The organism is Stenotrophomonas sp. pho (genome assembly GCF_006228405.1).
Taxonomy (GTDB): domain Bacteria; phylum Pseudomonadota; class Gammaproteobacteria; order Xanthomonadales; family Xanthomonadaceae; genus Stenotrophomonas; species Stenotrophomonas sepilia.
The window spans coordinates 1-56,569 of the sequence record NZ_CP029759.1 but is presented as its reverse complement, the minus strand read 5'-3'; the positions used below and the strand labels follow the sequence as shown (position 1 = coordinate 56,569).

At 66.4% G+C, this 56,569-nt stretch carries 48 protein-coding genes and 4 pseudogenes (1 of these 52 cut by a window edge); 16 read left to right on the top strand and 36 right to left on the bottom strand.

Annotated features, from left to right (window positions below; genetic code table 11):
• The 4 genes from DL544_RS00265 to DL544_RS00250 form a co-directional block, all read right to left on the bottom strand.
• A protein-coding gene (locus DL544_RS00265) for a hypothetical protein (RefSeq protein WP_005421072.1) crosses the window boundary here: on the bottom strand, positions 1–140 show its start. It extends 763 nt beyond the left edge of the window; the window shows 140 of its 903 coding nt (coding positions 1–140); the start codon lies at positions 138–140; the stop codon falls past the left edge of the window.
• A gap of 366 nt (positions 141–506) precedes the next feature.
• Positions 507–1,328 (bottom strand): S1 family peptidase, encoded by an 822-nt coding sequence (locus DL544_RS00260; RefSeq protein WP_065185523.1) that lies wholly within the window; start codon positions 1,326–1,328, stop codon positions 507–509.
• 218 nt (positions 1,329–1,546) lie between these two features.
• The gene (gene pyrF, locus DL544_RS00255) at positions 1,547–2,272 is read right to left on the bottom strand and encodes an orotidine-5'-phosphate decarboxylase (RefSeq protein ID WP_005421084.1); all 726 of its coding nucleotides are present in this window, start codon (positions 2,270–2,272) and stop codon (positions 1,547–1,549) included.
• Entirely contained in the window at positions 2,269–3,192 is a 924-nt protein-coding gene (locus DL544_RS00250; RefSeq protein ID WP_005421086.1) for a 5'-nucleotidase, lipoprotein e(P4) family, read from the bottom strand. The genes pyrF and DL544_RS00250 overlap by 4 nt, the downstream gene beginning before the upstream one ends.
• A 101-nt stretch (positions 3,193–3,293) precedes the next feature.
• Here DL544_RS00250 and DL544_RS00245 point away from each other — a divergent pair, with 101 nt between their 5' ends.
• Positions 3,294–3,947: a YceH family protein gene (locus DL544_RS00245; protein ID WP_139726562.1), complete on the top strand. Its 654-nt coding sequence runs from the start codon at positions 3,294–3,296 to the stop codon at positions 3,945–3,947.
• Positions 3,948–4,035: 88 nt separating this feature from the next.
• On the opposite strand, the gene DL544_RS00240 is transcribed toward DL544_RS00245, so the two are convergent.
• The 4 genes and pseudogenes from DL544_RS00240 to DL544_RS00225 form a co-directional block, all read right to left on the bottom strand.
• Entirely contained in the window at positions 4,036–4,560 is a 525-nt protein-coding gene (locus tag DL544_RS00240; RefSeq protein ID WP_139726561.1) for a GNAT family N-acetyltransferase, read from the bottom strand.
• A gap of 85 nt (positions 4,561–4,645) precedes the next feature.
• Positions 4,646–5,131, bottom strand: a complete 486-nt coding sequence (locus DL544_RS00235) for a DUF3592 domain-containing protein (protein ID WP_095378490.1) — start codon at positions 5,129–5,131, stop codon at positions 4,646–4,648.
• A 118-nt stretch (positions 5,132–5,249) separates the two neighbouring features.
• Positions 5,250–5,891 (bottom strand): DUF3592 domain-containing protein, encoded by a 642-nt coding sequence (locus DL544_RS00230; protein WP_176556891.1) that lies wholly within the window; start codon positions 5,889–5,891, stop codon positions 5,250–5,252.
• A 107-nt stretch (positions 5,892–5,998) separates the two neighbouring features.
• A pseudogene (locus DL544_RS00225) lies at positions 5,999–7,974 on the bottom strand (UvrD-helicase domain-containing protein).
• A gap of 99 nt (positions 7,975–8,073) precedes the next feature.
• Here DL544_RS00225 and DL544_RS00220 point away from each other — a divergent pair.
• A complete protein-coding gene (locus tag DL544_RS00220; protein WP_005421099.1) occupies positions 8,074–8,745 on the top strand; it encodes an SEL1-like repeat protein in 672 nt (223 codons plus the stop codon).
• A gap of 124 nt (positions 8,746–8,869) precedes the next feature.
• Complete coding sequence (locus tag DL544_RS00215) at positions 8,870–9,490, top strand: thymidine kinase (protein WP_005421101.1); 621 nt, start codon at positions 8,870–8,872, stop codon at positions 9,488–9,490.
• A gap of 520 nt (positions 9,491–10,010) precedes the next feature.
• On the opposite strand, the gene DL544_RS00205 is transcribed toward DL544_RS00215, so the two are convergent.
• The 4 genes from DL544_RS00205 to DL544_RS00190 all read right to left on the bottom strand — a co-directional run bounded on the left by DL544_RS00205 (position 10,011) and on the right by DL544_RS00190 (position 14,084).
• The gene (locus DL544_RS00205; RefSeq protein WP_032954730.1) at positions 10,011–11,615 is read right to left on the bottom strand and encodes an OpgD/OpgG family glucan biosynthesis protein; all 1,605 of its coding nucleotides are present in this window, start codon (positions 11,613–11,615) and stop codon (positions 10,011–10,013) included.
• 105 nt (positions 11,616–11,720) lie between these two features.
• Positions 11,721–12,533 carry a bifunctional DNA-formamidopyrimidine glycosylase/DNA-(apurinic or apyrimidinic site) lyase gene (mutM, locus tag DL544_RS00200; protein ID WP_005421105.1) on the bottom strand — a complete coding sequence of 271 codons (813 nt, stop codon included), beginning with the start codon at positions 12,531–12,533 and terminating at the stop codon, positions 11,721–11,723.
• Positions 12,534–12,552: 19 nt separating this feature from the next.
• On the bottom strand, positions 12,553–12,885 hold the full coding sequence (locus DL544_RS00195; RefSeq protein ID WP_005421108.1) for an EF-hand domain-containing protein: 333 nt from the start codon (positions 12,883–12,885) through the stop codon (positions 12,553–12,555).
• Complete coding sequence (locus tag DL544_RS00190; RefSeq protein WP_072167421.1) at positions 12,882–14,084, bottom strand: DesA family fatty acid desaturase; 1,203 nt, start codon at positions 14,082–14,084, stop codon at positions 12,882–12,884. The genes DL544_RS00195 and DL544_RS00190 overlap by 4 nt, the downstream gene beginning before the upstream one ends.
• Positions 14,085–14,270: 186 nt before the next feature.
• On the opposite strand from DL544_RS00190, the gene DL544_RS00185 reads away from it, so the two are divergent.
• On the top strand, positions 14,271–15,056 hold the full coding sequence (locus DL544_RS00185) for an ABC transporter ATP-binding protein (protein ID WP_139726558.1): 786 nt from the start codon (positions 14,271–14,273) through the stop codon (positions 15,054–15,056).
• Positions 15,057–15,180: 124 nt separating this feature from the next.
• Here DL544_RS00185 and DL544_RS00180 read toward each other — a convergent pair whose 3' ends face one another.
• Together DL544_RS00180 and DL544_RS00175 are read right to left on the bottom strand one after the other, a co-directional pair.
• Complete coding sequence (locus DL544_RS00180; RefSeq protein ID WP_139726557.1) at positions 15,181–16,383, bottom strand: DUF4785 domain-containing protein; 1,203 nt, start codon at positions 16,381–16,383, stop codon at positions 15,181–15,183.
• Between the two features lie 11 nt (positions 16,384–16,394).
• Complete coding sequence (locus tag DL544_RS00175) at positions 16,395–17,273, bottom strand: hypothetical protein (RefSeq protein WP_070488845.1); 879 nt, start codon at positions 17,271–17,273, stop codon at positions 16,395–16,397.
• 260 nt (positions 17,274–17,533) lie between these two features.
• On the opposite strand from DL544_RS00175, the gene DL544_RS00170 reads away from it, so the two are divergent.
• The gene (locus tag DL544_RS00170; RefSeq protein WP_139726556.1) at positions 17,534–18,373 is read left to right on the top strand and encodes an acid phosphatase; all 840 of its coding nucleotides are present in this window, start codon (positions 17,534–17,536) and stop codon (positions 18,371–18,373) included.
• 112 nt (positions 18,374–18,485) lie between these two features.
• On the opposite strand, the pseudogene DL544_RS22260 reads toward DL544_RS00170, so the two are convergent.
• Positions 18,486–20,755, bottom strand: a pseudogene (locus tag DL544_RS22260) (TonB-dependent receptor).
• Between the two features lie 159 nt (positions 20,756–20,914).
• Between DL544_RS22260 and DL544_RS00160 the strand changes: the two are divergent.
• Positions 20,915–21,931: a TIGR00266 family protein gene (locus DL544_RS00160; protein ID WP_005421115.1), complete on the top strand. Its 1,017-nt coding sequence runs from the start codon at positions 20,915–20,917 to the stop codon at positions 21,929–21,931.
• 234 nt (positions 21,932–22,165) lie between these two features.
• Complete coding sequence (locus DL544_RS00155; RefSeq protein WP_053496711.1) at positions 22,166–23,158, top strand: patatin-like phospholipase family protein; 993 nt, start codon at positions 22,166–22,168, stop codon at positions 23,156–23,158.
• A gap of 39 nt (positions 23,159–23,197) precedes the next feature.
• Here the strand turns inward: DL544_RS00155 and DL544_RS00150 are convergent, their stop codons facing one another.
• Positions 23,198–23,683: an Lrp/AsnC family transcriptional regulator gene (locus DL544_RS00150; RefSeq protein ID WP_005411782.1), complete on the bottom strand. Its 486-nt coding sequence runs from the start codon at positions 23,681–23,683 to the stop codon at positions 23,198–23,200.
• A 125-nt stretch (positions 23,684–23,808) separates the two neighbouring features.
• On the opposite strand from DL544_RS00150, the pseudogene phhA reads away from it, so the two are divergent.
• A pseudogene (gene phhA, locus DL544_RS00145) lies at positions 23,809–24,701 on the top strand (phenylalanine 4-monooxygenase).
• Positions 24,702–24,806: 105 nt separating this feature from the next.
• Here phhA and DL544_RS00140 read toward each other — a convergent pair.
• Entirely contained in the window at positions 24,807–25,862 is a 1,056-nt protein-coding gene (locus DL544_RS00140) for a LacI family DNA-binding transcriptional regulator (RefSeq protein ID WP_065186796.1), read from the bottom strand.
• Positions 25,863–26,101: 239 nt separating this feature from the next.
• Between DL544_RS00140 and DL544_RS00135 the strand changes: the two are divergent.
• The 4 genes and pseudogenes from DL544_RS00135 to DL544_RS00120 all read left to right on the top strand — a co-directional run bounded on the left by DL544_RS00135 (position 26,102) and on the right by DL544_RS00120 (position 29,108).
• A pseudogene (locus DL544_RS00135) lies at positions 26,102–26,691 on the top strand (cysteine dioxygenase family protein).
• Between the two features lie 111 nt (positions 26,692–26,802).
• Positions 26,803–27,441, top strand: a complete 639-nt coding sequence (gene eda, locus DL544_RS00130) for a bifunctional 4-hydroxy-2-oxoglutarate aldolase/2-dehydro-3-deoxy-phosphogluconate aldolase (RefSeq protein ID WP_065186797.1) — start codon at positions 26,803–26,805, stop codon at positions 27,439–27,441.
• A gap of 96 nt (positions 27,442–27,537) precedes the next feature.
• Positions 27,538–28,566 carry an alcohol dehydrogenase AdhP gene (adhP, locus tag DL544_RS00125; RefSeq protein ID WP_065179057.1) on the top strand — a complete coding sequence of 343 codons (1,029 nt, stop codon included), beginning with the start codon at positions 27,538–27,540 and terminating at the stop codon, positions 28,564–28,566.
• Between the two features lie 149 nt (positions 28,567–28,715).
• Complete coding sequence (locus DL544_RS00120; protein ID WP_065179065.1) at positions 28,716–29,108, top strand: hypothetical protein; 393 nt, start codon at positions 28,716–28,718, stop codon at positions 29,106–29,108.
• A gap of 71 nt (positions 29,109–29,179) precedes the next feature.
• On the opposite strand, the gene ligD is transcribed toward DL544_RS00120, so the two are convergent.
• The 3 genes from ligD to DL544_RS00105 form a co-directional block, all read right to left on the bottom strand.
• Positions 29,180–31,666, bottom strand: a complete 2,487-nt coding sequence (gene ligD, locus DL544_RS00115; RefSeq protein WP_139726555.1) for a DNA ligase D — start codon at positions 31,664–31,666, stop codon at positions 29,180–29,182.
• Positions 31,667–31,669: 3 nt separating this feature from the next.
• Positions 31,670–32,590 carry a non-homologous end joining protein Ku gene (ku, locus tag DL544_RS00110; protein WP_005411774.1) on the bottom strand — a complete coding sequence of 307 codons (921 nt, stop codon included), beginning with the start codon at positions 32,588–32,590 and terminating at the stop codon, positions 31,670–31,672.
• A 164-nt stretch (positions 32,591–32,754) separates the two neighbouring features.
• On the bottom strand, positions 32,755–33,153 hold the full coding sequence (locus tag DL544_RS00105) for a hypothetical protein (protein ID WP_049402954.1): 399 nt from the start codon (positions 33,151–33,153) through the stop codon (positions 32,755–32,757).
• 145 nt (positions 33,154–33,298) lie between these two features.
• Between DL544_RS00105 and DL544_RS00100 the strand changes: the two genes are divergently transcribed.
• A complete protein-coding gene (locus DL544_RS00100; RefSeq protein WP_053496719.1) occupies positions 33,299–33,643 on the top strand; it encodes a hypothetical protein in 345 nt (114 codons plus the stop codon).
• A gap of 154 nt (positions 33,644–33,797) precedes the next feature.
• Here the strand turns inward: DL544_RS00100 and DL544_RS00095 are convergent, their stop codons facing one another.
• On the bottom strand, positions 33,798–35,891 hold the full coding sequence (locus tag DL544_RS00095) for a TonB-dependent receptor family protein (RefSeq protein WP_139726554.1): 2,094 nt from the start codon (positions 35,889–35,891) through the stop codon (positions 33,798–33,800).
• A 170-nt stretch (positions 35,892–36,061) separates the two neighbouring features.
• On the opposite strand from DL544_RS00095, the gene DL544_RS00090 reads away from it, so the two are divergent.
• The 3 genes from DL544_RS00090 (at position 36,062) to DL544_RS00080 (ending at position 39,442) form a co-directional block, all read left to right on the top strand.
• Entirely contained in the window at positions 36,062–37,264 is a 1,203-nt protein-coding gene (locus DL544_RS00090) for an amino acid aminotransferase (protein ID WP_053496721.1), read from the top strand.
• A 345-nt stretch (positions 37,265–37,609) separates the two neighbouring features.
• Complete coding sequence (locus DL544_RS00085; protein WP_065186803.1) at positions 37,610–38,626, top strand: class 1 fructose-bisphosphatase; 1,017 nt, start codon at positions 37,610–37,612, stop codon at positions 38,624–38,626.
• A gap of 108 nt (positions 38,627–38,734) precedes the next feature.
• Positions 38,735–39,442, top strand: a complete 708-nt coding sequence (locus DL544_RS00080; RefSeq protein WP_032957940.1) for a 2OG-Fe(II) oxygenase — start codon at positions 38,735–38,737, stop codon at positions 39,440–39,442.
• 55 nt (positions 39,443–39,497) lie between these two features.
• On the opposite strand, the gene DL544_RS00075 is transcribed toward DL544_RS00080, so the two are convergent.
• The 15 genes from DL544_RS00075 to dnaA all read right to left on the bottom strand — a co-directional run bounded on the left by DL544_RS00075 (position 39,498) and on the right by dnaA (position 56,469).
• Positions 39,498–40,589, bottom strand: coding sequence for a PA0069 family radical SAM protein (locus DL544_RS00075; RefSeq protein WP_005421187.1), 1,092 nt, complete (start codon positions 40,587–40,589; stop codon positions 39,498–39,500).
• A 142-nt stretch (positions 40,590–40,731) separates the two neighbouring features.
• Positions 40,732–41,475 carry a pyridoxine 5'-phosphate synthase gene (locus tag DL544_RS00070; protein ID WP_139726553.1) on the bottom strand — a complete coding sequence of 248 codons (744 nt, stop codon included), beginning with the start codon at positions 41,473–41,475 and terminating at the stop codon, positions 40,732–40,734.
• Between the two features lie 9 nt (positions 41,476–41,484).
• On the bottom strand, positions 41,485–41,754 hold the full coding sequence (locus DL544_RS00065) for a hypothetical protein (RefSeq protein ID WP_005421192.1): 270 nt from the start codon (positions 41,752–41,754) through the stop codon (positions 41,485–41,487).
• A 40-nt stretch (positions 41,755–41,794) separates the two neighbouring features.
• On the bottom strand, positions 41,795–43,255 hold the full coding sequence (gene cls / locus DL544_RS00060) for a cardiolipin synthase (protein ID WP_065179064.1): 1,461 nt from the start codon (positions 43,253–43,255) through the stop codon (positions 41,795–41,797).
• Positions 43,256–43,419: 164 nt separating this feature from the next.
• Positions 43,420–43,833, bottom strand: coding sequence for an ExbD/TolR family protein (locus DL544_RS00055; protein WP_005411740.1), 414 nt, complete (start codon positions 43,831–43,833; stop codon positions 43,420–43,422).
• A 3-nt stretch (positions 43,834–43,836) separates the two neighbouring features.
• The gene (locus DL544_RS00050; protein ID WP_005421196.1) at positions 43,837–44,262 is read right to left on the bottom strand and encodes an ExbD/TolR family protein; all 426 of its coding nucleotides are present in this window, start codon (positions 44,260–44,262) and stop codon (positions 43,837–43,839) included.
• A 61-nt stretch (positions 44,263–44,323) separates the two neighbouring features.
• A complete protein-coding gene (gene exbB / locus DL544_RS00045) occupies positions 44,324–45,085 on the bottom strand; it encodes a TonB-system energizer ExbB (RefSeq protein WP_005411738.1) in 762 nt (253 codons plus the stop codon).
• Between the two features lie 94 nt (positions 45,086–45,179).
• Positions 45,180–45,848: an energy transducer TonB gene (locus DL544_RS00040; protein WP_005421199.1), complete on the bottom strand. Its 669-nt coding sequence runs from the start codon at positions 45,846–45,848 to the stop codon at positions 45,180–45,182.
• Between the two features lie 143 nt (positions 45,849–45,991).
• Positions 45,992–47,185 carry a tetratricopeptide repeat protein gene (locus DL544_RS00035; protein WP_005421200.1) on the bottom strand — a complete coding sequence of 398 codons (1,194 nt, stop codon included), beginning with the start codon at positions 47,183–47,185 and terminating at the stop codon, positions 45,992–45,994.
• Positions 47,186–47,317: 132 nt separating this feature from the next.
• Positions 47,318–48,124: a M48 family metallopeptidase gene (locus DL544_RS00030; RefSeq protein ID WP_005421202.1), complete on the bottom strand. Its 807-nt coding sequence runs from the start codon at positions 48,122–48,124 to the stop codon at positions 47,318–47,320.
• A 71-nt stretch (positions 48,125–48,195) separates the two neighbouring features.
• Positions 48,196–49,041, bottom strand: a complete 846-nt coding sequence (locus DL544_RS00025) for a CPBP family intramembrane glutamic endopeptidase (protein WP_032954741.1) — start codon at positions 49,039–49,041, stop codon at positions 48,196–48,198.
• A gap of 67 nt (positions 49,042–49,108) precedes the next feature.
• Entirely contained in the window at positions 49,109–51,568 is a 2,460-nt protein-coding gene (gene gyrB / locus DL544_RS00020) for a DNA topoisomerase (ATP-hydrolyzing) subunit B (protein WP_005421206.1), read from the bottom strand.
• A 112-nt stretch (positions 51,569–51,680) separates the two neighbouring features.
• Positions 51,681–52,775: a DNA replication/repair protein RecF gene (gene recF, locus DL544_RS00015; protein WP_005421208.1), complete on the bottom strand. Its 1,095-nt coding sequence runs from the start codon at positions 52,773–52,775 to the stop codon at positions 51,681–51,683.
• A 986-nt stretch (positions 52,776–53,761) separates the two neighbouring features.
• Entirely contained in the window at positions 53,762–54,862 is a 1,101-nt protein-coding gene (dnaN, locus tag DL544_RS00010) for a DNA polymerase III subunit beta (protein ID WP_005411731.1), read from the bottom strand.
• Between the two features lie 275 nt (positions 54,863–55,137).
• Complete coding sequence (gene dnaA / locus DL544_RS00005; protein ID WP_014645405.1) at positions 55,138–56,469, bottom strand: chromosomal replication initiator protein DnaA; 1,332 nt, start codon at positions 56,467–56,469, stop codon at positions 55,138–55,140.
• Positions 56,470–56,569 lie beyond the last annotated feature (100 nt).

The window sequence follows — 56,569 nt, the reverse complement described above, 5'->3', positions numbered from 1 at the left end:
ACCGACAGCTTTGCGTAGCCGACCAGATCATCTTCGGCCAGGCGCAACGCCATCGCCTGTACTGCAGCCACCGGCTCGGCCGCCGGCCTGGCCGGATCGTTGGCAGACTCGCGACACCCCGCCACGGCCAGCAGCAGCATGGCCGCCAGCCCCATCCACGCGCAGACTTTCCTCGCACCGCCACGCTCATGCACTCGGACTCCCCGGACCGGCCCGCATCTTGCGGCCTGCGACGTGACAGCGGCAAGCCGGGACGTCACGGTTTCCAGCCGAGGGGGGTCAGATCTCCTCTGCTGCGGCAGAAGGGATCTGACCCCAGCGCCGCCACCGGGATAAAAAAAGAGCCCGGATCACGGGGATCACAGGCTCTTCAAGCCGGCGCGGGGCCGGAGGACAGTGTTGTGGCACATGTCCGGCCCGAGGACCGGATGGCGGCGATCCTACGCTGCCGTTCAAGTTAAGGCAACACTTCACGTAATGCCATGTATGTATTTGATTTTATTGTATCAATCGCGTTGCCAAACCGCTTCGATGAAATCTACGGCGTGTTTTTCGGCGATTCGGGCATAAATCCCCGGATAGCCGGCCAGCGCACAGCCCTCGCCCCAGCTGACGACACCGAACTGGGTCCAGCCTTCACGCAGGCGCAGCAGCAGGGGGCCTCCGGAATCCCCCTGGCAGCTGTCGATGCCCTCGCGGCCGGCGCAGATGACCTTTCCACGTGACAGTTCACCGCCGTAGGCCTGCTGGCATTCGGTGAAGGAAACGAACGGCACCTGCGCGGTCTGCAGCTGAGTCGGATAGACCCGGCCATCGCCGATGTCGGTGTCTCCCCAGCCGATCACCGTGAATTCACGGCCCGGCTTGAGATAGCTGGCGTCGGGCCGCAGCCGCAGTGCCACCGGCTGTGCGCCGTCCAGCGGTGCGCTGAGCTGGATCAGGGCGACGTCGTGCTCCAGCGAATTGCCGCTGTTGAATGCCGGATGGACGTGGATCGCCTTGACGTTGGACGGTCGTGGCGCGGCGTCGGTGGACAGGGTCGTGACCTTGCCGACAACGGCGATGCCACCAGGCGCTTCGCGCTGCATGCAGTGCGCGGCCGTCAGCACCCACGAGGGCGAGATGAGGGTGCCCCCGCAGAAGTGGCGGTCGTGGTCCGAATCGCCGTCGAAGATGCCCTGGATGCTGACCATGAACGGGTACTCGTCGGCCGGCGCCGCTTCGCCGCCGATGATGCGCGGCGCATCGCGCAGCTGCGGCGCAGCGATGGCGGGTACGGCAGACGCGGCCAACAGCAGGCCGATGAACAAAGAGGTGCTGCGATACATTTCCCTGTACTCCTCTGTCGATGGTTGGAACCGGTGCGGCCGCGGTCCGTACCGGTGCATCGATTGGGGAGCAGTGGAGAGGCCCGCAGCGCGAACGTGCGCACAGTTCTCGTGGCTGGCGCTGCGTGCGACAGATGCAGCCCCACAAATGCGAACGCCATCCCGCATGGATCGGGATGGCGTTCGTGGTGCCAGCGTGACCGGCGTCGGTGGTGGGCTCAGCGTGCAGCCAGAGCCGACGCGATTTCCTGCTGGATCGCCCGCGCTGCGGCCTGCGGATCGGCGGCCAGGCGGATCGGGCGACCGACCACGATGGCATCGGCGCCATCGGCAAAGGCCTGCGCTACGCCAACGGTACGCTTCTGGTCATCGCCGACCGGGCCACCGGGGCGGATGCCAGGGCAGACGATCGAGAATCCGCTGCCGGTGGCAGCGCGGATCGGGCCGGCTTCCTGGCCCGAAGCGATCACGCCATCGATGCCGGCGGCCTGGGCAGCCAGCGCGCGCTCGACCACCACGTCCACCGGTTCGCGGTCGATGCCCATCTGTGCGAGGTCGGGGCGCCCCATCGAGGTCAGCACGGTCACTGCCAGCAGGCGCATGTCGCCGCTGTTGGCGGCCGCGCACGCCTCCATCATGGCCGGGTGCCAACCATGGATGGTGGCGTAGCTGACCGGCCACTGCGACAGGCGCTTGATCACCGCCGCAGCGGTGGCCGGAATGTCGAAGAACTTCAGGTCGACGAACACGCGCTTGTCGCGGCGGGCCAGCTCATCGAGCACCTGGAAGTACTCGCCGGAGGCGAGCAGTTCCATGCCGATCTTGTAGAACGCCACGCTGTCGCCCAGGCGGTCGACCCACGCCAGCGCCTGCGCGCGGTCAGGGACGTCCAGCGCGAAGATCAGGCGCTCGTCATCGCGCAGCGGCAGCGGTGCGCGGCTCATGGTGCGTAGTCCAGCGCGGCGCGCTTGGCGTCGTGGCGGGCCTGGCGCGACTGGCTGTAATCGTTGTTGAACTGCGCCGGCTCGAAGCCGCCGTAGGTCGGGTTCGGCAGCATCCACCAGCGCTCGCCGAACCAGTCGTGGTACTGCTGCAGCAGGGCGTCACGGCCTTCGTTGGTGTTGGCGGTCACTTCCACGAAGTCACCCAGCTGGTCGCCGAACTGCATCAGCACGCGGTACTTCTGCCCGGCCAGGCGGCGGCGGCAGTTCTTCTCGCTGCCAGCCTGCTCGCAGCCTTCGACCACGGTGCCCAGGCCCAGGAACACGCTGTCATCGGCCACCGGCAGGCCCTGCTCGCGCAGGTTGGCCAGGGTCGCGTCCTTCAGGTGCACAGCACGGTTGGAGATGTACAGCAGGGTCACGCCCTTGGCGTTGGCCGCCTTGGCGAAATCAACCACGCCCGGGATCGCCTTGGCCTTCTTTTCGGCCACCCACTGGTCCCAGCTCAGCTCGTCGTATTCCTTGCCGTCGCGCACCAGGCGCGCCTGGTAGGGCGAGTTGTCCAGCACTGTCTCGTCCACGTCCAGCACCACGGCCGGCTTCAGGCCCTTGGCCTCGTTGCCGCGTTCTTCCGGCACCAGAGCATCCCAATGGGCTTCCTTCAGCGCCACGTCCAGGTGGTCGGCGGCGGCGCGGTAGGTCTGCTCGGTGATCGCCCTGTACTCCTGCGCACGCTGCATCCACAGCACGGCGTTGAGGTTGTCGTTGGCGGTGGCATCACGCGCGCCATCGGCCTTGGCGGCGGACGCCGGGGCCTGCGGCGCCGCGGCTTCAGCGGCAGGCGCGTCCACGCGCTTGCAGGCGGACAGGCCCAGCGCCGCGGTGGCGAGCAGGGTCAGGGACAGGGAAACAGGACGACGCATGGATTCACCGGCAATCAGATATACCGGCGCATTTTACCGGCAAAGCCGGCCCTGGGACGGCTATGCTTGGTGGTTGACCCGCTGCTCTTCCGGAGGCCGCCATGACCGATTCCACCCAGACCCCTGACGTCCCCCTGCTCGATGCGGTGCAGGCCCGCCTGCTGGGCTGCCTGGTGGAGAAGGAGGCAACCACACCGGACACCTACCCGCTGACGGTCAATGCGGCCCAGTCGGCCGCCAACCAGAAGACCGCCCGGGAGCCGGTGATGAACGTCGACGCCGGCAGCGTGCAGCACGCGCTGCGCCAGCTGGAAGCACTGGGCCTGGCTCGCCAGCACTTCTCCTCGCGCGCCGACCGCTACGAGCACCGCCTGCAGGCCGCGCTGGACCTGACCCGGCAGCAGACCGTGCTGCTGGCGCTGCTGTTGCTGCGCGGCCCACAGACCCTGGGCGAGCTGGTGTCGCGCAGCGAGCGTCTGTACCGGTTCGCGGATATCGACGAAGCCCGCCACGCCGTCGAGCGCCTGCAGCAGCGCGCGCTGCTGGTGGTGCTGCCGCGCGCCAGCGGCCAACGCGAAGACCGCTACATGCACCTGCTGTGCGGTGAAGTGGATGGCGCGGCGCTGGCGGCCAAGTACGCCAGCAGTGGCGGGGGCAGCAGCGATGCGGCCGATCCGGGCCTGGCCGAGCGCGTGGCCCAGCTGGAAACGGCCGTGGCCGAGCTGCAGGCGCAGCTGGCAGAACTGCGCGGTTGAGGTCCACATCCGGTAGTGCCGGCCGCTGGCCGGCAACCCGGTGATGCCTGGATGCCGGCCAGCGGCCGGCACCTACGATCATCAGGGATCAGACCTCCGCCGCTCCCGGCGTGGCATACAGCCGGCTCGGGCTGTCCACGCCCGGCAGCTGGATCACTCCGCGCTCCTGCATGCCCAAGCCCAGCAGGATCTTCCCGGACACCACGTTGTCCAGATCGGTAATGCCATACAGATTCCGCAAGCTCAGCGCTCCGCGTGCATGCGCGAACACCGCACGCGCCGCCTCACCGGCGTAGCCCTGCCCGGCAAATTCCGAGAGCACCGCATAGCCGATATCCGGCCCCGGCAGGCCATCACGCCGCACCAGGCCGGCGTTACCCAGCCACGCGCCATCGGCCAGGCGCTCGATCGCATACATGCCGAAGCCGTTCAACGCATAGCTGCGCAGCACGCGCAGCGCGATGTACTCCCGCGCCTGCTCCTCGCTGCGCACGTTGCGATCACCGATGAAACGCAGGAAGCCTGGATCGTTGAGCAGTGCCAGCATCGGCGCAGCATCCCGGTCTGGTTCCAGGCGGCGCAGCCGCAGGCGTTCGCTTTCGATGGGATGCATGGGTGGGCTCCGGAAGGAATACCTCGATTTTGCAGCGCCCGCCGTGCAGCACGCTCAGGCCAAGTGGGCCACTACGATGCTCAGCCTAGCCACATGCCCCGTCACGCGGGCCGAACAGGATCGGCCAGTAGCGCACGCACAGGCGATGGACGCATGCGGCGATCAGGCAGAACCCCATGCCCATCAGCGCCAACAGCAGCGGTGCGCCCCAGCGCAATCCCGGGTGCTGGATACGAGCCTTGGAAGGCATGCCGCCGGGATACAGCACCTGTACCTGTTCGCCGACCACGTACAGTGGTGCCCCGGTAGCAAAGGACGCGGTGAACTGAATCATCTGCCCCTGTGCGGTCTGGAACCTCACCACCGGGCGATGCAGGGTGATGTCACGTGCGGGCATCCCCTCCATTTCCGACCGGGCATCCTCTGCCTGGACGGCCACCACCGTTCCGGTTACGGAAACGGCCTTGCGCGCGAAACGCTGGACGTCCACGAACAGCCAGGCGGCGGCCAGAAGGGTCAGCAGGCCCACGGCAAAGAAAAACAGCAAAAAACATCTGAGGAGGGTGGGCATGGTGCTGCCGGGTTGATCGATCAGCGTGCAGGTGCCGGCGCTGATCGAATGAAGGAGGTATCGACATGGTAGTAGCGCGGATTGCCCGGCATGACATGGACATCCAGTTCACGCCCACTCACCTGTGCACGGGGATCGGCCCAGAGATACGCACTGTGGAAGACATGCCATCGAGTGGTTTCAGGATCGCGCCAGGCGCAGACGATGACGAACGGATGCCTTCCCCCGAAAATACTCCGCGATCGCGCTTGATCGCCCGGACCTTGGCTTGCACCCGTGTCCCGTGGCGAAGGAGCTGCCTGCGCCGCCATGCCCTCGCCGCCTGCGGCAGGCGCAGAAGTCCCGCCGCCAGCAGGAATGGGCCGCCGCCCAATCCCAGTATGACGCTCAGGCCCCAGGGTGATGAGAGCGAACGCACCAGGGCCTTGTCCGGGCGGTCCGGCAGGTACAGCACATCTACATGATCGCCCGTCATGTAGGCACGACGGCTGGTACGACCTGCGAAGAACCGCATCACTTGCCCGCTGCTGGTAGTGAAGTCCACCCAGTACAGGAACTTCACCCCTGAAGTGCGCGAACCACCGCGATCAACGCTGACGGCATCCACATGGGTGATCCTGCCATCGGCAATGACCGCCGCATCGAGGAAGCGCCTGGCCCCAACGTAGGCCAGAAGCGCTGAAACAAGCAGGACCAGGCCCAGCCCGACGAAGGTACGGGTGAGAACAGGAGGGATGTCGTTGGACACGATGAAAGACACGGCGCGCACTTCGGGTGCGCTCACACTAGGCCTTAACCCGATGCAGGCTCAAGGCCAGAAGCGTCAATCGGACGGATTGGAATACCACTTTAGTGGCTTTTCGATCCTCAATCGAACAGCGCCTCGATCGCCGCCAACCCCGCGCTCGCCCGTTCCTTCTTCCGCGCCGCATCCGCCACCGGGTCCGCGCCATCGCGCTGGATCTCCTCGGCCGGGATCTCATCGAAGAACCGGCTCGGCTTCAGCCGCACATGCTCGCCGAACTTGCGCGTGAGCTTGCTGTAACTCATCCACAGCTGGATCTTGGCGCGGGTGATGCCCACGTACAGCAGGCGACGTTCTTCCTGCAGGTTGCCCTCGTCCAGGCTGACCTGGTGCGGCAACACGCCGTCCTCGCAGCCGACGATGAACACGTACGGGAATTCCAGGCCCTTGGAGGCGTGCATGGTCATCATGCGCACCTGGTTGCCGCCCTCGTCCTTGTCGCTGCGCGAGAGCAGCGCCAGCTGGCCGGCCAGGTCGGCGGCGGTGGCACCGCGCGGGCCGCCCTCGAACCACTGCGCCAGTTCCTCGATGTTGTTCGCCCGGCGCTGGTAGCTGGCCTCTTCCTTGGCCTGCTGGCGCAGCTCGCTCAGCAACCCCGACTCCTTGGCCACCTTGCGGATCATGTCGCCGGACGTCACCTGGCGCATCTGCGCCCGCAGGTCGCGCAGGATGTCGGTGAAGCGCGCCAGGCTGTTGGCCGCGCGCGGCGGCAACTGCTGCAGGGCGCCGATGGTCTCGGCCACATGCGCCATCGGCATGTCCTTTTCCTGCGCCAGCTCGGCCAGCCTGGCCAGCGTACCGGCACCCACATCGCGCTTGGGCGACTGCACCGCCCGCATGAACGCGGTGTCATCGTCCGGGTTCACCAGCAGCCGCAGCCAGGCCAGCGTGTCCTTCACTTCCTGGCGTTCCAGGAACATCGTGCCGCCGGTCAGGTGGTAGGGGATGCGCAGCAGCTGCATCGCCTTTTCCAGCGGCCGCGACTGGAAGTTGCCACGGAACAGGATGCAGAAATCACTCCACGGCACGTTGCGCGACTGCGCCACGAAGGCGATTTCGGCGGCGACCTTTTCCGCTTCGTGCTCACTGTTGCGGCACTCCCACACGCGGATGCGCTCACCGTCGGCCTGGTCGCTCCACAGCTTCTTCAGGTGTTCGTGCGGGTTGTTGGCGATCAGCGCATTGGCTGCACGCAGCACGCGGTTGGAGCAGCGGTAGTTCTGCTCCAGCTTGATGATTTCCAGCGTGGGGTAGTCACGCCCCATCTGCTGCAGGTTCTCCGGGTTGGCGCCACGCCAGGCGTAGATCGACTGGTCATCGTCTCCCACGCAGGTGAAATTGCCCTTCTCACCAGCCAGCTGCTTGAGCAGGCGGTATTGCGCGTCGTTGGTGTCCTGGCATTCGTCCACCAGCAGGTAGCCGATGCGCTCGCGCCAGGCCAGGGCGATCTCGGGGTTCTCTTCCAGGATCTGCACCGGCAGGCGGATCAGGTCATCGAAATCGACCGCATTGAACGCGGTCAGCCGCAGCTGGTAGCGCTCGTAGACGCTGGCCGCTTCCTTCTCGCGGTTGCTGCGTGCGGCGGCCATCGCCTGCTCGGGCGACAGCCCGGCGTTCTTCGCGCGCGACACCAGGTTCTTCATGTCCTCGATGTCATCGGGCTTGGCGCCGTGCATCAGGTCCTTGATCTGCGCGGCGGCATCATCGGCATCGAAGATGGAGAAGCCGCGCTTCAGGCCCACGGCGGCATGTTCGATCTGCAGGAACTTCAGGCCCAGCGCATGGAAGGTGCAGATGGTCGCCTCGTCGGCGTCCTGCTCGCGCAGGCGCTTGGCCACGCGCTCGCGCATTTCCTTGGCCGATTTGTTGGTGAAGGTGATCGCCGCGATGCGGCGCGCCGGATAGCGGCCACTGCCGATCAGGTGGGCGATCTTCTCCACGATCACCCGCGTCTTGCCGCTGCCGGCGCCGGCGAGCACCAGCAAGGGGCCTTCGATGTGCAGGACGGCGGCGGCTTGGGGGGATTGAGACCGTGCATGGGGACAGGATTGTAGCGGGGTGCCGGCGGGCCGACCTGACTTGCATGACGCCTGGCCCTAAGGTATTGAGTCGACTCCGGAACACAGGAGCGTGGTCCATGTCCTTGAACATCATCGCCCGCCCGCTGGTGGCTACCCTGCTGGGCCTGCTGGCCGTGCCTGCGGCCGGGTCCAGCCCGGCACCGCCTGCCGACGCCTATGAAACGATCGTGCTGCAGTCGCACGAGTTCCTCGTCTACCATCCGGACCTGCGCTTCCGTGGGCTCGGCATGCAGGCCCGCGAGCGGGGCCGCCACGAAGAGGCCCGCAACGACTTCCGCAATGCCGCGCGCTACGGCGACAAGCTCTCACAGGCAGCGCTGGCCGACATGCTCTGGAACGGGCAGGGCGGTCCGGTCGACCGCGCCCTGGGCTATGCATGGATGGACCTGGCGGCCGAGCGCGGCACCGAGTGGCTGGTGGTACAGCGCGAACGCTTCTGGGAGGCGCTGTCCGCCGACGAGCGCGAGCGCGCGGTACGCGAGGGCCGCGCGCTGTATGCCGAGTTCGGCGACCCGGCCGCGACGCCGCGGCTGGAACGTGAACTGCGGGCCGGCAGCATGCGGCAGACCGGCAGCCGCGCCGGCTGGAACGGCGCCATGCGCAGCCAGGGCCGTGGCGATGCGGGGGCCCGTGTGCTGCAACCGGAAAAGCACCAGTTGGCGCGCTACTGGGACCCGGTGGCCTACCGGCAATGGCAGGACGAGGAGCTGGCCAGATCGGGGCGATGAGCCACGCCTGCCAGGCCATCGTTGCCTCGGCGCTGCTGGCACCGGGGTACGCGACAGCCGGCACGTGATCGCCCGGCCACGGCCGATCCGCGACGGCGGGCCGGGTGGCGACTAGAATTGGCCGATGGCCAAGCTCTACTTCTACTACTCGGCGATGAACGCCGGCAAGACCACCACCCTGCTGCAGAGCGCGCACAACTACCGCGAGCGCGGCATGCGGGTGGCGATCCTGACCCCACGCCTGGACGATCGTGCCGGCGCCGGCGTGGTTGCCTCGCGGATCGGCCTGCGCGCTGACGGCATGGCCTTCGACCGCGATACCGACCTGCAGCGCTGGGTGGAGCAGGATCTGGCAGCCAACGGCCCGATGGGCTGCGTGCTGGTGGACGAGGCGCAGTTCCTGACCCGCGCCCAGGTCTGGCAGCTCAGTGAGGTGGTCGACCAGCTGCGCATTCCGGTGCTGTGCTACGGCCTTCGTACCGACTTCCGCGGCGAGCTGTTCGAAGGCAGCCAGTACCTGCTGGCCTGGGCCGACGAGATGCAGGAGATCAAGACCATCTGCCACAGCGGCAAGAAGGCGACGATGACCGTGCGCGTGGACGAGCATGGCCACGCCGTGCAGGACGGCCCGCAGGTGGAGATCGGTGGCAACGAGCGCTACGTGTCGGTCAGCCGTGCCGAGTTCAAGAAGATCACCCGCGGCGAAGGCCGGATCGATCCGGCGCAGGCGCCCCTGCCGCTGTAAGGGGTGTTCTTTTGCAGGGCTTGCAGCCCTGCACCTGCTTCAAGCCGAAGCAACGGCAACAGCGGGCATTCCGTGGAATGGCGGGGCGGTGTCGGAGTGCGGGGACGCTGCAAGTACGTCCCTGTAAGCTTGGCAGCCGCATCCATGCGGCTGACACCCCGCACTCCGACACCGCCCCACCTCTGACACAATCCCGCAGCTGTTGGTGGGTGTCGACCTTGGTCGACACATCTGTCAGATATCGAATGAAATTCCGGGGTCAGATCCGTTTTCCTTCGGAAAACGGATCTGACCCCATGAGCTGTTCCGACAGATCGCGGAGGTCTGTCGAAGGCGGGGTGGGTCCGGTTGCGGGGGCGTGAGCGCCATGGATGGCGCGACCGAGGCTACATGGACGTATTTACGCCGTCCCCCTCAACCGGACCCACCCCGCCTTCCTACAGGAAACCAGCTTCTGCCGTTGCTTCGGCTCTGGCCTCTGCAGGTGCAGGGCTGCAAGCCCTGCAAACCCAATCCCCACTTAGTACAGCGTGCGCTCCGGCGCACCGGCCGGCGGCGGGGTGTACTGGTACAGCCAGGTCTCGGTGAGGGTCTTGCCACCACTGCGCAGGAACAGGCGGATGTCGATCTGCTCGGTACTGCCTTCCGGCGGCACCAGGTCGAACATCGCGCGATAGCCGTTGATCTCGCGCAGCGGGCGCGCCGACACGATCTCGACCCGGCCACGGCTGGCTTCCACCACCGCTTCGACCTCGGCCTTGTCGATCAGCCTGGCCAGTTCGCCACCTTCGAAGTCCACCGCGAAGCGCCAGCTGAAGTACTCACGCTTCTTGCCGACCACACCGCCCAGGCCGGTGCGGCTGGCCACGCAGTGCGCCAGCGGCGGGCGCGCCGGCGGTTCGGCGCCCCAGTACAAGCGGTAGCCGACCAGCAGCTCCTGGCCCGGCTGCGGCTTTTCCTTCGGGTTCCAGAACGCCACGATGTTGTCGAACGTCTCGTCCACGGTGGGAATCTCCACCAGCTGCACCGAGCCCTCGCCCCATTCGCCCTTCGGCTCCACCCACAGGCACGGGCGCTTCTCGTAGAACACGCCGTCGTCCTGGTAATGGTCGAAGTTGCGGTCGCGTTGCAGCAGGCCGAAGCCGCGCGGGTTGCGGTCCACGAACATGTTGAAGCGCAGGTTGCGCGGGTTCAGCAGCGGGCGCCAGATCCATTCGCCGGCACCGGTCCACAGCGACAGGCCATCGGTATCGTGGATCTCCGGGCGCCAGTCCCAGCCCATGCGGCGGTCGTTCTCGCCCACCTGGTACATGCTGGTGCACGGGGCGATGCCCAACCGCTCGATCGCCTTGCGCGGGTACAGCGCGCTGTCGATGTCCATCAGCAGCACGTCACCGTTGGTGATCGCGAAGCGATAGGCACCGGCCACGCTGGGCGAATCCAGCAGGCCATAGACCACGATCGTCTCCGAATCAGCCGACGGCTGTTCCAGGTAGTAGGCGATGAAATCCGGGAATTCCTCCGGCTTGCCCATGCCGGTGTCGATCGCCAGGCCACGCGCGGACTGGCCGTACTGGCCTTCCTTGCCGACCGCGCGGAAGTAGCTGGCGCCCAGGAAGGCGGCGAAGTCGCGGTCGGTGTCCTTGCGGGTGTTCAGGCGGAACCCGGCGAAGCCCAGATCGGCCGGCAGCTCGCCATCCTTGATGCCGCTCTTGCCGTAGTTGAACGCCGCGCCGTCATACGCCAGTTCCTGCGCCTTGCCGTCGACCACGTCGAACATGCGCACCGGCGAATGGAAGTACAGGCCCAGGTGGAAGAACTTGGCCTGGAACTTGCCGGGCTGGTCGGCCCACAGCGCATGGTCCTGGCGGTAGCCAATCGACTGGTACTGGTCCCAGTCCAGGCCTTCCAGGCGGCCCGGCAGCACCCGCTTGTGGCTCTTGTAGGGTGCCTGTGCCAGCGCGCGCGCCTGGCCCTTCAGGGTGGCGAAGTCGAACGGCTGCGGTTGGCCGAGGCGGCGCAGGCCCATCTGGCCGCTCCTGCTGGCCGCGCACGCGGGCAGGGACGGAAGGCCGAATGCAGCCAGGGCGAGGGAGGCATTGCGGATGAAGTCGCGTCGTTGCATGCAGGCGCGTCAGGCACAGGGAGGAAGGTCGGCCATCATAGGCAGACAAACGTTAACGGGCAGCGGAGACGCGCCCTGCCCGTTCAGCTGCCGCTGGTCGCCGGCTCAGCGCTGGCAGTGGCTGCACCAGACGCTGGCGCGCTGGCCGATGGTGGCGTGCTTCAGCGCGCGCCCGCAGTTCGGGCACGGCAACCCGTCGCGGCCGTACACCAGCAGCTCCTGCTCGAAGTAGCCCGGCGCACCGTCGGGGCTGATGAAATCGCGCAGGGTGGTGCCGCCGCGGGTGATGGCGTAGCCCAGGATCTCCTTCACCGCGTCGGCCAGCCGCTGGTAGCGTTCTCGCGAGATCTTTCCTGCCTCGCGCAACGGGCTGATGCCGGCCTTGAACAGGCTCTCGGCGGCGTAGATGTTGCCCACGCCCACCACCACCGCCTGGTCCATCAGGAAGGTCTTCACCGGCGCGCTGCGGCCCCGGCTGCGGGCGAACAGGTAGTCGCCGTCGAACGCGTCGTCCAGTGGCTCCGGGCCCAGCCCCTGCAGCAGCGGGTGGATCTCCCCAGCCGGCTGCCAGAGCAGGCTGCCGAAGCGGCGCGGGTCGTTGAAGCGCAGCAGGCGGCCGTTGTCCAGGCTGATGTCGACGTGGTCATGCGCCCGCAGCGGGGTATCACCGGGCAGCACGCGCAGGCTGCCGGACATGCCCAGGTGCAGCACGGCGCTGCCGATGGCGGTATCCAGCAGCAGGTACTTGGCGCGCCGGCGGATGTCCTCGATGCGCTGCCCCGGCAGCAGCTCGGCCACTTCCGGTGGAATCGGCCAGCGCAGGTCGGCGCGGCGCAGGATCACGCCATGCACGCGCCGGCCCTGCAGGTGCGGCGCCAGGCCGCGGCGGGTGGTTTCGACTTCGGGCAGTTCAGGCATGGGGCGATTCTACGCCCGCTCAACGCGGCGGCGCGGACAGCTCGCGGGCATCCAGGAAGCCATCACCGTTGGCATCCTGCTTGTGGAAGCGCTGCACGATCACCTGCCGCTGCTGCTCGCGGCGGATTGCCCTGCCCTTGCCGCCGGGCAGCTCGTCGGCGCTCAGCACGCCATCACCGTTGCGGTCCATGCGATCGAAGGCATACAGCATCCACTGTACGTACTCGGCCTCGCTGACCCTGCCGTCGCCATCGCTGTCCATCCGCTGCAGATAGCTGGCGGTGTCGGTGACCTGGGCCAGCGCCGCACCCGGCAGCAGCGCCGCCAGCAGAAGCCCGTACCCTGCCCTCACGCGCCCACCAGGCTGTAGCCCTTCAACCGTGCGGCGTAGGCCTGCAACGCCGCGATACCGCTTTCCTCGGCCTCCCGGCACCACGCCTGCAGCTGATGCAGGCGCTCGGCGGCGTCGTGGCCACGGGCTTCCAGCAGCGCAGCCAATCGCCCGCGGTACTCGACCAGGGTGCGGATGCGCGGCCGCTGCGCCACCCATGCGCTGAGCTGGGCGCGGCTGTCCGGCTTCAGCCAGCGGCCATCGTTGACCAGGCCACGGCGCAACCGGCGTGGCAGCAGGCGGCGCAGCTTGGCCCCGGCCTGCGCGGCCTCCTCGCGCAGGGCCGGCATGAACACGTTGCGCTGGTAATCGGTCATCGCCTGGAAGCGGTGCGACAGCAGCGCCTTCAGCGTTTCGGCATCGGGCACGGCGATGTTCGGGCGCACGTCCATGGCCGGCGCCACCCGCAGCACCCTGGCCAGGCGCAGCGCCTGCAGCAGGCGGATCGCACTCCAGCCGATATCGAACTCCCAGCGCCGCATCGCGAAGCGCGCCGAACTGGGGAAGGCATGGTGGTTGTTGTGCAGCTCCTCGCCACCGATCCAGAACCCCCACGGCGTGAGATTGGTGGAGGTATCGGCCGACTCGTAGTTGCGGTACCCCCACCAGTGGCCCAGGCCATTGACTACGCCCGCCGCCCAGAACGGGATCCACGCCATCTGGATCGCCCACAGCGCCACGCCGGGCAGGCCGAACAGCACACTGTTGATCGCCAGCAGCACTACCGGCCCCAGCGTGGCGTGCGGGGTATACAGGTGGCGCTCGATCGCGTCGTCCGGCGTGCCGCGCCCGTACTGCTCGATGTCCGCGCGCATGCCGCGCGCTTCGCGGTACAGCTCCACGCCATGCCAGAACACCTTGCCGATGCCGCGGGTGACCGGGCTGTGCGGATCGTCCTCGGTCTCCACCTTGGCGTGGTGCTTGCGATGGATGGCCACCCACTCGCGGGTGATCATCGACGTGGTCAGCCACAGCCAGAAGCGGAACACGTGCGCCAGCGCCGGATGGAAATCGACCCCGCGATGGGCCTGGCTGCGGTGCAGGTACAGGGTTACCGAGAAGATGGTGATCTGGGTGAAGACCAGCAACACCGCCAGCATGGCCCACCCTCCCAGGCCGAGCACACCACCGGTCAACAGGGACATCAGGGCATCAGACATGGCAGCTCTCCGGATCGACGCGGGGATGGCAGACATGATGGGCGCTTGCGTTGCAAACTGCATCCCTGCGGCGATGTATCGCATCGCCATCCGTGGCACCGTTCACAGTTGGGGACCTGAGTTGTCGAGCCTTGATCCACGCGCCAGCACCATGACTGCCGCCCGCCCGTTGCGGAGCTGCCCCCCTTGATCGAACTGGACCGCGCCACCGTGGTGCGCGGCCAGGTGAAGGTGCTGCACGGGCTCAGCCTGCGCATCGCGCAGGGCCAGCACACCGCCCTGCTCGGCCCCAACGGCTGCGGCAAGTCGACCTTCATCAAGCTGATCACCCGCGAGCTGTACCCGCTGGCGCAGGTCGACGGCTCCGTGGCGGTAAGGGTGCTGGGGCAGAACCGCTGGCAGGTGGACCGGCTGCGATCGCAGCTCGGCATCGTCACCGGCGATCTCAGCAGCAATCTGGCCGACATGCCGGGCCTGACCGTGGAACAGGCAGTGCTGTCCGGCTTCTTCGCCAGCTACGTGGTGCCGGCCTTCCGCGAAGTGACCGCCGATATGCGCGCACGTGTGGGCGAGACACTGGCGATGACCGGCGCCCTGTCCCTGCGCGACCGCGCCTACGCCGAGTTGTCCGCTGGCGAGACCCGCCGCGTGCTGATCGCCCGCGCGCTGGTCAACCGGCCGCAGGCACTGCTGCTGGACGAACCCTCCACCGGGCTGGACCTGGTCGCCCGCGAGCAGCTGGTGGCGACCATGCGGGTGCTGGCGCAGCAGGGCATCACCCTGGTGCTGGTGACCCACCACATCGAAGAGATCATTCCCGAGATCGAGCGCGTGGTACTGCTGCGCGATGGCCGCGTGCTGGCCGACGGCACCCGCGCCGAGCTGCTGCGCAACGAACCGCTGTCTGCGGTGTTCGGCGGCGCGATCACCGTCTGCGAGCAGGAAGGCCGGCTGACCGCATACGCGGGGTGATCGGCATGCCGTTGTAGAGCCGAGCCGATGCTCGGCTGCTCCTGATCACGGCAAACGGCCGCCGAGCATGGGCTCGCCTCTACACAGGAGCAGCGGGCCGGACCCCGGCCCGCTGCACGCAACCTCAGAACCGCAACGCCAGCGCGCGCGACTCGATCGGTGCCATCCGGCTCTGGTCCTGCAGCTGCAGGTCGCGCAGCTCGTACGGTGCGCCAAAACCGGCCGGCAACGCGGCCTCGCCGAACGGCAGCACCAGCTGGCCGGCGCCTGGGCCATCGAACCACGCGGCTGCATGTGCCTGCGCGACCGGCTTCATCCGGCCATCGCGGGCCGTGGCATACAGCGTGCCGCGTGCCTCGTAGCGGCCTGCCGCAGCCACCTGCAGCGGCAGCGCCACCTGGCGGCTGGACGGGTCCGGTGCTGCCTGGCCACTGAAACGCGCGGTCGGCCGTGCCACCGCGAAGGCCACCTTGCCATCGCGCAGCACGCCATCGGCCTGGGCGAACACCTGCAGCTCCCACAGCCCCTGCACGGTGCCGATGTCGGTCGGGATCCGCACCTGCGCGCGCAGGCTGCCATCGGTGGTGCGCAGCAGGCGCTGCGGCCAGCTGCGGCTATCCGGTGCGACCAGCAGGGCTTCACCCCCCAGGCCGCCACGACGCGATGCCAGCTGCGCGGTGGTGGCGCCGTCTTCCAGCAGGCGTGCCTGCAGCTGCACGTTGCCACCGGCCAGCACCTGCGCCTGGTTGGCCTGCACTTCCAACCGCAGCGGGCTGTTCGGCTCCAGCACCTGCACCACATAGCGGCCCTGCGCCTGCGTGCTCTGCAGGGTGTACGCACCGGCGGCACTGGTCGCGCCGGTGCGCAGCATGCTGCTGCCATCACTCACCGGCATGCCGGCATCCTGAAGCGCGCGCGCATCGACACTGCGGGCCACGCTGCTGCGGCCAGCCGGGTCGCGCACCTGCAGGGTATTGGCCGGCAGCGCGCGGGCTCCTGCGGCCGGACTCAGCTGGATCACCGCATCGGGCGCCGTCAGCGGCAGGTCCAGGCCGCGCTGCAGCTGCGTGCCATCGACCTGCTGCCAGTAACTGCGGCTGACCGAGGCATATGGCGTGGCCGCCTGCAGCGGCTGCGCCGGGTCCAGCGCCCAGGCAAACGACAACGGCGCGTGTTCGCTTTCATCGGCAGGCAGCGGCGCGGCCACCAATGCGGCAGGCACCTGATCGCCCGCGCGGGCCGCCTGCAGAGGCTGCGCGGCCTTCGCGGCGGAAAGGGACAGTACTGCCAGCACCGCACTGGCCAGCAGGGTGGAATGGGGCGTCATGGTCATCTCCCTCACTGGGTCAGGTCGTTGCGCAGCAGGGTGCCGAGGCCGAAGCACTCGCGCCGGCTCTGGTTGTGGCTGAGCGGTTCTGCGCCCTGGGTGCGCGCTTTGTCGGTGAACCAGGTGGTACCGGCCGCCTTCTGGCTGCTGCACTCCAGGAAGCCATCGGAGCAGGACGACAACCAGTTCTGGGTGAACTCCAGGCCAACGTTGGCGGCATAGCCACCGCAGTAGCTGTTGCTGTCCCACACCGCCGATTCCACGTCACTGCCGACCACCGCGCGGAACGGCCTGGGCAACGCCGGGCGACCGGCAGTGCCGTACAGGTTCTGCGCGTTGTAGGTGGCCATGCTGGCCACCTGCTGCTGGCGTACCGCGTCGTTCTTGTAGCCCAGCAGCCAGCCCAGTGACGTTTCGAAGGTATTGCCGTTGAGCACCGCATCGGCCAGTGGCGTGCCCGCCGAAGACGGTGCCAGTGCGTTGACCTTGCGCACCGTGCGGATGATCTTCGGATAGCGGCTGTCGTACGTCGGATTGGACAGGATCCAGCGCATCACGTTGCCGCCGTTGGAATGGGTAATCACCACCAGCTGGGTGATGCCTCGGCTGTCGATGAAACTGGTCAGCTGGTTGGCCAGGCAGCCGGCGGCCTCCGGTTTCCACATGTACTGGGTGAAGTCACAGTTGATGACCACATAGTTGCTGCTGTTCGGCAGGCCCTGGCGCACGGTGTCGATGATCGCCGGCTGCCAGTAGTCCTGGGTGGCATTGGTCTGCGCGCCGGTGCCATGCACGAAGGCCACGCCGACCACGTCGGCGGCCTGCGCCGGTGCTGCTGCCAGCCCCAGAAGCAGGGCCAGGACGGTACTTCCTGTTGCGGTGCTGCGCATCGCTTCTCTCCCTCTGTCTTCGGATCCCCCGACCCGGCTGGAACTGGACGGCCCCTGGTGCCTGCCGATGTGCCGATGCTCACGGTGCGGCCGCGTGAAAGTCCGTGCGCTGCGCCCGGATTCAGCAGACTGGCACCCTTCGATGACGTTCTTCATCTCCTGTGATGACCATGCCGGGTCTGGCCGTATGACCGATGGCCACTGCGGTGCCGCGCACGGGCTGCGATCATGACGCGATGTTTTTCCTCCGGAGCCCGTCCATGTCGCTGATTTCCCACCCTGCCCGCCCGCTGCTCGGCCTCGCCGTTGCCGTGGCCCTGGCCGGCTGTGCTGCCACGGCCACCAAGCCGACCGCCGTCGAAGCCAACATCACCACCAAGGCCGTGGGCTATCTGGACAAGAGCGCTGTTCCGGCCAGCCTCGATCTGGTGCCGGCACCGCCGGTGGCCGGTTCGGCCGCCCTCGCCCTGGACGAACAGGTCAGCCGTGAAGCCCGCGCGCTGCGAGGCAGCCCGCGTTTCGCCCAGGCCAGCATCGATGCGGAACTCGGCTTCCCCGAAGGTGCAAACCACTTCTCCTGCGCCGCCGACATCGACGTCGATGCGGTGAAGACTCCGGCGCTGTATCGACTGCTGGAGCGCAGCCGGATCGACGCCAGCGCCGCTACCAAGGCAGCCAAGAACCACTACCAGCGCCCGCGCCCGTTCATGGTCAACGGTGAGCCGACCTGCTCGCCGAAGGACGAGGATGGCCTGCGCAAGAATGGTTCCTATCCATCCGGCCACACCTCGATCGGCTGGGCCTGGGCACTGATCCTGTCGGAGATCGTGCCGGACCGCGCCGATGCCATCCAGGCCCGCGGCCGCAACTACGGCGAGAGCCGCCTGGTATGCAACGTGCACTGGCAGAGCGACATCCTCGAAGGCCGCTTCATGGGTGCCGCCGCCGTGGCCCGCCTGCACGACAACGCCGCGTTCAACAAGGACCTGCTGGCCGCACGCAAGGAGATCGCTGCCGCGCGCACGGCCGGCCTGCACTCCAGCCGCGACTGCACCACCGAGAACGCGGTACTGAAGGTGCGTCCGCAGAGCGCGCTGTAGGCGCCTGCGCGATCGGTCATTGCCGGCCAGCGGCCGGCACTACCGGTGGGTGCGAAGCAGAAGGGCCGGCATTGCGCCGGCCCTTCTTCATTGCACTACCGCAGCGACCGCATCAGAACTTCGCGGTGAACTCCACGCCCCAGGTGCGCGGCTCGTTGAGGAAGCCGGTCAGGTTGTTGAAGTCGATCGCACCGACCACGCGGGTCTGGTTGGTCAGGTTGCGGCCGAACACCGCCACGTCGTACTGGCCATACTCCCAGTTGTAGCCCAGGCGCAGGCCGCCTTCCAGCGAACTACGGCCGCGGAATTCCGGCGACTCGTAGATGAAGAAGTTCACCGCGCTGCGGTAGGCCCAGTCGGTGTAGGCGTACAGCTCGCTGCCATCGCTGAGCGGGAAGCCCACGCGCAGGGTCGCGTTGTGGATCCACTTCGGCGCCTGCGGCAGCGGGTTGCCGTTCACCAGCGCGTAGGTCTGGCCGTTGATCACCGTGGTCGGGTCGGTGATGGTGCAGCCGCCGCCGCAGATCGCCACCGCCAGGTTCTTGTCATTGATCTCGGTGTCGTTGTAGCTGCTGCCAAAGGTCAGCAGGACGTTGTCGGCCAGGTAGGCCTCCAGGTCCAGCTCGACGCCCTGGCCGATGGTCTTGTCGGCGTTGAGCAGGGTGGCGGTGTTGTTGGAACCGCCCACGGCGATCAGCTGCTGGCCATCGACGTCGTAGCGGAACACGCTCAGGCCCAGGCGCGCGCGGCGCTCGAACAGGTCGGCCTTGATGCCGGCCTCGTACGAGATGACCTTCTCCGAATCGGCCTGCGACAGACCCGGCGCAAAGGCCAGGCGGCCCTGGATCGACGGCGCGCGGAAGCCCTTGGCCACGCGGGCGTAGGCGTTGATGTCGTCGGTGAGCTTGTAGACGCCGCTCAGGTCCCAGCTGACGTCGTTGACGTCGGTGTTGGCCAGGTACGGGCCACTGACCGGGGTGCCGAACGGAACCGCCTGCAGCACGCTGGCGCTGAAGTCCTTCTTGTCCTGGGTGTAGCGCACGCCGGCACGCAGCTTGAAGCGGTCGGTGACGTCGAAGTCACCCGAGGCGAACACTGCCCAGGCCTTGTTGCGCTGGTTCTGCACCACGTGGCCGGTCTGCGGATTGCCCGGGGCCAGCGAGTCGTAGTTGAAGTTGTTGATGGTCACGTCTTCATCGAAGTAGAAGACGCCGGCCTGCCAGTCGAAGCGGCCCCACTCGTTGGACTCGACGCGGAATTCCTGCGTCCACTGGCGATGGTGCGGCAGGCCATCAGCCGACTCCGAGGAGAACGGAATCAGGCCCGGGCCGTAGTTGCCGGCACCGAGGAAGGCCGCACCGTAGCCACCGTCGATGTCACCGCGGTTGAGCGATTCGGCGGTCTCGTAGCCGGTGATCGAGTGCAGGGTCACCGAGCCGAGGTTCCACTGCAGGCGCGCGCTGCCCCCCAGGTCTCCAGGTCGGAGAAGTTGACGCCGTCGTTGGCCACCTTGTCGCGGTCGAAGTTCTCGACCAGCGAATTGCCACCCTTCTGGATGATGTTGGCGCGGAACAGGCGGGCGGTGCCGTTGAGCTTGCGCTTGTGCAGGTTGAACAGCGCTTCGAAGTCATCGCCTTCGTACAGGAACTGCACGCGGCCTGCCGCTTCGTCATAGCCTTCGAAGCCGCTGTTGGGCGCGCCCACACGGGTGTTGTCGACCCAGTCGTCACGACGCTGGTAGATCGCCGAGACGCGCGCCGACCAGCGGTCGGTCAGCGGGCCGCCGTAGGCGCCCTGCACGTTCCAGCTGTTGTAGCTGCCATAGCCGACGCGGAGGTAGCCATCGGCATCCTGCGACGGGCGCGCCGAGTCGAACTTGACCACGCCGGCCGGCGTGTTGCGGCCGAACAGGGTGCCCTGCGGGCCACGCAGCACTTCCACGTTGGCCAGGTCGAACAGCGGGAAGCCCTTCAGCAGCGGGCTTTCCTGCACGACGTCGTCGTATACCAGCGACACCGGCTGCGAGGCATTGAGATCGAAATCGGTGTTGCCCAGGCCGCGGATGTAGAAGCGCGGGAAGGCACGACCGTAGGACGACTCGATGTTGAGGCTCGGCACGCGTGCGGCCAGGAAGCGGATGTCATCGCCGGCCGAACCGAGCACATCCAGCTTCTCGCCCTGGATCGCGCTGACTGCGACCGGTACGTCCTTGGCGTTCTCGACACGGCGCTGCGCGGTTACCTGCAGGGTGTCGAGGGCAACCGGATCCTTGGCGGCAGGGGTTTCCTGGGCGGCTGCTACCAGCGGCAGCAGGGCGGAAAGAGCGGCAACGAGAGGGCGCGCGACCGGGAAGCGGCCACGGGAAGTGCGGGTCGGGGACATGGCGGTAGGCTGTGTTTGGAGGGGTGGTAAAACGGCGCTACCAGATAATTGTTGCAATACAGCACCTGCCCCGCAAATGCCGGCCGTTCATGGCCCCGTCGCCCTGCCCCCGGGGCGCTCGCTAGACTCGGGGTTTTCCAGCGCCGCGGAGCCGCCGCAATGACCCAGTGGTACTTCCATGCCTCGGCCCAGGCCGACCGAATCGGACCGCTCGATGACCCGGCCGCGCGCCGTTACGCGCAGGCCAACCCGCGCGCGCTGGCCTGGTGCCAGGGCATGAGCGGATGGACCTCGATTGCCGAAGTGCCTGAACTGCAATCCGCGGCCCCGGGCATGCCCCACACCCCACCCCCGGTCCCCGCCGCCGCCAGCGGCCGCGCCGACGACATCGAATTCCGCATCGTCGGCCATGAAATGCAGTTCGTGGAAATCGAGCTTGATCCCGGCGAGAGCGCCATTGCCGAGGCCGGCGCGCTGATGTTCAAGGACGCCACGGTGCAGATGGATACCGTGTTCGGCGCCGCCAATGGCGACCAGGGCGGCGGCTTCATGGGCAAGGTGATGGCTGCCGGCAAGCGCGTACTGACCGGCGAAAGCCTGTTCGCCACCGTCTACACCCAGAGCGGCCATGGCAAGGGCAAGGTCGCCTTCGCTGCGCCCTACCCTGGGACGGTGCTGGCGATGAAGCTGGACCAGCACGGCGGCCGCCTGATCTGCCAGAAGGACAGTTTCCTGGCCGGCGCGCGCGGCGTGCAGATCGGCGTGCAGTTCCAGCGCAAGATCATGACCGGCCTGTTCGGGGGCGAGGGTTTCATCATGCAGAAACTGGAGGGCGACGGCTGGGTGTTCATCCACGCCGGCGGCTGCGTGGTGGAGCGCGAGCTGGCCGCCGGCGAACGCCTGGACGTGGATACCGGCTGCGTGGTGGCCTACCACCCGACGGTGGACATGGACGTGCGTCGGGTGGCCGGCATCAAGAGCATGCTGTTCGGCGGCGAAGGGGTGTTCCTGGCCACGTTGACCGGCCCCGGCAAGGTCTGGCTGCAGTCGCTGCCGTTCTCACGCCTGGCCGGCCGCATGTGGATGGCCGCACCGCAGGGCGGCGGCCAGAGCCGCGGCGAAGGCTCGGTGCTGGGCGGCCTGGGCCGGATGCTGGATGGTGACAACCGGTTCTGACCGCCTCCGGTCGTGCCGGCCGCTGGCCGGCAACCTCATGGACCTTGGCGCGCATCCCGGTAGTGCCGGCCGCTGGCCGGCAGCCCCGTGGACCGTTGCCAGTTTCCCTATGGTTGCCGGCCAGCGGCCGGCACTACCTTTATGAATGGGCGATATTTCCCACCCTGCCCGCCCCGCCGCGGCTTCGGTATGCTGGCGCCCTTTCCTGAATCCGGCGCCGCGCGCGCACTGCCGATGAGCCTGTTCCGCCCCCGCATGCTGCTGTCCGTCGCCCTGATCGGCCTGCTGGCCGGCTGCGGTGGCGATCCGGTCCGCCCCACGCCGCCGCCTGCGCCGACCGTGGTCCCGCAGGCCAAGCCGGTGAAGATCGGCATCGCCCTGGGCGGCGGCGCGGCCAAAGGCTTTGCCCATATCGGCGTGATCAAGATGCTGGAGGCCAACGGCTTCGAGCCGGCCGTGGTCGCCGGCACCAGCGCCGGCAGCGTGGTCGGCGCCCTGTATGCCAGCGGCATGGATGCCTTCCAGATGCAGAGCAAGGCCGTCGCGCTGGACGAAGCCAGCATCCGCGATGTGCGCCTGTTCTCCGGTGGCCTGGTGCAGGGCCAGAAGCTGCAGGACTACGTCAACGAGCAGGTCGCCAACCGTCCCGCCGAGCGCCTGAAGAAGCCGTTCGCCGCCGTCGCCACCCAGCTCGAAACCGGCGAGCGCGCAATCTTCGTGCGCGGCAACGTCGGCCAGGCAGTGCGCGCGTCGAGCAGCATTCCCGGTGTGTTCGAGCCGGTGAAGATCGGCGGCCGCAACTACATCGATGGTGGCGTGGTCAGCCCGGTGCCGGTGGATGCCGCACGCCAGCTCGGCGCCGACTTCGTGATCGCCGTGGACATCTCCAGCAAGGCCAGCGGCAAGGCGCCGACCGACATGCTGGGCATCGTCAACCAGTCCATCTCGATCATGGGCCAGCGCCTGGGCGAGCAGGAACTGGCGCGCGCCGACATCGTCATCCGCCCGAAGGTACTGGACATCGGTGCCGCCGATTTCAGCCAGCGTGGCACCGCGATCCTGGAAGGCGAAAAGGCTGCGATGGCAGCGATGCCGCAGATCCGCGCCAGGATCCAGCAGCTGCAGCGCGCGCGCGCCGCAGCAGCCGCACCGGCACCGGTGGCCGCGCCGAAGTGCGAGGAAGCCTCGCGCCTGGGCAAGCTGATGGGCCGCAAGGACAAGTGCTGATCCATTGAAGTCAGGCCACCGGGCCCGCTCGGTGGTTGCTCAGGACTCCAGCTGCGACAGCGGCAACGCCTGGAAGCCCTTCACCGTGCGCAGCACGAAGCTGGAATTGGCATCGGCCACGCCACCGGCATTGAGCAGCCGGTCCAGCAGGAAGCGCGAGAAGTGCTCCAGGTCGCGCACGTAGACGTGCAGCAGGTAGTCCATGTCACCCGTCAGTGCGTGGCAGGCCACCACCTCGTCCCACGCCTGCACGCTGTCCACGAAGTGGCCGATGGCGGCCTGGTCGTGCTTTTCCAGCTGCACGCGCACGAAGGCCTGCAGGCCCAGCCGCAGCTGCCGTGGCTCCAGCCGCGCGCCATAGCCGACGATCACGCCCTCGCTTTCCAGCCGCTGCAACCGCCGCAGGCAGGCCGAAGGAGAGAGATTCACCCGCGCCGCCAGTTCGGCGTTGGTGGCGCGCCCATCCCGCTGGATTTCGGCCAGCAGGCGTATATCCGTGCGATCGAACTGGACTTCTCCGGCCATTGTTGCCCCGCAACATGGTGAGTACGCAAGGATATTGCGCCAACAAGGCCAATCGGCGCAACTTTTGCAACCCTGTTGCGCGTCCCCTGCCCTAGCATCATGGGTATCCCATCCAGGAGTGCCGCATGGACCTCGCCCAGCCCCGCCGCGTCGAACACCAGCAGACCGACAAGGGCTACGTGCCGGTGTATACCACCGCGCTCGTCGAGCAGCCATGGGACACTTACAGCGCCGACGACCACGCGACCTGGAGCACGCTTTACCAGCGCCAGCGCGAGCTGCTGGTCGGCCGTGCCTGCCAGGAGTTTCTGGATGCGCAGGACGAGATGGGCATGAGCGCACACATGATTCCGCGCTTCGACCAGCTCAACGAAGTGCTGGGCGCGGCCACCGGCTGGACCCTGGTCGGGGTTGAAGGCCTGTTGCCGGAACTGGATTTCTTCGACCATCTGGCCAACCGCCGTTTCCCGGTGACCTGGTGGATCCGTCGCCCGGACCAGATCGACTACATCGCCGAGCCGGACCTGTTCCACGATCTGTTCGGCCACGTACCGCTGCTGATGAACCCGGTGTTCGCCGACTACATGGAGGCGTACGGCCGCGGTGGCGTCAAAGCGCATGCGATCGGTCCGGATGCGCTGCAGAACCTGACCCGCCTGTACTGGTACACCGTGGAGTTCGGCCTGATCGACACGCCCGAGGGCCTGCGCATCTACGGTGCCGGCATTGTGTCGTCGAAGGGCGAGTCGCTGTACTCGCTGGAATCGGCCGCGCCCAACCGCATCGGCTTCGACCTGCAGCGGATCATGCGCACGAAGTACCGCATCGACACCTTCCAGAAGACCTACTTCGTCATCGACAGCTTCGAACAGCTCATGCAGGCGACCTCGCCGGACTTCACCCGATCTACGCGGCCCTGGCCAACCAGGCGCATCTGCCGGCCGGTGAAGTGCAGGGCGACGACCGCGTGTTCCAGAAGGGCACCGGCGAAGGCTGGGCCGACGGCGGCGACGTGTAAGCACACAACGCGCACGGCTTTGCACTGAAAACGGCGCACATGGGTGCGCCGCTTTCGTTGTTGCCTGCCTGCGCCACTGCAGCGGCGCAGGCGAGGGCAGGACACTCAGCCATCCACGGCCCGGCAGGAACCGCGCACCATCAACTGCGGATGCACGCTGGCCGCGGTCGGTGCGTCGGGCACGTCGGCCTGGACCAGCATGGCGGCGGCGGTGCGGCCGATGTCGGAAACGTGGCGCCGCACCGACGTCAGCGGCGGCCACAGCCGCGATGCCAACGGGCTGTCGTCGTAGCTGACGATCGACAACTGCTGCGGCACCGCGATGCCTGCACGCAATGCCACCTGGTACACACCTGCGGCGATTTCGTCGTTGCCGGCGAAAATCGCACTGGGGCGTTGCTCGCCCATCAGCAGCCGTTCGGCGGCATGCACGCCGGACTCGAAGGTGTCGCCCGCTTCCAGCACGCGCTCGCCGGGCAGGGTCAGGCCGACCTGCGCCAGCCGATCAAGGAAACCATGCGTCCGTTCGCGCGCGGCACGCCGGTCACCCGGTCCGGTGATCACCGCGATGTCGCGGTGGCCAAGCGAAAGCAGGTAGCCCGCCGCAGCGGCAGCACCATCGCGGTCATGGGTGACCACGGCATGGTTCTCATCCTCCGAGGCATGCGCGTTGATGCGCACGTAGCGGCAGTCGATGTCATCGAGCATCTGCGCCAGCGCAGCCGATTCGGACGCACGCGGCCCCAGGATCACGCCGTGCAGCTTCTGCTGCTGCACGAAACGGCGCACGCCCTGCGGGCATTCCGGATCCTGGCTGTCGCAGGGGTGCACCACCAGCTCATAGCCAGTGCCGCGCAGCGCGTCCAGCGCGCCGTGCTGCAGGTCGACGATGCATTGGGCACCCGGATCGTCATACACCAGGCCGATCAGGAAGGAGCGGCGGAATGCCAGCCCGCGCGCGAGAGGATCGGGCACGTAACCGACCTCGCGCATCAACGCCTCGACCTTGTCGCGGGTGTCCTTGCGCACCAGCGGCGAGTTGTTGATGATTCTTGAAACCGTTTTCTTGGAAACTCCCGACAGTCGTGCGATGTCGTTGATCGTGGCAGCCTTGCCCTTCGATGCCGGCAACGCGGCATCGCTAATAGTTCGCACTGACATGTATAGAACCAGGTAAGTCGGAGAATTCTAGCCTTGCGCCCGTCGGGCGCGAAGTTGCGGAATGTCGCAGCGGATCTGAATCGTGTCGTGTTCGACAGGTTCTGCTGCGCAAGGTTCCATTGTGATCGCTCTACTGCTTCTGCATCTGAACCGTTCTTCCGCGCGTATTCACCCTGGATGTGGACGCGACGCGCGCGAACGCCAACATTCCCTTAACCATGCTCCGCTACATTCGAGGCATGGACCTGCAGACTTCTCCGTTTCCGCCGTTCCGCGGCCGCGACCGGTTGATCGCCGCAGTCGACGCGGCGATGAGCTCCGGTGATCCCGAGCGCATCACGGCCGACCTGCAGCTGGCGCTGCAGGAAGCCATAACCGACAACCGCATCGAGTTGCCCGAATGCGTGCATCGGCCGGTCAGTGATCATTACGCGCGACGTCCGCTGTACCACAGCCGCGAACACGGCTACAGCGTGATTGCCATGAGCTGGGGCCCAGGGCAGGGCACGCCGCTGCACGACCACGATGCCATGTGGTGTGTGGAGGGCGTGTGGTTGGGCGAGCTGGAGATCACCCGTTACGAGCTGCTGGAGTGCGCCGGCGAGCGCTGGCGCTTCCGCCGCCACGCCGCGCTGCGCGGGGGCTGCGGCAGTGCCGGCAGCCTGATCCCCCGCATGAGTACCACACCCTGCGCAATGCCAGCGATGAGGCACTGGCGATCTCGGTACACGTGTACGAGGCGCAGATGGAGCGCTCGGCGGTGTTCGATCCGCTCGGTGGCGACTGGTACCAGCGCCGCATCCAGGCGCTGCAGGCCGACCCGGCCTGAATCCGGCGCGGTGCGGAGCAGGGCACCATCGCGGTCCGCATGGCATCATGCGCCGCTGCGCTGCCGGCACCGGCAGCATCCGCGATGCCCTGGCGGGCAAGGAGCAAGACGATGTCCAGCGCTGATCCGCGCCTGCGCGCGCTGTTGAAGCTGGCACCGGTGATCCCGGTGTACACCCCCGAAGATGTGAATGAAGCGGTCGAAGTAGCCCAGGCACTGTTCCGTGGTGGGCTGCCGGTGATCGAGGTGACCCTGCGCACGCCGCAGGCGCTGGATGCGATCAAGGCCATGGTCGAGGCCGTGCCGGACGCGGTGATCGGTGCCGGCACCGTACTCAACGCCGCGCAGATGCAGGCGGCGAAGCAGGCCGGTGCGCGTTTTGCCGTTTCCCCCGGTGCCACGCCGGCACTGTATGCGGCCGCGCGTGATGCCGATCTGCCGTACCTGCCCGGTGCTGCCACCGCTTCGGACCTGATCCAGGGCCTGGAGCACGGCGCGGACACCTTCAAGTTCTTCCCGGCCGTGCAGGCCGGCGGCGCCGCGCTGCTGGCCGCCTGGCACGGCCCGTTCGCCGATGTGCGCTTCTGCCCGACCGGCGGCATCAGCGCGCAGACCGCGCCGCAGTTCCTGCACCTGCCCAACGTGCTGTGCGTGGGCGGTTCGTGGCTGACCACCCCGGCGCTGCTGCAGACCCGCGACTGGGACGCCATCGAGCGCCTGGCCCGCGAGGCCTCGGTGCTGGCCAGCTGAACCTGCTTCGCGGATCTTCAAAGGTTTGATCGTGATCAAAGCGCCGGCCTCGCGCCGGCGTCATTCTGTGGGCAAGCGCACTACGGAGATCCGAACATGAATTCCACCATGAAGGCCGCTGTCGTGCGTGAGTTCGGCAAGCCACTGGTGATCGAGGAAGTCTCGGTACCGCGCCCGGGGGCGGGCGAGGTACTGGTCAAGATCGAGGCTTGTGGCGTCTGCCACACCGACCTGCACGCCGCCGAGGGCGACTGGCCGGTGAAACCGAACCCGCCGTTCATCCCCGGCCACGAGGGCGTGGGGCACGTCGTGGCCGTGGGAGGCGGGGTAGGGCACGTCAAGGAAGGCGACAGGGTCGGCATCCCCTGGTTGTACTCGGCGTGTGGTCATTGCGAACACTGCCTGGGTGGCTGGGAAACACTGTGCGAGACGCAGCGCAACACCGGCTACTCGGTCAACGGCGGCTTCGCCGAGTACGCACTGGCCGATGCCAACTATGTCGGCCTGCTTCCGAAGGAGGTGGGCTTCGTCGAGATCGCGCCGGTGCTGTGCGCCGGCGTGACCGTCTACAAGGGCCTGAAGGTCACCGACACCAAGCCCGGTGACTGGGTGGCGATTTCCGGCATCGGTGGCTTGGGCCACATGGCCGTGCAGTATGCCCGTGCGATGGGCCTGAACGTGGCCGCAGTGGACGTGGACGACGCCAAGCTGGCACTGGCCCGCCAGCTGGGCGCGCAGGTCACCGTCAACGCGCGCACCACCGACCCGGCCGCGTTCCTCAGGAAGGAAATCGGCGGCGCCCACGGTGCGCTGGTCACCGCGGTATCGCCGAAGGCGTTCGAGCAGGCACTGGGCATGGTGCGCCGTGGCGGCACTGTCTCGCTCAATGGCCTGCCGCCCGGCAACTTCCCGCTGGACATCTTCGGCATGGTGCTCAACGGCATTACCGTGCGCGGCTCGATCGTCGGTACCCGCCTGGACCTGCAGGAATCGCTGCAGTTCGCCGCCGAGGGCAAGGTCGCGGCCACGGTCAGCACCGACCGCCTGGAAAACATCAACGACGTGTTCGCGCGCATGCATGCGGGCACCATCGAAGGCCGCGTGGTGCTCGACTTCGCCGCCTGACCGCCTGTGCATGGCCGCCGTCGCTCCGTCCCCCTCTCCCACGGACGCGGCGGCCATGCCGATTCATCGGATCGGATCCACACACATTTCGGTAGTGCCGGCCGCTGGCCGGCATGCCGGGTTCTCCGCCGCAGCCGTACAATGCGCGCATGCCTGGCGTGCTCAAGACCCTGTTCCTGTCCCTCGTTGCCCTGATCGGCGGTGTGCTGTCGCTTGCGCTGGTCAGCAGCGTCGCCAGCTGGCTGCCACCGTTGCTGGGCCTGTCGCCGGACAACAACAGCGTGCAGCTGGGCTGGGATCTCACCTTCAGCGTGCTCGGTGGCATCGCCGGGGTTTCCTTTGCCACCTATTACGCGCCCTGCTGGCCGCGATCGCACGGCTTCTCGATCTGGTCGCTGGTCGCGCTGGGCTGTGGCTACGCCATGTGGACGGCGGGTGCGGATTTCCCGTTCTGGTTCGTCATTTCACTGCTGGCGTCGCTGCCGTTGCAACTGCTGGCCGGCTGGTGGTTCGGCCGTCGTCCCTCGCGCGATCCGCGCTGAGCGCATGCAGGTAGTGCCGGCCGCTGGCCGGCAACCTCGGCCATCCTGCCGTTGCCGGCCAGCGGCCGGCACTACCGCTTCAGCGACGGCAGCGTCTGCTTCAACTGCGCGATGCCCTGCCATGGGTCACTCTTCAGGCGTTGCGCCCTCGCCAGCGCCTTGCCCATGGGAAATGCGTCGGCGGCACTGATACGAGCCAGTTCATCCCAGCGCAGCGGTACTGCCACACCGGCGGAATCGCGCGCACGCAACGACCACGAGCACACACTGGTGGCACCCCGCGTATTGCGCAGCCAGTCGATGAAAATGACGCCGCCACGCTTGGCCTTGCTCATTGTCGCCACGTAGCGGTCGGGCGCCCGCTCCGCCATCGCCCGGGCGAACGCCTCACAGAACGCCTTGGCCTGTTCCCAGTCGGCCTTGGGCCGCAGCGGCACCACCACGTGCACGCCCTTGCCACCGGACAGCCGCACGAAACTCTTCAGGCCGACTTCCTGCAGGCGGTCACGGACATCACGCGCAGCAGCTTTCACCTCTGCCCAACCCACCCCTTCACCGGGATCGAGGTCGAACACCAAGCGATCCGGGTGCTCGGGATCGGCCACGGTCGCGCCCCACGGATGCAGCTCCAGGGTGTTCATCTGCACCAGTTGCAGCAGGCCCCGCACATCGTCGATGTAGACGTAGTCCTCGCGGCCGCTCTTCTGCTGAAGGGGCACCGCGTGCACGGCATCGCCCAGGCCGGGGCCATGGTGCTTCTGGAAGAAGCAGGCCTTGCCCACGCCATCCGGGCAGCGCAGCAGTGACAAGGGCCGCCCGACAATTTCGGGCAGGATCCAGCGCGCCACGCGCTGGTAGTAGTCCGCCACGTCGCCCTTGCTGAGCTTCTGCCTTGGGAACACCACCCGCTCTGGATGGGTGATCTGGACCTCGCCCCCGGCTTCAGCACTCGAGACGGCCACTCCCAGGTCCTCCTTCTGCTTGTCGCTGCGCAGCCGCTTGAAACTGGCCTGGCGCAGCAGGCCTTCCTTGCCCCAGCCACGGAATGCCACCTCCGCCACCGTCACCGGCTTCACCCAGCGCACGCTGGCGGCGCGGAACGGCACGTGCGCCGGCAGCTGCAGCACAGGCGTCTTCACCGCCAACGGCTGCAGCGCCTTGTGCAGCGCGCGCAGGCTTTCGTCGTCGAAGCCGGTGCCAACGCGGCCCACATAGCGCAAGGCGCCCTTGTCCGGCGTCGCCAGCAGCAGCGAGCCGAACCCCACCCGGGAGCCCTTCGGTGCCGTGTAGCCGACAATCGCGAACTCGTCGGTGTCTTCGTGCTTCACCTTCACCCAGCTGCGTGCACGGGTGTTCACGTAGGGCGCATCCACCTGCTTGCTGACGATGCCTTCGAATCCCGCCTTGCCGCTGGCATCGAATACCTGCGGGCCATGGTCGATCACGTGCTCGCTGAAGGCCAGGGTTCCGGGCGTGGGACCGATGAGATCCTTCAGCAGCGCCTTGCGCTCCAGCAGCGGTGAACGACTGATGTCCACGCCGGCCACACCCGGCAGATCGAAAACGATGTAGCGCAACGGTTGCTTCGAACTCCCGTCGATCACGCGCTGCAGCGCGGCGAAGTCGCTGCGTCCATCCCGGCCCAGCACCACAAGCTCACCGTCCAGGCGCGCATCCCGCACCGGCAGTGCCTGCACGGCCTGTACCACCTCGGGGAAATCACCGGTCCAATCCAGGCCGTTGCGGGAGCGCAGCGTCACCTTGCCTTCGTGCAGATCGGCCAGCAGGCGATAGCCATCCCACTTGATCTCATGCAACCAGCGGTCGCCGTCCGGCGCACTGTCGCGATGATCGGTCAACTGCGGTTTGAATGCATGCGGGTAGGGTGCGTCACGTGCGCCGTGCAGTTGCAGCGCGCGTGCATGCCAGCGCACATCGGCCTTGGGTGTGGTCGTGCGTGCGACGAGTGCAGCTCGCGCCGTCTTGTCCGCGGAACGCTTCTTCGCCGCAGGTGTTCGTTTCGGCATCGGTGCCGTCAGCAGGTCATCCGCCTCCGCGTCGCGCGCTTCCCCGTCACCGCGCTTGATCAACAGCCACTGCACCTGGCGTCCCTTCATCGCGGTCCGCACCAGCTTCCAGCCACCGGCCAGGCGTTGTCCATGCAGCACGAAGTCGATCCTGCCCGCCGCCAGTGCCTGCAGTGGATCGCCTTCACAGGCCCAGGTGCCGTGATCGAAGACTTCCACGTGGCCCGCACCATAGTGACCTTCAGGAATGTCTCCCTCGAAACCGGCGTAGGACAACGGATGGTCTTCCACTTCCACGGCCAGCCGCTTTTCACCGACGCGTAGGGAAGGCCCCTTGGGCACCGCCCAGCTCTTCAGTACGCCGTCCATTTCCAGGCGGAAGTCATAGTGACGCGAGCTGGCATGGTGCAGCTGGATGACAAAGGTCGGCCGCCGCTTCGGGTCGCCCGGTGCGGGCGTGTCGTCCGGCTCCGTTGTCTGCCCGGCGCCACCGCCAAGCCGGCGTTTGCGCCGATACTGGTGCAACGACATGGCTCACCCCGCCTTGCGTCGGGGTGCGGTCTTCTTTGCAGCCTTCTTCGTTGTCTTCTTTGCGGCCTTCTTCACTGGCGACTTGGCGGCTGCTTTGCGCGTTGCGGCCTTCTTCGCTGGCGTTCGCTTGTTCGCATCCAGGCTCTTCTGCAGCAGCGCCATGAAGTCGACCACATTGGTACTGGCGTCCTCGCGCGGTGCCGGCTCATCGTCCACCCGCGTGGTGCCGCCCTTGGACTTGATGCGCTTGTTCAACACCTGCTGCAGGCGCTCGCGGAATTCATCGTGGTACTGCGACGGATCCCAATCGCCGGCCATCGACTCGATCAACTGCTCGGCCATCGCCGTTTCCTTGCTGGTGATGCGATAGTCGGACAGCTTGCCGGTGGGCAGCTTGTAGTCCTCGGGATCCACCAGTTCCTGCGGATAGCGCAGGATCATCAGCACCAGTGCGTCCTCATGCGGCATCACCGCACACAGGTATTCGCGCGTACGCACCACCACCCGCGCGATGCCCACCTTGCCGGTGCTGCGCAACGTTTCGCGCAGCAGCACATAGCCCTTCTCGGCCTTCTTGCCGGGCACCAGCAGATACGGTTTCTCGTAATAGCGCGGGTCGATCTGCGCCGCATCCACGAATGATTCCACCTCCACCGCTTCGTGGCTTTCAGGCGCGGCCGAGCGGATATCACCTTCCTCCAGCACGACATAACTGCCCTTGTCGTACTCATAGGCTTTGACGATGTCCTTCCAGGGCACCTCCTCGCCGGTGTCGGCGTTGACCCGTTCGAAACGGATCGGTTTGCGATCGCGGGAATCGAGCATGCGGAACTGCAGGTCGACCTTGCGTTCGCCGGACATCAGCGACACCGGCACGTTGAGCAGGCCAAACGACAGCGTGCCGGTCCAGATCGGGCGGGCCATGGGCGTACCTTTGGCGGGGCAGGGCATCCAGCTTCGGATGGGCGGTGTAAACCACCCGTGTCGATACCGTGCACGTGGGTTCTACGCAGATGCGGTAGTGCCGGCCGCTGGCCGGCAGAGCTCGCGGCCTGAAGTTTCCTGGGGTTGCCGGCCAGCGGCCGGCACTACTGCAGCAACGGCCTCACCGCCGCCGCCGGAATATGGTCCAGCGCGCGCCAGGCGTCTTCCACCACCGGCCGCGCCTGCGACCAGCCCAAGCGTGACTGCCCGCGCATCTGTTCCCAGTGCTCGGCCAGTTCCTCGCAGGTATCGGCGGCATCACCGCGTGGCCAATCCGCGGCATGCGTGGTCAACGCGAAGGCATACACCGGGCACAGGTCGCGCCAGTTCCGGTGGCTCTGCCCGCGGCGCTCCTCGTAGTCGCTGAGCATGTACTGCAGGTAGTCCTGCGCCACCGCCTGGGGGTCTTCATGGCGACGCGTACGGCGCTGCGCGCTGCGCTGGCCGAGCGGATCGAGCAGGGCGTTGAACACGGACGTTGCGGGTCGTTCAAGACGGGGCATGGCCGGCTCCTGCAGCGGGGGCGGGTGGGCAGGAATACGCGCGGTGCCGTTACCGGGGGTGAGCGAGATGTTCATGACGCCGGGTTCGCGGCGGCTTTACCTGTGGCGCGGTGTAGTGGGAGCCCCGAGCGCAGGTAGCCAGACCATGAGCCGAGAGAATTCCCGAGACCCGTTGCGGGAAAACCACCCGCCCATTCCCGGTGAACAGCGCGGCAAGCGCGATGCCGACAATGCCGACTACCGCGGCACCGGCGCACCTTTCTACGACGCCGAGCACGGTGGCGACCATCTGCCGGTGAAGCACGAGGCTGAACAGGCCGCCCAGGACCGCAAGGATGGCGGCGACCGCCATCGCGGCGGCCAGGAAAGCCCGCTCAAACGTCGCGAACGCAAGCAGCGCGCCAGCGACAACCAGGACGAGGCGCTGGAGGAGACCTTCCCGGCCAGCGACCCGACCTCGCCGTTCGTACCGGCCAAGGCGCCCGACTGACGGGTAGTGCCGGCCCCTGGCCGGCAACCCCCTGACGCCCTGCGCGGCGCGATGCCGGCCAAGGCCCCGATTTACGGGTAGTGCCAGCCGCTGGCCGGCAACCTCCTGCCGTCGTGCACGGCGCGATGCCGGCCAGCGGCCCGCACTACCCCTTTCAGCGCCACGACCATTGCAGGCCCACGCTGGCCCGGCGCCCGGGCCCCGGTTCGTAGAAGCGCCCGTTGCCGTCGTTGACGATCACCGAGCCGATGTAGGCCTGGTCCAGCACGTTCTCCAGCCGGGCGAAGGCGCGCAGGTCGCCACCTGGCAGTGTCCAGAAACGACCGGCCTCCAGGTTCAGCAACGCGTAGCCCGGCGCCCGCTCCGTGGCCACGTCGTTGACCAGGGTATCGGTGCTGGCGGCGGCCTCCAGCGCCCACTGCCAGTCGGCCGGGGTCCACTGCAGCCGGGCAAACGCCTGCTGGCGCGGTACGCCGGGCAAGCGGCTGCCGGCGGAAACCCAGGTGTTCGAGGTCAGGTACGGCGCACGCACCTGCGCCTGCAGCCAGGTCCAGGCCACCTGCAGTTCCAACTGTTCTGCCAACGGCTGCCGGTAGCCCAGTTCCACACCCTGGCGGCGGGTGCGGCCGATGTTGCGATAGGTGCTGCGTCCGCCGATGTTGCTGGCAACTGCCAACTCATCGTCGGTATCTGCGCGGAACAGGCTGATATCGAGCTGGGTTCCGTCCTGTGCATGCCATTTGCTGCCCACCTCCAGGCTGCGGCTGCGCGCCGCCGCCAGATCCAGCGCCAGTCCCGCCTGCCCGTCGGCGCGATACCCCAGCTCGTTGAAGGTGGGCGTCTCGAAGCCACGGCCCACCGCCGCGTGCAGTCGCCACTGCGGGCTGGCCTCGAAGCTGATTCCGGCCACCGGCGTGGTGGCCTGGTAGCGGCGGTGGCCGCTGTCGTCCGGGTTGCGGGCGGTGATGTAGCGATCGTCGGATTCGAAGCGCACGGCGCTGTGACGCACGCCAGCCAGCAATGACCAGCGTGGACTCCACTGCCACCACGCCTGGGCGAACTGATCGACGTTCTGCACGGTGTCGATCTGGTCTCTGCGCAGCCGCCCACGCACGCCGAAAGTGCTGCCGATGAAGTTCTCGTAGCCGGTGCGATGCTGGCGCTGGCGGTCGGCGCTGAGCCCGGCCACCAGATCCAGCGGTCGGCCGGCGAGGTCGCCGTGCCAGCCCCAGCGCGCGTCCAGCCCGCCATAGCCGCCCTCCAGGTCGATCACCCCGCCGGCATGCAACGGGCTGTTGGTCTGAGCTGCCGGCGGGATCGGCAGGTACTGGCGTACCGCGCGCTGGCCGGCATAGCCCATCAGCTGCCAACGCTGCGCCCTGGTTTCACGGGTCCAGCGCAGGCCAGCCTGCTGCTGGCGCACCGATTTACGGGTGTTGTACTGGTGCGCCACGGCGGTGGCCTGGCGCGGATCGGCCGCCACCTGGGTACGGCTCAGGCCCAGCGGGTCCTGCGCATCGGGGGCGTCGAAGGCATTGAGCAGCAGCTCCAGCCGCCCCCCGCCGAGATCGCCACCGATACGCGCAGCGAGCGATTCGCGGCGGGCACGGCTGTGGTCGCGCCAGCCATCGGTGCGGAAGTGATTGGCGGCGATGTTGTAATCCAGAACACGGCCGGCACCCTTCAGTTGCGCGCCGACGCTGAGCGTGTTGTCGGCACCCGCGTTGACGCGCAGCCGCCACGGGTCGCCGGCCTGGCCCTGTGCGCTCCAGACCTGCAGCACGCCGCCGGAGGAATTGCCGTACAGCGCCGAGAACGGTCCGCGCAGCACGTCGATCCGTTCGGCACCGAGCAGGCTGGCATGCGACAGCTGGCCCTGTCCGTCGGGCATGGTCGCCGGCACCCCGTCGATCAACACCCGCACCCCACGCACACCGAAGGTCGAGCGCGCACCAAAGCCACGGATCGACAGCTGGGTGTCCTGCGCGAAGTTCTGGCGGTCACGGGCGACCAGGCCCGGGACCCCGGCCAGCGCCTCGGACAGCTGTGCGCCGGCGCCGGCGCGGCCGGCGTCGATCCAGACCGTGTCCAGGCTGGCCGGCAACGCGAACGGGTCGATGCCCGGCACCCGCGCTGCCTGCACCTGCACGCTGGGCAGGGCGGTCGGTGCGGGCCCGGCCACGGCCGCCCAGGGCGACAGCAGGAGGATGGACAACGGCAGGCAATGGCGACGTGCGGCGGGATTCATGATTCAGGTTGATGGATCAGGCGGCAACGCACGTCATGGTACGGGGCTACGGATGACGACGGCGGCGGCCAGCCCCGGCAGGCTTTGTTACGATGGGCTGTTTCCGGCTGCAAGGCCGCAGACCGCGTAGCGCACTTCCTCCCCTTTCCGTCTACCGAACGAGTACCGCCGTGTCCTTCTTTGCAAACGTGGAACTGGTCCCAGGCGACCCGATCCTGGGCCTGACCGAGGCGTACAACGCCGACAGCCGCCCGACCAAGGTCAACCTGGGTGTGGGCATCTACTACGACGAGAGCGGCCGCATCCCGCTGCTGCGCGCCGTCAAGCAGATCGAGCAGCAGCTTGCCGCTGACGCCAAACCGCGCGGCTACCTGCCGATCGATGGCCTGCCGGCATACACGCAGGCCACGCGAGAGCTGGTGTTCGGCAAAGACTCGCCGCTGCTGGCCGCCGGCCGCGTCACCACCGCACAGACCGTCGGTGGCAGCGGTGCGCTGCGCGTCGGCGCCGACGTGCTGAAGAAGCTGCTGCCGCACGCCACCGTGGCGCTGAGCAACCCGAGCTGGGAGAACCACCGTGCGGTGTTCAGCGCGGCCGGTTTCGAGGTGCTGGATTACACCTATTTCGATCCGGCCAGCCATGGCGTCGACTTCAACGGCATGCTGGCCGACCTCGGCAAGCTGGAAGCCGGCACCGTAGTGCTGCTGCACGCCTGCTGCCACAACCCCACCGGTGCCGACCTCACGGTCAGCCAGTGGAAGCAGGTCGCGCAACTGCTGAAGGACAAGCAGCTGTTCCCCTTCATCGACATGGCCTACCAGGGCTTCGACAAGGGCATCGAGCAGGATGGCGCCGCCGTGCGCATCATCGCCGAAGCCGGCATCGACAGCTTCATCGTCGCCAACTCGTACTCCAAGTCGTTCTCGCTGTATGGCGAGCGCGTGGGTGCGTTGTCGATGGTGGCGCCGACCGCTGCTGACGCCAAGGCCGTGCAGTCGCAGGTCAAGCGTGTGATCCGCACCATCTACTCCAGCCCGTCCACCCACGGTGCCGCGCTGGTGGCCGGCGTGCTGACCAACCCGGAACTGCGCGCGATGTGGGAGCAGGAGCTGACCGAGATGCGCGAGCGCATCCACGCCCTGCGCCAGGGCCTGGTCGAAAAGCTGGCCGCTGCCGGTGCGCCGCAGTTCGGCTTCATCAACGAACAGGCCGGCATGTTCTCCTACTCGGGCCTGAGCCGTGAGCAGGTCGAACGCCTGCGCGACGAGTTCGGCATCTACGCCGTCGGCACCGGCCGCATCTGCGTGGCCGCGCTGAACCAGAACAACCTGGAATACGTCGCCAAGGCCGTGGCCACCGTCGCCAAGGGCTGAAGCAACGCACCAGTGGTTTGACAACAAAGGCGCCGAAAGGCGCCTTTGTTTTTGCTTCTGCTTTGCCTCTGCCTTTGCCACACCCTCCGCGCTCGCGGCGAACCCTGAAGCGCAGGGCGAGGTACACCGTGGCCAGGACCGTGAGGCGCATGGATGCGCCGACCGAGCCCCCATGGATGGGTTTACGGCGTGTCCTGGCCACGGTGTACCTCGCCCTGTGCCTCCATGAAGGAAGGCGCCACGAGCGCAACGCATCTGGAAACGATTACGCCTTCCCGCGCTCACGCACGCCCCCGCCAGACGGGCGACAATAGGCGTTTTCCCGCTGCCGAGACCTGCCCGACCATGTCCCGTACTTCGTTGACCCGCTTCCTGATCCAGGAACAGCACGCCGGCCGCATCAATGCCGACCTGCGCCAGCTGATCGCCGTGGTCGCCCGCGCCTGCACCAGCATTTCCATCGCCGTCAGCAAGGGCGCCCTCGGTGGCGTGCTCGGCGACGCCGGTACCGGCAACGTGCAGGGTGAAGCACAGAAGAAGCTGGACGTGATCAGCAACGAGATCCTGCTCGAAGCCAATGCCTGGGGTGGCCACCTTGCCGCCTGCGCCTCGGAGGAAATGGACCACAGCCAGCCGGTGCCGGACATCTACCCGCGCGGTGATTTCCTGCTGCTGTTCGATCCCCTCGACGGCAGCTCCAACATCGACGTCAACGTCTCCGTCGGCACCATCTTCTCCGTGCTGCGTTGCCCGACCAACGTCGAGCTGCCGGGCGATGACGCCTTCCTGCAGCCGGGCAGCAAGCAGATCGGCGCTGGCTACTGCATCTACGGGCCCAGCACCCAGCTGGTGCTGACCGTCGGCCATGGCACCCACGCCTTCACCCTGGACCGCGAGAAGGGCGAGTTCGTGCTGACCACCGAGAACATGCAGATTCCGGCGGCCACCCAGGAATTCGCCATCAACATGTCCAACCAGCGTCACTGGGAAGCGCCGATGCAGGCCTACGTCAGTGATCTGCTGGCCGGCAAGGAAGGCTCGCGCGGCAAGAACTTCAACATGCGCTGGATCGCCAGCATGGTGGCCGACGTGCATCGCATCCTGACCCGCGGCGGCATCTTCATCTACCCGTGGGACAAGAAGGATCCGTCCAAGGCCGGCAAGCTGCGCCTGATGTACGAAGCCAATCCGATGGGCCTGCTGGTCGAACAGGCCGGCGGCGCCGCCTGGACCGGCCGCGAGCGCATCCTCGACATCCAGCCCGACCAGCTGCACCAGCGCGTGCCGGTGTTCCTGGGTTCGCGCGAGGAAGTGGCCGAAGCGGTGCGTTACCACCACGCGCACGACGAAGCGCAGGGCTGACGGCTCGACGCCTGACGGCGGTCATGGCAGTTCGATGACATGACCGCAGGGTGACACCGCGGGCGGCAAACGGCACCATCAAGCCGTTGCCGCCGAAGGAATGCACGCATGCACGAGCAGGGCCCGGTCGATTTCATCGAAGTCATCCACAACGCCGTCCCCAGTGAGGTCTGCGCGGCCATCGTCGAGCGCATGCGTGCCACGCGTGGCCTGCTGCCCGGTGCGGTGGGCAGTGGCGTGTTCCCCGAACTCAAGCACAGCAAGGATCTGCGCATCAGTGGCCTGGACGGTTGGCAGGACGTCGACCAGCAGCTGCAGATCGCGGTGTTCAACGGCCTGCTGACTTATCTACGCCGTTATCCACAGGCATTGATCGCGCCGCTGATGTTGCAGATCCAGGACAGCAATGGCCAACCGCGACGCCTGTCTGCCGAGGACTTTCCCGACATGCCGCAACAGCAGCTGGCCGACCTGGCCCGCACCTGCCTTCGTCCGGGTGCGATCAACCTGCAGTGGTACGCCGCGGGCGAGGGTGGCTACCCGTACTGGCACTGCGAGCTGTACCCGAAGGATGCGCAGGCCGAGACCCTGCACCGGCATGTACTGTGGACGCTGTACCTCAATGACGACTTCGACGAGGGCGAAACCGAGTTCCTGTTCCAGGGGCGGAAGATCGCGCCGCGCACCGGCAGTTTGCTGATTGCGCCGACGGCGTTCACCCACACCCATCGCGGCAATCGGCCACAGGGTGGCGACAAGTTCATCGCCACCAGCTGGATCCTGTTCCAGAGTGCGCAGAAGTTGTTTGGGGGGTGACGCCGAACTGCTCGTCGGCCTTGATGTACAGTCGAGCCATGCTCGACTGATGGCCTCAGAACAACGACCCTTGCGGCGAATCCTTCTTCGGCGGCAACGGCTTCTGGAACCGGCTGCAATCCAGCTTCGGCCAATGGCTGTTCTGCGCATTGAATCCCAACCGCTTGCGCGCCAGCTTGAAGCGGTTGTTCAACAGATCGGCATACACGCCCTGGCCGCGCATGCGGGTGCCGAACTGGCTGTCGTAGTCCTTGCCACCACGCAGCTGCTGGATGGTACTCATCACGTGCGCGGCGCGATCGGGATGATGGGTATCGAGCCAGTCGCGGAACAGTGGCGCCACTTCCAGCGGCAGGCGCAGCAGCACGTAGCCTGCGGTACTGGCGCCTGCATCGTGCGCAGCCTCCAGCACCGCTTCAAGTTCGCTGTCGTTGATCCACGGAATCACCGGTGCCACCATCACGCCCACCGGGATACCCGCGTCATGCAGGCGCTTCATCGCGCGCAATCGTGCATGGGGTGCTGATGCGCGCGGTTCCAGCTTCGCGGAGAGATGCGGGTCCAGCGAGGTCACCGAGAAATGCACACTGACCAGGTTCTCCGCCGCCAGCGGCGCGAGCAGATCAATGTCGCGCTCGACCAGTGCGTTCTTGGTGATCAGCGAGAACGGATGCCTGGTTTCCAGCATCACTTCGATCAGCTGGCGGGTCAGCTTGAACTTGCGCTCGATCGGCTGATATGCATCGGTGTTGATGCCCAGCGCGATCGGCTGCGGCACGTAACCGGGTTTCGACAGTTCCTTGCGCAGCAGCTGAGGCGCATTGGTCTTGGCGAACAGCTTGGTCTCGAAGTCCAGGCCAGGTGACAGGTTCAGATAGGCATGGGAAGGGCGCGCGAAGCAGTAGGAACACCCATGCTCACAACCGCGATACGGATTCACCGACTGGCTGAAGCCGACGTCTGGCGAAGTGTTGCGGGTGATGATGCTGCGCGCGGTCTCGGCGCGCACCTCGGTGCGCAGGCGCGGCGCGAGGAACTCCTCGCTCTCATCGACCGCCCAGCCGTCGTCCACCGCCTCGCTGACGGTGCTTTCGAAGCGCCCAGCAAGGTGGGACGTGGAACCTCGGCCCTTGATCGCAATACCCATTGCGGCAGGGTACGTCGCCACCGTCTCAATGGCTGCGACGGCTGTCTGAAGGGTTCAGGGCAAGTCTGAGCCGAGCGTGGGCTCGGCTCTACAGTGGATACGGATACCTTGTAGAGCCGAGCCTAGGCTCGGCTGCAATGCATCAAAGCAGCGCCAAGTACCCGCGCACGGTGGCATCCAGCCCGTCATACAGTGCCTCGCCGATCAGCGCGTGGCCAATCGACACCTCCAGCACGTCCGGCACGTGGCCCAGGAAATCGCGCAGGTTGTCCTGCGACAGGTCGTGCCCGGCGTTGACGCCCAGGCCCACCGCCTGCGCCCGCCGCGCCGCAGTGGCGAACAGTTCGAGCATTGCCGCAGCGTCGCCCGCCGCATGCGCCTCTGCGTAGGGGCCGGTGTACAGCTCGATGCGGTCGGCACCGACCTCGGCAGCCTGCTCCAGCGACGGGTTGCCCGCATCCACGAACAGGCTGACCCGGCAGCCCATCGCCTTCAGTTGGGCAATCAACGGGCGCAAGCGCTCGACGTCGCGTTCGAAGTCGAAACCGTGGTCGGAGGTGATCTGGCCATCGCCGTCGGGCACCAGGGTGGCCTGCGCCGGACGGGTCTGTTCGCACAGCGGCAGCAGCCCCGGGTACCCCTCGCGCGGCGGCGCAAATGGATTGCCCTCGATGTTGAATTCCACGCCACGCGCGCGGGTCAACGTGGACAGGGCCAGCACGTCCTCAGCGGTGATGTGGCGGCGGTCCGGCCGCGGATGCACGGTGATGCCATGCGCGCCGGCATCCAGGCAGGCCTGGGCGGCGCGCACCACGTCCGGTTCGGCACCGCCGCGCGAATTGCGCAGGACGGCGATCTTGTTGACGTTGACGCTGAGCTGGGTCATGGAACGGAACTACTTGGAAAGAGGGGACGGATCGTTGTCGTTGGCGTCATCGTTGCGGCGCGCCTGGGCCTGCTCGCGCAGGCGGCGCAGTTCCTCGGCATCGATCAGGGTGGCCGGGTCGCGCTGCAGGTCGCCGAAACGGGCCACGTAACGACCGCGTACCCAGGCCAGCAGGAAGCCGAGCGCCGCCAGCAGGCACAGGGTCATCAACCCCGCGCTCGGGGTCTTCAGCGCGAAGGCAAAGCAGCCCAGCGCCAGCAGCAGGTACAACCAGTACATAGTCGGGCTCCCCGGATGATCGCCGCAGTGTAGCGCTGCATCACAGCAGCGGCGAGGCCAGCCGGGCGAAGGCCTCGGGCAGGCGGTGCAGCCACAGCGAGCGCCCGGCCTGGTCATGCACCCGGGTGGCGCAATCGAATTCACCCTGCAGCAGCTCGGCCAGGGCCGCCACGCGGTCCCGGTCGCTGATCATCATCGACAGCTCGAAGTTCAGGCGGAAGCTGCGGTGGTCGAAGTTGGCACTGCCGACAATGCAGACGTCGTCGTCGGCGATGAACGCCTTGGTGTGCAGCATGCGCGGGCCGTACTCGTAGATCTTCACGCCGGCATGCAACAGCTCATCGAAGTACGAGCGCGCGGCCTGGGTGACGAACCACGAATCGCTCATTTTCGGTACCAGCAGGCGCACGTCCAGGCCGCCCAGCGCGGCCGAAGTCAGCGCCATCCGCGCCGCTTCACCCGGCACGAAATAGGGCGTCACCAGCCACACCCGCTCGTGCGCTTCCTGGATGGCGGCGACGTGCAGCCGGTGGATCGTCTCCCAGCCCGAATCCGGGCCGGACACCAATACCTGCGCGTTGATCGCGCCATCCCCGCGCAGCGGCATATCGGCCGGCCACAGGCGGGCGATATCCATCCGCGAGGGTTCCTGGCCACTGGCGTAGAGCCAGTCCTCGGCGAACACCAGCTGCAGACTGCGCACCACATGACCGCGGATGCGCATGTGCAGGTCGCGATAAGCGTCGGGCCTGCGGCTTTCGTCTTCCTCGTCGGTGATGTTGATGCCGCCAGTGAAGGCCAGGCGGCCATCGACAATCACCAGCTTGCGGTGCGTGCGCAGGTTCAGCCACGGGCGCTTGAACGGTTTCAGCAGCTGCCGTGGGTGGAACCAGATCGCTTCACCGCCGGCGTCGAGCAGGGGCTGCAGGAAACGGCGGGGCAGGGCGGATGAGCCCACCGCATCCAGCAGCAGGCGCACCTGCACACCGGCACGTGCGCGCTCGACCAGGGCATCGCGCAGGGCGGTGCCTGCGTGATCCGGATTGAAGATGTAGTACTCCAGATGGATGTGATCGTGCGCCTGTGCAACGGCTTCCAGCAAGGCCGCGTAGGTCGCCGCACCGTCCACCAGCCAGGTCACTTCGGTGGCACTGCTTGGGGCCAGTCCGGTCGTTGCCTGGGCAACCTTGGCCAGTTCGGTGCAGTCCGAATCGGGCGGGCAGACATCGCTGTAGTGCTCCATGCCCGAGCGTGCACGGCCACGACGCAGCCGTTGCCGCTTCACCTTCTGCGGGCCCAGCAGGTAGTAGATGAAGAGCCCCAGATAGGGGAGCAGTGCCAACGAAAGGATCCAGCTCAGCGTGGCCACCGGCTCGCGCTTCTGCAGCATGATCCAGCCCGCCAGCGCGAACAGGTACAGCAGGTAAGCCACCGCCAGGATCGTGCCGAGGTGGGCGATACCGTCGAGCCAATGGCGCAGGGAATCGAAGAGGGCAAGCATGCGCCGATCATAGCGGCGCATGCTGCCGGATGGGGTCAGATCCCTTTTCCGAAGGAAAGGCGTTCTGACCCCATCCCATGTGCCAGGACGAGGACAAAAAAAAACGCCCCTGTTTCCAGGGGCGTCTGCAGTCGCGTCATGACTGTTGTGTTGCGGTGTCGCGTTTACTGCTGCACAAAACCGATCTTCTTCATCTGAGCATTCTTCGCGGCGGCCAGAACCTTGGCCATCACGTCGTACTCGGAATCCGGGCTGGCGTCGATGCGCAGTTCCGGCTGGTTGGTCGGGTCACGCTGGACCTCCTGCTCCATCCGCTGCTGCAGCTCGCTGGTATTGATCGGGCTGTTGTTCCACGAGACCTGGTTGCTGGCGTCGATCTTCAGTTCGATCGGCGGCGGCGGTTCGACCAGCTGCGGCGGTGGGTTGAGCACGCGCTGCGGCAGGTCCACGGCGATCGGGTACGTCATGATCGGCGCGGTCACGATGAAGATGATCAGCAGAACCAGCATCACGTCCACGAGGGGCGTGACGTTGATGTCTGCCATGGGGCCCTTGCCACCACCACTACTGAATGCCATGGCTTATTGCCCCTTTTCTTTGGTCGCAACGAAGCCGACGTCCAGCATGCCCTGTTCCTGCGCGACCTTGGTCAGGTCGTTGATGACGCGCATCTTGGTGGTGCGGTCACCACGCAGGTTCAGCGGCGGCTGCGGGGTCTGCTGTGCGGCGGTCGCCAAGCGGGACTCGAGAGTCTGCTTGTTGATTTCTTCGTCGTTCCAGTAGATCGAGCCGTCTTCCTTGACTGCCAGCGTGATCGGGTTGGGACGCTTTTCAGCATCTTCCGGCTTCTGGATCAGGTTGGCTTCCGGCAGATCCACCTTGACCTTGTGGGACATCAGGGGCGCCGTGATGATGAAGATGATCAGCAGCACCAGCATCACGTCCACGAGGGGCGTAACGTTGATGTCGGCCATGGGGCCGCCGCTGTTACCACTACTGAAAGCCATAACGGGCTCCGTCTAGATCTTGGTGACTACTTACTTTGTCGCTGGGTGACGCGCGCCGCAATCAGCGGACGCGCGAACCGGTGGCGAAGAAGTCGTGCAGGTCGTGCGCGAAGGTATCGAACTTGCTGATGGTCGCGCTGTTGATCTTGCTGAAGAAGTTGAAGGCGAACACGGCCGGGATTGCGACGAACAGACCGATCGCGGTCATGATCAGCGCTTCACCCACCGGGCCGGCAACGGCGTCGATCGAAGCGGAGCCGGTGGCACCGATCTTGATCAGCGCGCCGTAGATGCCCCACACGGTACCCAGCAGACCGACGAACGGAGCGGTCGCGCCGACGGTAGCCAGCAGGGTCATGCCCGACTGCAGCTTGTTGCTTTCGCGGGTGACGGCCTGACGCAGGGCGCGGTCGACGAACTCCGAACGGCTCAGGTTCTCACCGACGCCGCCGGTAGCACCGCCTTCAGCGCGCTGGTGGTGGGCGGCTGCCTGGGCAGCGTCCAGGGCGATCTTCGAGAACGGCTCCGAAGCCGGCTGCTCTTCCATCGCACGGATGGCGTCCTGCGCGTTCGGGGTGTCCCAGAACAGGCTGACGACGCGATCAGCGGCGCTCTTCAGGCGGGTGGCACGGAAGATGTTGATGACGGTCCAGTACCAGGACATGGCCGACATGGCGATCAGGGTCAGCAGCACGACCCAGGAAACCGCGAAATCACCCGGCTTGGTGGTCATTTCGTGGATCAGGTGCTCGAAGCCCATCTGCGACAGGGCGTTGGACGGATTGCCCCCGGCAGCAGCGGCGATGAAAATTTCCTGCAGCATGACGCTTACCTTTGTTGTGTGTGGTGATAAAGGGTGTAGCTAAGCTAAACAATCGAACCGGGAGCGGGGGTGGCCAGGCGGACACCCGGGCGCATCAGTTCAGCGCAAAGTTGACCGGGACGCGAACGCGACCTGCCGTCTTCTTACCGCCTGCTTCAGCGGCGTTGAAGCGCCACTTGCGAGCCGCTTCCATCGCAGCACGGTCCAGGTCGCGGTTACGGCTGGACTTTTCCACCGTGACATTGGTGACGTTGCCGCTGGCATCGACATCAATGATCAGGATCACTTCGCCCTGGATACCTGCGCGGAAGGCTGCCGGCGGGTAGCGCGGCGGATTCATGGCCTTCGACGAGATGTCCACGCTGGCCTCGATCGAGGTCGGCGGTGCCGGCGGCGCCGGAGGCGACGGCGGGGTGACGATATCGTTCGGGCGCGGCTCCGGCACGTCGACAACCGGCGCCTGCGGCGGCGGCGGTACGGGCGACGGCTTCGGCGGCGACAGATTCTTCACCGGCGGTGGCGGAGTATCCTGCGGCGGCGGCGGCGGCGGCGGCGGTGGGGGCGGCGGCGGCGCGTCGACGATGGTCACCATGACGTTGCGCTCCTTCTCCGCGACGGCCTTGGGAGCCACGGCGGGAATCAGGAGCATCATGAAGGCGGCCAGATGCAGGGCAATTACAAACGCGATGCCGACGATGCGAGGCCAGCTCAGCCCCTTGTCATCGGGTTGTTCGTACCGGTGAACGACTAGTTGTTCCGTCATGCGCCAAGAGCTCAATAGTGGGGCCGGAATCCCGGGGGCGGGATCCCTGATCAGCGGTGCATGACACCGCAGGAACCTCCAAGCTTATACCAATCCTGAGCGCCTGCGCATCAACTGAGCAGGCATTCAGGCGTTATTCCTACTTACTTCAGGTTGATGATTTTTTTGGCATCCGCCTGGTTCTTCACGCCCTTCGCCAGCGCCTGCTGGGCGGCCTGCTTGGCCTCGGGGACGCGACCTTCGGCATGCAGGACGCGTGCCAGGTTCAGGTAGGTCTCACCGTCCTTGGAGAGCGGGGCGGCCTTCTGCCACGCATCGATCGCCTGCGGCACCTGGTCGGAGTAGTAGTAGGACTGGGCCAGCGCCAGGTAGACCTGGTAATCCGGCTTCAGGATGCCCTTCTGCAACCCTTCGTTGATGACCGCGATGACGTCCTTTTCCTTGTTCTCGGTGTTGGCATAGATCGAGTACAGCTGCTTGTACTCGCGCTCTTCGGTGAGCTGGCCGCTGCTGCGCAGCTTGTCCATCACCGCGGCGGCCTTCGGCATCTGGTCAGCCTGCATGTACATGTTGGCCAGATTCAGCTGGGCCTTCTTGTCCGACGGGTTCTTGGCCGCCAGCGCTTCTGCGGCCTGCACGGCCTCACCGGTCTGGCCGGCTTCGGAAAGGGCCGCCATCAGCAGCTGGTTCCAGTTGTCCTTCGGCTCGGCAGCGCCCGCGATGGCCTGCTTCAGCACCGGGATCGCTTCCTGGTAGCGCTCCAGCTGGTACAGCGCCTGGCCCTTGGCAATCAGCTCTTCCGGCTTGGTCGACTTGCTCTCGGCGAAGTACTTGTCCAGGGTGGCCAGGCCTTCGGCAGTCTGGTCTTCCTGCAGCTGCAGCTGGCCCAGCATCAGCATCGACTGGAAGTGGCCGTTGTTGTCCAGGCCGTTGAACTGGATGACCTGCTTCAGGTAGGCGATGGCGGCCGGGGTGTCGTCGGTCTGGTAGGCGGCCTGCGAGGCCAGCTGCGCGGCCAGCGACTTGTCGTACTCGTTGGAGGCGCTGTCAGCCAGGATCGCGTCAGCCTGCGTGCGCGTCTCCGGGAACTTTTCCTTGTTGTAGCTGTCGATCATTTTCTGCAGCTTGCTGCCCATCTTGGCCGAGGCCTTGGCGGTCGGCTCCTGGCGGGTCGCATTCGGGTACAGCGGTTCGGCCTTGGCCTGCTTGCTGCTGCCGCCGCGGCTGCCACGGTCGGAGGAACGCGAGGACTGCGCGAAGGCATCGGTGACCACGGCGCCGGTCAGGGCGGTCGCGACGAGGACGGAAAGCACAGCTTTGTGGTTACGGAAAATCATCGTTCACCTCGATCGAACCGCCGGATAGCGGCAAAGTCGGACTGTCAGAAAAATCTGAGCCGCCAAACGTATCAGAAACAGATGGCGTGAGAAATCGTTTTATGTGCTGCAATACAGCATAGAACTGCGCACTCATCCGCACTTTGGCCGCAGCCCGGCCGCCTGGGCCTGCTGATAGACCGGCGCCAGGCCCGGCGCGTCGCGTCGCAGCTCCTGGATCCGGTTGGCCGGATCGGGGTGGGTGGACAGCCATTGCGGGCTTCGACCGCCGCTGGCGGCCATCATGTTCTGCCACAGATCCACGGCCTGGGCCGGGTTGAATCCGGCCTGCGCCATCAGCCGCTGGCCGATCACGTCCGCCTCGCTTTCCTGGGTCCGCGAGCCGGGCAACAGGAAGGCCGCCTGCGCGCCCATGCCGCCCAGCTGATTGACCGTATTGGCGGCACCATCGCCATAGGCGGCACCGGCCAGCGCGCCCAGCACGGCCAGGCCGGTCTGCGCGCCCATCTGCCGGGTAATGCGTTCCTCGTGGTGACGCGCGATCACGTGGCCGATCTCATGACCGATCACGGCAGCCAACTGGTCCTGGTTCCTGGCGACGGTGAAGATGCCGGTGTTCACGCCCACTTTGCCGCCGGGCAGGGCAAAGGCGTTGGGTTCCTTGTCGACGAATACGGCAGTCTCCCACCGTACCCCACGGTACTGAGGCGGCAGCTGTGCGACCAGCGCATTGACCACGCACTGCACGTAGCCGTTCTGGCGGCCATCGGTGCTGATCTTCTCTTTCTGCTTGGTCTCGGCAAACGCCTGCGCACCGAGCTGGTCAAGCTGTGCCTGCGACACACCGCCCACCATCTGCCGTCGTCCGGTTGGCGAGGTGGTGGTTGCACAGGCACTGACCAAGGTGGTGATGACTAGAGCCAGCAGCAGTTGTTTCATGGGTCCGCCCCCGTGTTCATGTGCGCAGTGTGTAGCGTACCTGCTTAATCTTTCGTCAAGCGGGCACGGCGTTACGTTGACCCCAGGAACACCATCGCGGCGAGCGCAACCGCGTTGTTCAGCGCATGCGCGGCAATCGCCGCCCACAGGGTGCCGGTGCGGCGGTACAGCCAGCAGAAGGCGGCGCCCATGCCACCGTACACCAGCCACAGCTGCGCCATGCCGAGCAGCGAGTTCTTGCTGACACCGGGCACTTCATGGACCAGGGCGAACGCCAGGCTGCTGAGGATCAGGCCCAGCCAGGGGCGGCCGGCTTGCCACAGGCGCCCGAACAGGACGCGGCGAAACAGCAGCTCTTCGTAGGCGGGGGCGAGGACGACCGCAAACAGCACCAGGAACAGCGGGAAGCGAGCGATCGCGCTCTGCATCAGTTCCACGTTGGTGGGCACCGGCTCGATGCCGAACTGCTTGGAAAGGAAGGCGATGCCGTTGCTGCCGAGCACGATCAGCGTGGCCACCAGCAGGGTCCAGCCCCAGGTGGACGGCCGCAGCAACGCCTGTCGCGACGCCATGCGTTCGCCGGCGCTTGCCGGGCGTCGCCAGAAGTACAGCAGCAGCGCGGCGCCACCGGTGGCGATCAGGGCCATCAGGATCTGCGCCAGGGCACCGGGCTGGCCCACTGCCGCGCCGACAGCGTCAGGTGTCAGTCCGCCATTGGCCTCCGCGTTGGCGCGGCTGACCACGATTGCACGGTAGAAGCCCCAGAACAGGCCGGAGACCATGCTCAGGCCGACCAGGGTAACGGCGGCGATGCCCAGGTCGATGAAGAAGCCTGCCAGCGGTGCAACGGCGCGCGGTGGGGTAGACACCGGCGGAACCGGGGGCGGGGCGGCGGAGACCGGGGTGGATGCGGACATCAGGTACCTGTGTTCAAGGGACGAAGGCCGGTGCAGCTCCCCGCGCACCGGCCAGGTCCCGATTGTGTCAGATATCCAGGTTGGCGACTTTCAGCGCATTGTCTTCGATGAAGTCGCGACGCGGCTCGACGACATCGCCCATCAGGGTGCTGAAGATCTGGTCGGCAGCGACCGCATCCTCGATGCGCACCTGCAGCAGGCGACGGGTCTCCGGGTTCACCGTGGTATCCCACAACTGCTCCGGATTCATTTCACCCAGACCCTTGAATCGCTGGATCTGGCGGCCGCGCTTGGCCTCCTCGAGCAGCCAGTTCTGCGCCTTCGCGAAGCTGTCGACTTCGATCGACTTGGCGCCGCGGGAAATCGTTGCACCTTCGCGCACCAGGCCGTGCAGCAGCTTGGAGGCCTGGTGGATCGCACGCAGTTCGCCACTCTCGAACGCCGACATCGGCAGCACCTGGATGTGCTCCTCGCCCATGTGGCGACGGGTCACCAGCACAGCGGCGGGGCGTTCCTCGTTGGCGTCCTGCAGTTCCAGGCTGAAACGCGGGCTGCCCAGGCTGCCCTGGTTGAGTCGCTTGGCCAGCGCATCCAGGCCTTCGCCTTCGCCCGCATTGCGCAGGCTGTCCATGTCCATCGGCACGAAATCGACCAGCGCTTCGAGCAGGTTGCGGTCATAGCGGTGCGCGTTGCGTTCGATGGAATCGAGCGCGGCGGCGTAGGCCAGCAGCAGCTTCTCCAGTGCCAGGCCTTCGATGCCCGGTTCGCCGGTGGCCGGCACCAGCGCGGCGTTTTCCACCGCACTGCTGGCCAGGTAGCTGTCCAGCGCCGGATCATCCTTCAGGTACAGCTCCTGCTTGCCCTGCTTGATCTTGTACAGCGGCGGCAAGCCGATGTAGACGTAACCGCGCTCGATCAGCTCCGGCATCTGACGGTAGAAGAACGTCAGCAGCAGGGTGCGGATGTGGGCGCCGTCGACGTCGGCGTCGGTCATGATGATGATCTTGTGGTAACGCAGCTTGTCCGGGTTGTACTCGTCGCGGCCGATGCCGGTGCCCAGCGCGGTGATCAGCGTACCGACCTGGTCGGAGGACAGCATGCGGTCGAAGCGCGCGCGTTCCACGTTGAGGATCTTGCCGCGCAGCGGCAGCACCGCCTGGTTCTTTCGGTTGCGGCCCTGCTTGGCCGAGCCACCTGCCGAGTCACCCTCGACGATGAACAGTTCGGACAGCGCCGGATCCTTTTCCTGGCAGTCGGCCAGCTTGCCCGGCAGGCCGGCGATGTCCAGCGCGCCCTTGCGGCGGGTCAGGTCGCGGGCCTTGCGGGCGGCTTCACGTGCACGCGCGGCGTCGACGATCTTGCCGGCAATCGCCTTGGCTTCGTTCGGGTTTTCCTGCAGGAACTCTTCCAGGCGCGCACCGAAGGCGTTTTCCACCGCCGGACGCACGTCGGAGCTGACCAGCTTCTCCTTGGTCTGGCTGGAGAAGCTGGGATCCGGCACCTTCACCGACAGCACCGCGATCATGCCTTCGCGCATGTCGTCGCCGGTCAGGTTGATCTTGGCCTGCTTGGCGATGCCGTTCTGCTCGATGTAGTTGTTGAGCACGCGGGTCAACGCACCGCGGAAACCGGCGAGGTGGGTACCGCCGTCCTTCTGCGGGATGTTGTTGGTGAAGCAGTACATCGTCTCCTGGTAGGAGTCGGTCCACTGCAGCGCCACCTCCACGACGATGCCGTTGTGCTCGCCGGTGACGGAGATGACATTCGGGTGCAGCGGGGTCTTCAGCTGGGCCAGATGCTCCACGAAGCTGCGGATGCCGCCTTCGTAGTGGAAGTCATCGCGACGGCCGTCGCCACGCTCGTCGGCAAGGACGATCTTGACGCCGGAGTTCAGGAACGACAACTCGCGCAGACGGCGGGCCAGGATGTCGTAGTGGAATTCCACGTTGTCGTGGAAGGCGACGGTGGACGGCCAGAAGCGCACGGTGGTGCCACGCTTGGTGGTGGCTTCCAGCTTGGCGAGCGGGGTCACGGCTGCGCCGTTGCTGAATTCCTGCTGGTAGTGGGAGCCGTTCTGGAACACGTCCACCAGCAGCTTCTGCGACAGCGCGTTGACCACGCTGACGCCGACGCCGTGCAGGCCGCCGGAAACCTTGTAGCTGTTGTCGTCGAACTTGCCGCCTGCATGCAGGACGGTCATCACCACCTCGGCGGCGGAGACCTCGCGACCGAGCTTGGCGCTCATCTGCTCGTGCTTGCCGGTCGGAATGCCGCGGCCGTTGTCGGACACCGAGACCGAGCCGTCAGCGTGGATCGTCACCGCGACATGGTCGGCGTGGCCGGCCAGCGCTTCGTCAATCGAGTTATCGACAACCTCGAACACCATGTGGTGCAGACCGGTGCCGTCATGCACGTCACCGATGTACATGCCGGGTCGCTTGCGGACAGCCTCCAGGCCTTCCAGGGCGGTAATGCTGTTGGCGTCGTAATTGCCGTTGTTTGCCGGGGTGTTCTGTTCGTCGCTCATTGCGCTTGCCGTAGGCTCCGCAGGTCGGGCACCGCTTGGGGCGATGTGCCGAGAATGAAAGGATTCCAACCCGAATTATACCAGCCGGGGTCGAGTGGCCCTGATGTGCCCACTATGGCACAGCCACGATCTGTGCATGTTCCACGTGGAACCGGGCGATCTGGGTCAATTCCTGCAGGGCCGCCGGAGGCTCAGTAGCGGTGACGAAGATCTGCGCCGGGCCGGTGAGCAGGCGCTCCAATACCCGCGCCTGGTGGGTCCGATCCAGTTCGGAGGCCAGATCGTCCAGTGCGATCACCGGCCATTCGCCGCGCTGTTCTGCATAGTCCTCGGCCTGCGCCAGCAGGCACGCCAATGCGGTCAGCTTGGCCTGACCGCGTGACAATGCATCGCGACCAGGAATGCTGTGGAAATCCACGCTCCAGTCCGCCCGGTGCGGCCCAACCGAGGTGTACCCGGCCTGGCGGTCACGATCCCGGGCCAGAAGCAGAGCATCTGCCAGGGGAAGCTCATGCCGACGCCAGCCCGGACTGAGTTCCAGGGCCTGGATGCCGAGTTGCGGCGCCAAACTGGCAGCCAGCGCCACGGCACGCTGCTGCAGCCGCTCGAGGTAGTGCTGACGCCGACTGGTAAGGGGCTCTCCGGCCTCAGCCAACTCGTGATCCCAGGTGTCCAGCATCCGCGACGGGCCGCCCTGCTTGAGCAGGGCATTGCGCTGCTTCAGCGCCCTTGAATAGCGGCGCCACAAGGACAGGAAATCAGGTTCCACGTGGAACAAACCCCAATCCAGGAAGCGACGGCGGGGCTCGCCACCGCCGCTGACCAGCGCATGGCTGCCGGGCTCAAACGTCACTACCGCCAGCGCTGCGCAGAGGTTGCCGAGCTGAGCCACATCTTCACCGTCCAATCGTCCCTTCCAGTCCTGCCCACTGTGGCGCAGGCCGGCCTTTCGGCGATGCGGCGCGTGGTCGGCACGCTGTTCGTCCCATTCCACGAAGATCTCCAGCGCCTCCTGGCCCTGGCGCACCAGTCCATCGCGAACCCTGCCGCGGAAGCTTCGGCCATAGGCCATCAGATGCAGGGCCTCCAGCACGCTGGTCTTGCCGGCACCGTTGTCGCCAGTGAGCAGGTTCAGCCCCGGCTGGGGCAAGAGATCCACCGCACTGAAGCGACGCAGTTGGTGCAAGGCGAGGCGGCGGATAAGCATGGGGCGCGAACGACCATCCGCTCGAGGCGGTAGAGGGGAAGGGAATCCATCAGCTTACTGCATCGGTCAAGCCGGACGCGCTGCCCCCGCATCGATGCGGAGCAGAAGCTCCCGCGCACCAACTGATCGCGGGTTCCACGTGGCGCCGGTTCACCCGCATGCCCGTTTCCAGCTCCGGACGCAGCTGAAATTCCTTCAATTCTGCACAGGGTTGCGGGGCGTGGCCCGCCAGATTTCAAGATTTCAGGACCACGGCCGCAGGTGTTTGATGAGCGCTTGCCCGGCCGGGTGAGCGGGCGGGCGCCCGGATTCCTCCAAATCTGAGATCCGATGCCCTGGGAGGTTCCACAGATTTCAAAGAATCCTGACCATTCGTTTCACGCTGTCCACAGCGGGACTGTATGACTTATACACAAGGTATGGGCAATCTGTGGATAAAAAAGCCCTTTTGCCTGGGTCTGGAAACTATCCACAGGTTCCCCCCAGCCTGAGGCGCCTCTATACAGGGGGTTTCACCCTCATAAATTCCTTTTAAATCATGTAGATAACAAATTTTTCCACGAAATCTGGCTCTACCATCACCACCACGCTTTAGATTTATACCCAGATTTAGAAGCTAGGCTTGGCCCGATCTGTCCCGAATGGGTCCTGTGGACAGAGAGGATTTCAGGAACAGCGAGCACGGTCGCCGCAGCGTGGATGCGCTTCGGCATCCGACCAGACAGGTCCATAGCAACTGCGTTGAGACCCCAGGTACCGGCCCCGATCAAACATGATTCGGAGGCAGTCCCTGGCATCGACTCAAAGTCCCGTCGCCAGTTCGGCGTGGGAAGCAAAGCGCACGCAACCGGGTTCATCAAGGAAGATGGTGTCCGTTCGAATTCCGTGCTGGAAAGGGTTCAGCCCGATGATCCACGTGGAACGTAAAAAAAAACGCCCGGGAGCTTCCCGGGCGTCGTTATGTTCCACGTGGAACCGGGCTGATGTCAGAGACGCAGCGGCATGACCACGTGGCGCGACTTCTCGCTGCTGGACTCACGCACCAGCGCCGAGGAGTTGGAGTCGCGCAGCTGGATGATGACTTCCTCATCGCGCAGGGCGGAGAGGGCATCCAGCAGGTAGTTCACGTTGAAGCCGATGGCCAGATCGCTGACCGTGGTATCGGCTTCGATCTCTTCCTGGGCTTCCTCCTGCTCCGGGTTGTGCGCGCTGATCTTCAGGTTGCCCGGCGACACTTCCACGCGGATGCCGCGGTACTTCTCGTTGGACAGGATCGCAGCGCGCTGCAGCGAGGCGCGCAGCGCTTCACGATCAACCTTCACTTCACGGTCGGCACCGATCGGAATCACCGCTTCGTAATCCGGGAAGCGGCCGTCGATCAGCTTGGAGGTGAAGGTGACATCGTCGCGCTTGACGCGAACGTGGCTGCGGCCGACTTCCAGCTCGATCTCGCGATCACCACTTTCCAGCAGGCGCTGCAGCTCGGTCACGCCCTTGCGCGGCACGATGATCTGGCGCTTGGAACCGCTCGGCTTGGCCAGGTCGGTTTCACACAGCGCCAGACGGTGGCCGTCGGTGGCAACGGTACGCAGGGCGTCACCGCGCAGATCGAACAGCAGGCCATTGAGGTAATAGCGCACGTCCTGCTGCGCCATCGCGAACGCGGTGCGCTCGATGAGCTCCTTCAGGGTCGCTTCGCCGATGGCCACGCGCTCAGTGGCTTCCACTTCGTCAACCGACGGGAAGTCATTGGAGGGCAGGGTTGCCAGGGTGAAGCGGCTACGACCGGCCTGCACGGTGATCTTGTCTCCGGTCTGCGAGACGGTGATCCGGCTGCCATCGGGCAGGGCGCGGATGATCTCGAACAGCTTGCGGGCGGGAATGGTGGTTTCGCCGTCCTGGGCGTCTTCAACCGCGATCCGCGACACCATCTCCACTTCCAGGTCGGTACCGGTCAGCGACAGCTGGCCGTTCTGCACCTGGACCAGGAAATTGGCCAGAACCGGAAGGGTCTGGCGGCGTTCGACCACGTTGACGACCTGTGCCAACGGCTTGAGAAAGGCTTCGCGCTGCAGTGTGAAACGCATGTGGTTCCGTGCCCCTATGCTTTAAAAAATGTGGAATAAATCAAAAGCTTGGTGGTGCTGGTAGAGACAGAATCGCTGGAAAACAATGCTAAGTCTTTGTAAATAAAGGAGTTTCAGGCATCGAAACCCTCTGTATTACCGACCCCCAAGGGGTGGGGAAAGCTGTGGATAAATTCGACGGGATTTCAGACGCCATTTTTATCCACAACGTGTCCCGCGCTTGCTACCGGATTCTGCACCGTTTTGTGCGATGACGCCTCATCGGCATCCGTGCATCATTCGCTCAGCTTCCGGATCAGCTTGTCCCAGTCTTCGCGGAGCTTGCCGTCGGTTTCCATCAGGGTCCGGATCTGGCGGCAGGCATGCAGCACCGTGGTGTGATCGCGACCGGCAAAGGCGTCGCCGATCTCGGGCAGGCTGTGCTCGGTCAGTTCCTTGGTCAGGGCCATGGCGACCTGGCGGGGGCGAGCGAGCGAGCGGGTCCGACGCTTCGACAGCAGATCCTTGATCTGCAGGCCGTAGTAGTCGGCAACGGTTTTCTGGATGTTGGGAATGCTGATCGCCTGCTGCTGGGCGCGCAGCAGGTCGCGCAGGGTTTCCTGGGCGAATTCGGTGGTGATCGCGCGGCCGGTGAAGTTGGCGCGGGCGGTCAGGGTATTGAGCGCGCCCTCGAGGTCGCGCACGTTGGAGCGCATCTTCTTGGCGATCAGGAACGCAACATCATCGGGAATCTCGGCACCGCGTTCGCGCGCCTTGGCCAGCACGATCGCGGCGCGGGTCTCGAAGTCCGGCGGTTCGATCGCGACCGACAGGCCCCAGGCAAGCCGCGACTTCAGGCGCGCTTCCAGGCCTTCGACCTCGCGAGGATAGCGGTCGCAGGTCAGGATGATCTGCTGCTTGCCATCGAACAACGCGTTGAAGGTGTGGAAGAACTCTTCCTGCGTGCGGTCCTTGCCGGCGAAGAACTGGATGTCATCGATCAACAGCGCGTCCACCTGCTGGAACTGGCGCTTGAACTGATCCATGGTCTTTTCCTGCAGGGCCCGGATCATGGCGCTGAAGAACTGTTCCGAACGCAGGTACAACACCTTTGCACCTGGATTGGCCTGGCGCATGGCGTTGCCGGCGGCGAACATCAGGTGGGTCTTGCCCAGGCCCGTGCCTCCGTACAGCAGCAGCGGGTTGTGCGCCCGGTCGCCCGGCTTCTGCGCTGCCTGGAAGGCGGCGGCCAGGCCCAGCTGGTTGCTGCGGCCTTCGACGAAGTTGGCGAACGTGTAGTGGCTGTCCAGGTTGCCGGCGAACGGCACCTGCGGTTCGCTGGACACATGCGCCGACGGCGTGGAAACCGGCGCGTTCTGCGCCTCCACGGGGCGCGGGCGCGAGCCGATTTCAAGAAAAACGTCGCTGAAACCGGCGAAATGCGCCAGCAGCTCGCGGATCCGGGCCAGGTACAGCTCGCGGACCTGGTCGACGATGAAGGCATTCGGTGCATACAGCACCAGGCTGTCCACGCGCAGATCGGCCTGCAGCGGCTTCAACCAGGTATGAACGTCTTCCGGCGGGAACTCCGCTTCGAGGCGCTCGAGACTACGGGACCAGGCATCCATCAGCAATAATCGTCCGGTGGCCGGGGCATGGACGCGACAAGGCGCCCAAACACAGGCCGGAAAGGGGGAAATGGATGGCTCAGACTACCACCGAGCGCCC

Coding starts and splice junctions, on each gene's coding strand:
- DL544_RS00260 (WP_065185523.1), bottom strand. CDS start 1,328: ATGTATCGCAGCACCTCTTTGTTCATCGGCCTGCTGTTGGCCGCGTCT.
- pyrF (WP_005421084.1), bottom strand. CDS start 2,272: ATGAGCCGCGCACCGCTGCCGCTGCGCGATGACGAGCGCCTGATCTTC.
- DL544_RS00250 (WP_005421086.1), bottom strand. CDS start 3,192: ATGCGTCGTCCTGTTTCCCTGTCCCTGACCCTGCTCGCCACCGCGGCG.
- DL544_RS00245 (WP_139726562.1), top strand. CDS start 3,294: ATGACCGATTCCACCCAGACCCCTGACGTCCCCCTGCTCGATGCGGTG.
- DL544_RS00240 (WP_139726561.1), bottom strand. CDS start 4,560: ATGCATCCCATCGAAAGCGAACGCCTGCGGCTGCGCCGCCTGGAACCA.
- DL544_RS00235 (WP_095378490.1), bottom strand. CDS start 5,131: ATGCCCACCCTCCTCAGATGTTTTTTGCTGTTTTTCTTTGCCGTGGGC.
- DL544_RS00220 (WP_005421099.1), top strand. CDS start 8,074: ATGTCCTTGAACATCATCGCCCGCCCGCTGGTGGCTACCCTGCTGGGC.
- DL544_RS00215 (WP_005421101.1), top strand. CDS start 8,870: ATGGCCAAGCTCTACTTCTACTACTCGGCGATGAACGCCGGCAAGACC.
- DL544_RS00205 (WP_032954730.1), bottom strand. CDS start 11,615: ATGCAACGACGCGACTTCATCCGCAATGCCTCCCTCGCCCTGGCTGCA.
- mutM (WP_005421105.1), bottom strand. CDS start 12,533: ATGCCTGAACTGCCCGAAGTCGAAACCACCCGCCGCGGCCTGGCGCCG.
- DL544_RS00190 (WP_072167421.1), bottom strand. CDS start 14,084: ATGTCTGATGCCCTGATGTCCCTGTTGACCGGTGGTGTGCTCGGCCTG.
- DL544_RS00180 (WP_139726557.1), bottom strand. CDS start 16,383: ATGACGCCCCATTCCACCCTGCTGGCCAGTGCGGTGCTGGCAGTACTG.
- DL544_RS00175 (WP_070488845.1), bottom strand. CDS start 17,273: ATGCGCAGCACCGCAACAGGAAGTACCGTCCTGGCCCTGCTTCTGGGG.
- DL544_RS00170 (WP_139726556.1), top strand. CDS start 17,534: ATGTCGCTGATTTCCCACCCTGCCCGCCCGCTGCTCGGCCTCGCCGTT.
- DL544_RS00160 (WP_005421115.1), top strand. CDS start 20,915: ATGACCCAGTGGTACTTCCATGCCTCGGCCCAGGCCGACCGAATCGGA.
- DL544_RS00155 (WP_053496711.1), top strand. CDS start 22,166: ATGAGCCTGTTCCGCCCCCGCATGCTGCTGTCCGTCGCCCTGATCGGC.
- DL544_RS00150 (WP_005411782.1), bottom strand. CDS start 23,683: ATGGCCGGAGAAGTCCAGTTCGATCGCACGGATATACGCCTGCTGGCC.
- DL544_RS00140 (WP_065186796.1), bottom strand. CDS start 25,862: ATGTCAGTGCGAACTATTAGCGATGCCGCGTTGCCGGCATCGAAGGGC.
- eda (WP_065186797.1), top strand. CDS start 26,803: ATGTCCAGCGCTGATCCGCGCCTGCGCGCGCTGTTGAAGCTGGCACCG.
- adhP (WP_065179057.1), top strand. CDS start 27,538: ATGAATTCCACCATGAAGGCCGCTGTCGTGCGTGAGTTCGGCAAGCCA.
- DL544_RS00120 (WP_065179065.1), top strand. CDS start 28,716: ATGCCTGGCGTGCTCAAGACCCTGTTCCTGTCCCTCGTTGCCCTGATC.
- ligD (WP_139726555.1), bottom strand. CDS start 31,666: ATGTCGTTGCACCAGTATCGGCGCAAACGCCGGCTTGGCGGTGGCGCC.
- ku (WP_005411774.1), bottom strand. CDS start 32,590: ATGGCCCGCCCGATCTGGACCGGCACGCTGTCGTTTGGCCTGCTCAAC.
- DL544_RS00105 (WP_049402954.1), bottom strand. CDS start 33,153: ATGCCCCGTCTTGAACGACCCGCAACGTCCGTGTTCAACGCCCTGCTC.
- DL544_RS00100 (WP_053496719.1), top strand. CDS start 33,299: ATGAGCCGAGAGAATTCCCGAGACCCGTTGCGGGAAAACCACCCGCCC.
- DL544_RS00095 (WP_139726554.1), bottom strand. CDS start 35,891: ATGAATCCCGCCGCACGTCGCCATTGCCTGCCGTTGTCCATCCTCCTG.
- DL544_RS00085 (WP_065186803.1), top strand. CDS start 37,610: ATGTCCCGTACTTCGTTGACCCGCTTCCTGATCCAGGAACAGCACGCC.
- DL544_RS00080 (WP_032957940.1), top strand. CDS start 38,735: ATGCACGAGCAGGGCCCGGTCGATTTCATCGAAGTCATCCACAACGCC.
- DL544_RS00075 (WP_005421187.1), bottom strand. CDS start 40,589: ATGGGTATTGCGATCAAGGGCCGAGGTTCCACGTCCCACCTTGCTGGG.
- DL544_RS00070 (WP_139726553.1), bottom strand. CDS start 41,475: ATGACCCAGCTCAGCGTCAACGTCAACAAGATCGCCGTCCTGCGCAAT.
- DL544_RS00065 (WP_005421192.1), bottom strand. CDS start 41,754: ATGTACTGGTTGTACCTGCTGCTGGCGCTGGGCTGCTTTGCCTTCGCG.
- cls (WP_065179064.1), bottom strand. CDS start 43,255: ATGCTTGCCCTCTTCGATTCCCTGCGCCATTGGCTCGACGGTATCGCC.
- DL544_RS00055 (WP_005411740.1), bottom strand. CDS start 43,833: ATGGCATTCAGTAGTGGTGGTGGCAAGGGCCCCATGGCAGACATCAAC.
- DL544_RS00050 (WP_005421196.1), bottom strand. CDS start 44,262: ATGGCTTTCAGTAGTGGTAACAGCGGCGGCCCCATGGCCGACATCAAC.
- exbB (WP_005411738.1), bottom strand. CDS start 45,085: ATGCTGCAGGAAATTTTCATCGCCGCTGCTGCCGGGGGCAATCCGTCC.
- DL544_RS00040 (WP_005421199.1), bottom strand. CDS start 45,848: ATGACGGAACAACTAGTCGTTCACCGGTACGAACAACCCGATGACAAG.
- DL544_RS00035 (WP_005421200.1), bottom strand. CDS start 47,185: ATGATTTTCCGTAACCACAAAGCTGTGCTTTCCGTCCTCGTCGCGACC.
- DL544_RS00030 (WP_005421202.1), bottom strand. CDS start 48,124: ATGAAACAACTGCTGCTGGCTCTAGTCATCACCACCTTGGTCAGTGCC.
- DL544_RS00025 (WP_032954741.1), bottom strand. CDS start 49,041: ATGTCCGCATCCACCCCGGTCTCCGCCGCCCCGCCCCCGGTTCCGCCG.
- gyrB (WP_005421206.1), bottom strand. CDS start 51,568: ATGAGCGACGAACAGAACACCCCGGCAAACAACGGCAATTACGACGCC.
- recF (WP_005421208.1), bottom strand. CDS start 52,775: ATGCTTATCCGCCGCCTCGCCTTGCACCAACTGCGTCGCTTCAGTGCG.
- dnaN (WP_005411731.1), bottom strand. CDS start 54,862: ATGCGTTTCACACTGCAGCGCGAAGCCTTTCTCAAGCCGTTGGCACAG.
- dnaA (WP_014645405.1), bottom strand. CDS start 56,469: ATGGATGCCTGGTCCCGTAGTCTCGAGCGCCTCGAAGCGGAGTTCCCG.